The organism is Ruegeria sp. YKSE079 (assembly GCF_059612845.1).
In genome coordinates, this window is the sequence record NZ_JBXWRJ010000004.1 from 1 (window position 1) to 55,722 (window position 55,722).

At 59.9% G+C, this 55,722-nt stretch carries 53 protein-coding genes and 1 tRNA gene (1 of these 54 only partly in view); 25 read left to right on the forward strand and 29 right to left on the reverse strand.

Annotated elements, in window-relative coordinates:
* Positions 1-632: 632 nt before the first annotated feature.
* On the reverse strand, positions 633-839 hold the full coding sequence (locus AC2FMY_RS04585) for a DUF6626 family protein (protein WP_496807121.1): 207 nt from the start codon (positions 837-839) through the stop codon (positions 633-635).
* Here AC2FMY_RS04585 and AC2FMY_RS04590 point away from each other — a divergent pair.
* Positions 822-1,043 (forward strand): DUF1127 domain-containing protein, encoded by a 222-nt coding sequence (locus AC2FMY_RS04590; protein ID WP_496807037.1) that lies wholly within the window; start codon positions 822-824, stop codon positions 1,041-1,043. The two genes, AC2FMY_RS04585 and AC2FMY_RS04590, sit on opposite strands and share 18 nt — an antisense overlap.
* 575 nt (positions 1,044-1,618) lie before the next feature.
* Positions 1,619-2,188: an NAD(P)H oxidoreductase gene (locus AC2FMY_RS04595; protein WP_480748558.1), complete on the forward strand. Its 570-nt coding sequence runs from the start codon at positions 1,619-1,621 to the stop codon at positions 2,186-2,188.
* Positions 2,189-2,298: 110 nt separating this feature from the next.
* Here AC2FMY_RS04595 and AC2FMY_RS04600 read toward each other — a convergent pair whose 3' ends face one another.
* Positions 2,299-3,255, reverse strand: a complete 957-nt coding sequence (locus AC2FMY_RS04600) for a LysR substrate-binding domain-containing protein (protein WP_496807038.1) — start codon at positions 3,253-3,255, stop codon at positions 2,299-2,301.
* Positions 3,256-3,385: 130 nt separating this feature from the next.
* On the opposite strand from AC2FMY_RS04600, the gene AC2FMY_RS04605 reads away from it, so the two are divergent.
* From AC2FMY_RS04605 to AC2FMY_RS04625, 5 genes are all read left to right on the forward strand, one after another.
* Positions 3,386-4,018 (forward strand): glutathione S-transferase family protein, encoded by a 633-nt coding sequence (locus AC2FMY_RS04605; RefSeq protein ID WP_496807039.1) that lies wholly within the window; start codon positions 3,386-3,388, stop codon positions 4,016-4,018.
* A gap of 69 nt (positions 4,019-4,087) precedes the next feature.
* Positions 4,088-4,447 (forward strand): MaoC/PaaZ C-terminal domain-containing protein, encoded by a 360-nt coding sequence (locus AC2FMY_RS04610; RefSeq protein ID WP_480748561.1) that lies wholly within the window; start codon positions 4,088-4,090, stop codon positions 4,445-4,447.
* A gap of 485 nt (positions 4,448-4,932) precedes the next feature.
* Complete coding sequence (locus AC2FMY_RS04615) at positions 4,933-6,558, forward strand: helix-turn-helix transcriptional regulator (protein ID WP_496807040.1); 1,626 nt, start codon at positions 4,933-4,935, stop codon at positions 6,556-6,558.
* A gap of 201 nt (positions 6,559-6,759) precedes the next feature.
* The gene (locus tag AC2FMY_RS04620; protein WP_496807041.1) at positions 6,760-7,161 is read left to right on the forward strand and encodes a cupin domain-containing protein; all 402 of its coding nucleotides are present in this window, start codon (positions 6,760-6,762) and stop codon (positions 7,159-7,161) included.
* 26 nt (positions 7,162-7,187) lie between these two features.
* Positions 7,188-7,640 carry a hypothetical protein gene (locus AC2FMY_RS04625; RefSeq protein ID WP_496807042.1) on the forward strand — a complete coding sequence of 151 codons (453 nt, stop codon included), beginning with the start codon at positions 7,188-7,190 and terminating at the stop codon, positions 7,638-7,640.
* Between the two features lie 425 nt (positions 7,641-8,065).
* Here AC2FMY_RS04625 and AC2FMY_RS04630 read toward each other — a convergent pair whose 3' ends face one another.
* Complete coding sequence (locus AC2FMY_RS04630; protein ID WP_480748971.1) at positions 8,066-8,752, reverse strand: Crp/Fnr family transcriptional regulator; 687 nt, start codon at positions 8,750-8,752, stop codon at positions 8,066-8,068.
* Between the two features lie 87 nt (positions 8,753-8,839).
* Between AC2FMY_RS04630 and AC2FMY_RS04635 the strand changes: the two genes are divergently transcribed.
* Complete coding sequence (locus AC2FMY_RS04635; protein ID WP_496807043.1) at positions 8,840-10,765, forward strand: DUF3604 domain-containing protein; 1,926 nt, start codon at positions 8,840-8,842, stop codon at positions 10,763-10,765.
* Position 10,766: 1 nt separating this feature from the next.
* Positions 10,767-12,692, forward strand: coding sequence for a DUF3604 domain-containing protein (locus tag AC2FMY_RS04640; RefSeq protein ID WP_480748969.1), 1,926 nt, complete (start codon positions 10,767-10,769; stop codon positions 12,690-12,692).
* A 549-nt stretch (positions 12,693-13,241) separates the two neighbouring features.
* On the opposite strand, the gene tcuB is transcribed toward AC2FMY_RS04640, so the two are convergent.
* Genes tcuB through AC2FMY_RS04655 form a run of 3 tightly spaced genes read right to left on the reverse strand, consistent with a single transcriptional unit; the run spans position 13,242 to position 16,356 of the window.
* Positions 13,242-14,303 (reverse strand): tricarballylate utilization 4Fe-4S protein TcuB, encoded by a 1,062-nt coding sequence (gene tcuB / locus AC2FMY_RS04645; protein WP_480748782.1) that lies wholly within the window; start codon positions 14,301-14,303, stop codon positions 13,242-13,244.
* Positions 14,293-15,681, reverse strand: coding sequence for an FAD-dependent tricarballylate dehydrogenase TcuA (gene tcuA, locus AC2FMY_RS04650; protein ID WP_480748573.1), 1,389 nt, complete (start codon positions 15,679-15,681; stop codon positions 14,293-14,295). Before tcuA ends, tcuB begins: the two co-directional genes overlap by 11 nt.
* Positions 15,682-15,693: 12 nt before the next feature.
* Positions 15,694-16,356: a GntR family transcriptional regulator gene (locus AC2FMY_RS04655; protein WP_480748574.1), complete on the reverse strand. Its 663-nt coding sequence runs from the start codon at positions 16,354-16,356 to the stop codon at positions 15,694-15,696.
* An 81-nt stretch (positions 16,357-16,437) separates the two neighbouring features.
* Here AC2FMY_RS04655 and AC2FMY_RS04660 point away from each other — a divergent pair, with 81 nt between their 5' ends.
* Positions 16,438-17,490: an AbrB family transcriptional regulator gene (locus tag AC2FMY_RS04660; RefSeq protein ID WP_496807044.1), complete on the forward strand. Its 1,053-nt coding sequence runs from the start codon at positions 16,438-16,440 to the stop codon at positions 17,488-17,490.
* Here AC2FMY_RS04660 and AC2FMY_RS04665 read toward each other — a convergent pair.
* The 5 genes from AC2FMY_RS04665 to AC2FMY_RS04685 form a co-directional block, all read right to left on the reverse strand.
* Positions 17,465-18,439 (reverse strand): D-2-hydroxyacid dehydrogenase family protein, encoded by a 975-nt coding sequence (locus tag AC2FMY_RS04665; protein WP_480748576.1) that lies wholly within the window; start codon positions 18,437-18,439, stop codon positions 17,465-17,467. The two genes, AC2FMY_RS04660 and AC2FMY_RS04665, sit on opposite strands and share 26 nt — an antisense overlap.
* Before the next feature lie 200 nt (positions 18,440-18,639).
* Positions 18,640-19,455 (reverse strand): universal stress protein, encoded by an 816-nt coding sequence (locus tag AC2FMY_RS04670; RefSeq protein WP_480748577.1) that lies wholly within the window; start codon positions 19,453-19,455, stop codon positions 18,640-18,642.
* 1 nt (position 19,456) lies between these two features.
* Entirely contained in the window at positions 19,457-20,545 is a 1,089-nt protein-coding gene (locus AC2FMY_RS04675; protein ID WP_480748578.1) for a 4-oxalomesaconate tautomerase, read from the reverse strand.
* Positions 20,546-20,563: 18 nt separating this feature from the next.
* Positions 20,564-22,594, reverse strand: coding sequence for a tripartite tricarboxylate transporter permease (locus AC2FMY_RS04680; RefSeq protein WP_496807122.1), 2,031 nt, complete (start codon positions 22,592-22,594; stop codon positions 20,564-20,566).
* Between the two features lie 85 nt (positions 22,595-22,679).
* Positions 22,680-23,756 (reverse strand): tricarboxylate transporter, encoded by a 1,077-nt coding sequence (locus AC2FMY_RS04685; RefSeq protein WP_480748579.1) that lies wholly within the window; start codon positions 23,754-23,756, stop codon positions 22,680-22,682.
* Between the two features lie 148 nt (positions 23,757-23,904).
* On the opposite strand from AC2FMY_RS04685, the gene AC2FMY_RS04690 reads away from it, so the two are divergent.
* Together AC2FMY_RS04690 and AC2FMY_RS04695 are read left to right on the forward strand one after the other, a co-directional pair.
* Positions 23,905-24,573 carry a response regulator transcription factor gene (locus tag AC2FMY_RS04690; RefSeq protein WP_480748580.1) on the forward strand — a complete coding sequence of 223 codons (669 nt, stop codon included), beginning with the start codon at positions 23,905-23,907 and terminating at the stop codon, positions 24,571-24,573.
* An 8-nt stretch (positions 24,574-24,581) separates the two neighbouring features.
* Entirely contained in the window at positions 24,582-25,934 is a 1,353-nt protein-coding gene (locus tag AC2FMY_RS04695) for a sensor histidine kinase N-terminal domain-containing protein (RefSeq protein ID WP_496807045.1), read from the forward strand.
* Positions 25,935-26,221: 287 nt separating this feature from the next.
* Here AC2FMY_RS04695 and AC2FMY_RS04700 read toward each other — a convergent pair whose 3' ends face one another.
* Together AC2FMY_RS04700 and AC2FMY_RS04705 are read right to left on the reverse strand one after the other, a co-directional pair.
* Positions 26,222-26,422, reverse strand: coding sequence for a hypothetical protein (locus AC2FMY_RS04700; RefSeq protein WP_058260737.1), 201 nt, complete (start codon positions 26,420-26,422; stop codon positions 26,222-26,224).
* A gap of 2 nt (positions 26,423-26,424) precedes the next feature.
* The gene (locus AC2FMY_RS04705) at positions 26,425-26,637 is read right to left on the reverse strand and encodes a helix-turn-helix domain-containing protein (RefSeq protein ID WP_058260738.1); all 213 of its coding nucleotides are present in this window, start codon (positions 26,635-26,637) and stop codon (positions 26,425-26,427) included.
* Positions 26,638-26,795: 158 nt separating this feature from the next.
* On the opposite strand from AC2FMY_RS04705, the gene AC2FMY_RS04710 reads away from it, so the two are divergent.
* Entirely contained in the window at positions 26,796-27,437 is a 642-nt protein-coding gene (locus AC2FMY_RS04710; protein WP_496807046.1) for a hypothetical protein, read from the forward strand.
* 2 nt (positions 27,438-27,439) lie between these two features.
* Here AC2FMY_RS04710 and AC2FMY_RS04715 read toward each other — a convergent pair whose 3' ends face one another.
* Positions 27,440-27,745 (reverse strand): hypothetical protein, encoded by a 306-nt coding sequence (locus AC2FMY_RS04715; RefSeq protein ID WP_131727396.1) that lies wholly within the window; start codon positions 27,743-27,745, stop codon positions 27,440-27,442.
* A gap of 642 nt (positions 27,746-28,387) precedes the next feature.
* On the opposite strand from AC2FMY_RS04715, the gene AC2FMY_RS04720 reads away from it, so the two are divergent.
* Positions 28,388-29,293, forward strand: a complete 906-nt coding sequence (locus tag AC2FMY_RS04720) for a tyrosine-type recombinase/integrase (protein ID WP_496807047.1) — start codon at positions 28,388-28,390, stop codon at positions 29,291-29,293.
* Between the two features lie 62 nt (positions 29,294-29,355).
* Here the strand turns inward: AC2FMY_RS04720 and AC2FMY_RS04725 are convergent.
* Positions 29,356-29,429: transfer RNA gene (locus tag AC2FMY_RS04725), tRNA-Cys, on the reverse strand.
* A 229-nt stretch (positions 29,430-29,658) separates the two neighbouring features.
* Between AC2FMY_RS04725 and AC2FMY_RS04730 the strand changes: the two genes are divergently transcribed.
* From AC2FMY_RS04730 to AC2FMY_RS04740, 3 genes are all read left to right on the forward strand, one after another.
* The gene (locus tag AC2FMY_RS04730) at positions 29,659-30,309 is read left to right on the forward strand and encodes a protein-L-isoaspartate O-methyltransferase family protein (RefSeq protein ID WP_480749588.1); all 651 of its coding nucleotides are present in this window, start codon (positions 29,659-29,661) and stop codon (positions 30,307-30,309) included.
* A 96-nt stretch (positions 30,310-30,405) separates the two neighbouring features.
* Entirely contained in the window at positions 30,406-31,824 is a 1,419-nt protein-coding gene (locus tag AC2FMY_RS04735) for a TolC family outer membrane protein (protein WP_496746283.1), read from the forward strand.
* A gap of 74 nt (positions 31,825-31,898) precedes the next feature.
* A complete protein-coding gene (locus AC2FMY_RS04740; protein WP_496746285.1) occupies positions 31,899-32,780 on the forward strand; it encodes a hypothetical protein in 882 nt (293 codons plus the stop codon).
* A 6-nt stretch (positions 32,781-32,786) separates the two neighbouring features.
* Here the strand turns inward: AC2FMY_RS04740 and AC2FMY_RS04745 are convergent, their stop codons facing one another.
* On the reverse strand, positions 32,787-34,244 hold the full coding sequence (locus AC2FMY_RS04745) for a cobyric acid synthase (RefSeq protein WP_496746287.1): 1,458 nt from the start codon (positions 34,242-34,244) through the stop codon (positions 32,787-32,789).
* 171 nt (positions 34,245-34,415) lie between these two features.
* Complete coding sequence (locus AC2FMY_RS04750) at positions 34,416-34,736, reverse strand: DUF6280 family protein (protein ID WP_480749592.1); 321 nt, start codon at positions 34,734-34,736, stop codon at positions 34,416-34,418.
* A 219-nt stretch (positions 34,737-34,955) separates the two neighbouring features.
* Between AC2FMY_RS04750 and efp the strand changes: the two genes are divergently transcribed.
* Entirely contained in the window at positions 34,956-35,519 is a 564-nt protein-coding gene (gene efp / locus AC2FMY_RS04755) for an elongation factor P (RefSeq protein ID WP_480749593.1), read from the forward strand.
* A 62-nt stretch (positions 35,520-35,581) separates the two neighbouring features.
* Here the strand turns inward: efp and AC2FMY_RS04760 are convergent, their stop codons facing one another.
* Together AC2FMY_RS04760 and ygfZ are read right to left on the reverse strand one after the other, a co-directional pair.
* Positions 35,582-36,505, reverse strand: coding sequence for an ABC transporter transmembrane domain-containing protein (locus AC2FMY_RS04760; RefSeq protein ID WP_496807048.1), 924 nt, complete (start codon positions 36,503-36,505; stop codon positions 35,582-35,584).
* Positions 36,506-36,595: 90 nt separating this feature from the next.
* Positions 36,596-37,333: a CAF17-like 4Fe-4S cluster assembly/insertion protein YgfZ gene (gene ygfZ / locus AC2FMY_RS04765; protein WP_496807049.1), complete on the reverse strand. Its 738-nt coding sequence runs from the start codon at positions 37,331-37,333 to the stop codon at positions 36,596-36,598.
* Between the two features lie 72 nt (positions 37,334-37,405).
* On the opposite strand from ygfZ, the gene AC2FMY_RS04770 reads away from it, so the two are divergent.
* Complete coding sequence (locus AC2FMY_RS04770; RefSeq protein WP_496807050.1) at positions 37,406-38,083, forward strand: TIGR04283 family arsenosugar biosynthesis glycosyltransferase; 678 nt, start codon at positions 37,406-37,408, stop codon at positions 38,081-38,083.
* Here the strand turns inward: AC2FMY_RS04770 and AC2FMY_RS04775 are convergent.
* The 5 genes from AC2FMY_RS04775 to parE all read right to left on the reverse strand — a co-directional run bounded on the left by AC2FMY_RS04775 (position 38,025) and on the right by parE (position 43,361).
* Complete coding sequence (locus AC2FMY_RS04775; RefSeq protein WP_496748248.1) at positions 38,025-38,846, reverse strand: hypothetical protein; 822 nt, start codon at positions 38,844-38,846, stop codon at positions 38,025-38,027. The genes AC2FMY_RS04770 and AC2FMY_RS04775 overlap by 59 nt on opposite strands.
* Before the next feature lie 197 nt (positions 38,847-39,043).
* Positions 39,044-39,688: an alpha/beta hydrolase gene (locus tag AC2FMY_RS04780; protein WP_496748249.1), complete on the reverse strand. Its 645-nt coding sequence runs from the start codon at positions 39,686-39,688 to the stop codon at positions 39,044-39,046.
* Entirely contained in the window at positions 39,685-39,987 is a 303-nt protein-coding gene (locus AC2FMY_RS04785; protein ID WP_496807051.1) for a hypothetical protein, read from the reverse strand. The genes AC2FMY_RS04780 and AC2FMY_RS04785 overlap by 4 nt, the downstream gene beginning before the upstream one ends.
* A gap of 569 nt (positions 39,988-40,556) precedes the next feature.
* Positions 40,557-41,387 (reverse strand): hypothetical protein, encoded by an 831-nt coding sequence (locus AC2FMY_RS04790; RefSeq protein ID WP_496807052.1) that lies wholly within the window; start codon positions 41,385-41,387, stop codon positions 40,557-40,559.
* A gap of 15 nt (positions 41,388-41,402) precedes the next feature.
* The gene (gene parE, locus AC2FMY_RS04795; RefSeq protein ID WP_496807053.1) at positions 41,403-43,361 is read right to left on the reverse strand and encodes a DNA topoisomerase IV subunit B; all 1,959 of its coding nucleotides are present in this window, start codon (positions 43,359-43,361) and stop codon (positions 41,403-41,405) included.
* 239 nt (positions 43,362-43,600) lie between these two features.
* Between parE and AC2FMY_RS04800 the strand changes: the two genes are divergently transcribed.
* The 4 genes from AC2FMY_RS04800 to AC2FMY_RS04815 all read left to right on the forward strand — a co-directional run bounded on the left by AC2FMY_RS04800 (position 43,601) and on the right by AC2FMY_RS04815 (position 48,785).
* Positions 43,601-45,400 carry an amidohydrolase gene (locus AC2FMY_RS04800; protein WP_496807054.1) on the forward strand — a complete coding sequence of 600 codons (1,800 nt, stop codon included), beginning with the start codon at positions 43,601-43,603 and terminating at the stop codon, positions 45,398-45,400.
* A 383-nt stretch (positions 45,401-45,783) separates the two neighbouring features.
* Positions 45,784-47,307: an amidohydrolase family protein gene (locus AC2FMY_RS04805; protein ID WP_496807055.1), complete on the forward strand. Its 1,524-nt coding sequence runs from the start codon at positions 45,784-45,786 to the stop codon at positions 47,305-47,307.
* A 95-nt stretch (positions 47,308-47,402) separates the two neighbouring features.
* Positions 47,403-47,909: a hypothetical protein gene (locus tag AC2FMY_RS04810; protein ID WP_496748255.1), complete on the forward strand. Its 507-nt coding sequence runs from the start codon at positions 47,403-47,405 to the stop codon at positions 47,907-47,909.
* Positions 47,910-48,176: 267 nt separating this feature from the next.
* A complete protein-coding gene (locus AC2FMY_RS04815; RefSeq protein WP_496807056.1) occupies positions 48,177-48,785 on the forward strand; it encodes a carboxymuconolactone decarboxylase family protein in 609 nt (202 codons plus the stop codon).
* A 102-nt stretch (positions 48,786-48,887) separates the two neighbouring features.
* Here the strand turns inward: AC2FMY_RS04815 and AC2FMY_RS04820 are convergent, their stop codons facing one another.
* Entirely contained in the window at positions 48,888-49,790 is a 903-nt protein-coding gene (locus AC2FMY_RS04820; RefSeq protein ID WP_496807057.1) for an alpha/beta fold hydrolase, read from the reverse strand.
* Between the two features lie 123 nt (positions 49,791-49,913).
* On the opposite strand from AC2FMY_RS04820, the gene ppk2 reads away from it, so the two are divergent.
* The gene (gene ppk2, locus AC2FMY_RS04825; RefSeq protein WP_480749607.1) at positions 49,914-50,840 is read left to right on the forward strand and encodes a polyphosphate kinase 2; all 927 of its coding nucleotides are present in this window, start codon (positions 49,914-49,916) and stop codon (positions 50,838-50,840) included.
* A gap of 21 nt (positions 50,841-50,861) precedes the next feature.
* On the opposite strand, the gene AC2FMY_RS04830 is transcribed toward ppk2, so the two are convergent.
* Positions 50,862-51,500 (reverse strand): TIGR02453 family protein, encoded by a 639-nt coding sequence (locus AC2FMY_RS04830; RefSeq protein WP_496748257.1) that lies wholly within the window; start codon positions 51,498-51,500, stop codon positions 50,862-50,864.
* Between the two features lie 104 nt (positions 51,501-51,604).
* Between AC2FMY_RS04830 and AC2FMY_RS04835 the strand changes: the two genes are divergently transcribed.
* A complete protein-coding gene (locus tag AC2FMY_RS04835; RefSeq protein ID WP_496807058.1) occupies positions 51,605-52,999 on the forward strand; it encodes an MATE family efflux transporter in 1,395 nt (464 codons plus the stop codon).
* Here AC2FMY_RS04835 and AC2FMY_RS04840 read toward each other — a convergent pair.
* The 3 genes from AC2FMY_RS04840 to AC2FMY_RS04850 all read right to left on the reverse strand — a co-directional run.
* The gene (locus AC2FMY_RS04840; RefSeq protein ID WP_496807059.1) at positions 52,966-54,336 is read right to left on the reverse strand and encodes a dipeptidase; all 1,371 of its coding nucleotides are present in this window, start codon (positions 54,334-54,336) and stop codon (positions 52,966-52,968) included. The genes AC2FMY_RS04835 and AC2FMY_RS04840 overlap by 34 nt on opposite strands.
* Before the next feature lie 70 nt (positions 54,337-54,406).
* Complete coding sequence (locus AC2FMY_RS04845; RefSeq protein WP_496807060.1) at positions 54,407-54,802, reverse strand: hypothetical protein; 396 nt, start codon at positions 54,800-54,802, stop codon at positions 54,407-54,409.
* A gap of 16 nt (positions 54,803-54,818) precedes the next feature.
* Positions 54,819-55,722, reverse strand: partial view of a pyridoxal phosphate-dependent aminotransferase gene (locus AC2FMY_RS04850; protein ID WP_496748340.1) — the 3' portion only. It continues 299 nt past the right edge of the window; only the last 904 of its 1,203 coding nucleotides appear in the window; its start codon lies off the right edge, out of view — the gene reads right to left on this strand; the stop codon is at positions 54,819-54,821.

Here is a 55,722-nt window from a genome sequence, read left to right on the forward strand (position 1 = left end):
TGATCGAATGGCCAGTTTTCTCGCCGCGTTGCGGCAGCCGAAAATTCAGCTACCGCAGAAACCCCCCGCGCTGCGAGCGCGTGCAGCATGAAAACACAATGGCCGGGTTGGGCTCCTAGCCGTCAATCGCTGCACCGTGCATGAACGACTGCTTTGCAGAAAATGTGACTGAGACCATCTGCGGCATACCTCTCCTTCAGACGGTCACCCAAAATTCAAACTACGTTGTCTCAGCGCGTTCTGCGACGATACCGCTCATATCTGCACGTACAGCGCCAACGCCCGCTGTTCGCTACACGGGATGCGACCTGCCACAAACCGACGTACACACAACAATTACAGTTTGCCTGCGGCACCACTAGCTCAGCTCATCAGGCTTCGGCTTGTTGAATGGCTTGGGCTTTGCACGTTTCTGCCGCTTCGGTCGCGGCTTCGGTTTGGTTGGGCCGGGGATCGGCAGCGGTTTGGGCTTGGGGTGTCGTTTCCATGCAGTCTCGCCGACCACCTCACTCATGAGCATAGCTGGCCCCCAGCAAAATGGGGTGATGCAAAATCACCACCTCGAAACTGTAAGTACTTCCCTGCCAGATTTTGCAGCTCAGAGATTTCTGTGCGCAGAACCCCTTTCGAGCTCATAGCCCCATGCGCTCCGGCGTCATCCACTTGGCCATGGCCTGCTGATCCAAAGCTTGCTGACAGAGACCACGCAACACATGGAACCGCCGAACCCACTCTTGATGTTCAGGCTTTTCACTGTTGCTGAGGTGCCTGACGTAATAGCCGAGCTTTGATGCGCAGGTGAACATCGTGACACGGCACGGGTGGCTTGGGCTAAAAATGCACTACAAGCGGTACAAAGGGCTTTAAAAAACTGGCGTGGTAGGCAAGCCTTGTCGTGTTCACTCGGAACCCTCCCCGATCACATGCTTAGAGACATCGGACTGACAGCGGCTGATGTTGAAAGCGCAATTCACAAGCAATCCGGCGACGCGGAAACAGACAGACTGGCTGAGACCGCTAAGCGACAGGCGAGGAATTGGTGATAAGCTGTTTTTCGTTTGCGTTCGCGAACACTGTGGGGAAGAAGTGTGTTGCAGTCGCTGTGGGCAAACAGTGTGTTGCGAACACTGTGTTCAACACTGCGATTCCAAACACTGTGTTCAACACAGCTTTTCAGTCCGCAAATCCACCCAGCAACGCACGAAAAACTGTGCGATGACTGTGCAACGCAGGAAGTGAAAACTGTGCGATGCTGAAGTGCCTTATTTTTATGGCTAAAATGGTGCCCGGGGGCGGAATCGAACCACCGACACGAGGATTTTCAAGACTTGCGTTTATTATAAATCATTGTTTTTAAATAGTTATTTGCTTAAAAATTGAGCTGTGCGATAAACTGTGCGATGCGCTTTTGCTGCGCTGGATTGGGCAAACACTGTGTTCAACACACTAACCTGAAACACTGTGCCTGAACACACTTTCAGCAACTGTGTTTGGAAGCATGTATCTGTGCCAGCCGTTGCTGCCTGGGCCGCCCGATCACGATGCTTCAGCTCGCACTCGTCAGCTCGAACGACCTTCTTGTGTTATGATGCGGAATTGGTAACGCGGAAGGGCCGTCATGAATGTCTTAGTCGTCTTCGATCATCCGCGACGGAAATCGCTGTCAGGCGCTGTGCTTGATCAGTTCGTGTTAGGCTTAGAGGAAAGCGGGAACATTCCTGAGATCGCGGACTTGCATGCTGAGCGATTTGATCCCCGCATGCCCGTTGAAGATGAGCCAAACCTTAGTGGCGGAGCGCAATCCTATACCGAAGCCGTGCAACGCGAACAGGCCCGTGTGGAGAGAAACGATGCGGTTGCCTTCATCTTCCCAGTTTGGTGGTGGTCAGTGCCTGCGATGACCAAGGGTTGGATCGACAGGGTCTGGAATGCCGATTGGGCTTACGGAAACAAAAAGCTAACGCTTGACCGAGCACTGTTGGTTGGTCTCGCAGCAACTGGGTCCGCGTCGTTCAAGAAGCGCGGCTATACAACTGCTATGGAGACGCAGTTGGTCGTCGGAGTGATGAACTTCTGCGGCATCACGAACGCCAGACTGGAACTCCTTCACGATACCTTGGAAGGCGACGACGAAAGGCAGGCGCTTCTGGTGAAGGCGAGAACTCTAGGGCGTACTTTCGCAGACTGAGTTGATTTTGGACATCATGACTTCCGTTAATTCTTTGGCCGGATAGTGCTGGCTCCAACCTCGTTTTTGAGCACCGTAGTGCAGATAACATGCGGCAATAGACGAGCACTCTAGCGGGACGCCCCCGAGCCTTGGAAAGCGAGGTATGCGTCCAACTCACTGACGAAACCATCTGATCTGTTTGCAATCCATTCGACGAAGAGCGCCCGCAGTTCTGAGTTCGCCCGGGATCGCGCCCATAGGAGACGATAGGCGTATTTGGTCTGGCATATCATTGACGGTCCGAATGGCAGAATGAGCGATCCAGCTTTCAACGCATGAAATGCCTCCACAATCCCGCAAAGCGCCAACCCCTGACCCGCTGCCGCCGCTTGAAGCCCTGAGCCTGTTTTCGAGATGCGTACACCATGGTTTAGATAACTGGGGTCAAACCCGAAGGCCTCGCCCCAGGCTTGGAAGTCAAGCCATCCCGGGTCCTTGGTGCGATTGGTGACGTGGATGAGAGGTACACCCTTTAGTGATCGCACATCCGGACCTAGCCCTTGCTGGTCTGCAAAGGTGGGCGAGCATACTGGGGCAACAAAATCACCGAACAGCGCGCGTTCTTCCAATTCAGTGTCGCGGGTGGGACCGTATCTGATCGCAAGATCATAGTCTTCTCTCACCAAGTCGATATCGCGATTGGATGGGTCCAAGTGTAAGTCCGTATCCGGGTACTGCTGTTGGAATTCCGCAAGCATTGGTGACAGCCAGTTTTCCGAAAACGACTCTGGCAGGGTAATGCGTAGACGGCCAGCCGCATCGTTCGGTTTCAGTTGTTCATACGCCTGCGCAAGCCTTGCAAAGCCGTCTTCTAATAATTCCCGAACCCGCAACGCATCCTCAGTTGGCTCGATGCCCGAGCTGGAGCGAACGAACAGACTTTTGCCGAGGTAAAGTTCTAGAGACCGGACCCTTTGCCCAACCGCAGCCGGCGTAATTCCAAGTTCGTTGGCGGCCAGGGAAAAGCTCCCATGCCGCAATGTAGCGTCCAGAGCGCGCAACGCATTCAAATGAGAAAGATGCATGCCAACAGCCTAAAGGTTTCCTTTAGCGCAGCAAAATGAAATCACGCGTGCAAAGCAATCATACCCATCCATACTGAGTACTGTGGCGCAGGCTGTCACCACGAAAACGGGACCATGGGGAAGACGAGGCATGTTCACGCTTTATTGGGAGTATCTGGCAGGCTCGATTGTGGTACAGGCAGCCCTTGAAGAAATTGGTGCGGATTATCGACTACACTACGTGGACATGGGCGCTGACGCACATCGCGCCGCAGATTTTCTGCGCCTAAACCCAACCGGGCGCATACCGGCTCTTAGATGCGCGGATGGCAAGACGATTGGAGAGACTGCAGCGATTGTTACGCTACTGGGCGAGATGTACCCTGAGACCGGGGTCACTCCAGCGCCCGGCGATGATAATCGTGGCGAGTTTCTTTTTTGGCTGAATATCATGACGACCTCAGGCTACATGACTGCCGCACGCCTCGGGCACCCTGAGCGCTATGCGAACAGCAGCAGTGCGATCGAGGAGGTCGGCGCAAAAGCGGCAGTCGACTACAACGCCTTTTTCGATGTAACGGAGGGTGCGATTGCGGGTGATCCCTACTTCATGGCGAGCGGTCTGACAGCACTGGATTTTTACGTCACAATGCTGACCGAGTGGCACGCCAACAAACAGTCTCTGTTTGGTTCACGGCCCAAGCTCGACGCGCTGTGTCAATCTGTGAGTGAAAGCAGTTCCTACAAGGCCGCAATGGAGACACATGCACCGCCGCCGACTTGAATATACAAGCGGTAAATCGCTCTGGTTTGTTCCCATAGCTGCATTGCGGACAATACAAAAGAGGTCTCATTGACGGACGCCTCTCCATTAGCCTACCCTCTTGGAATGATTAGCGGCAAATACTTCGACGATCTGTCGGTTGGAGATACCTTCGAAAGCGGCGGGATCACACTCACAGAAGGCGCGATTATTGACTTCGCGCTTACGCACGATCCGCAACCCTTCCACGTGAACAAGGTTGCGGCAACAGAGTCGATATTTGGCGGCCTCATCGCCAGTGGCTTTCAAACCATCGCGCTCACTTTTCGGTTGTTTCGTGACACTGGTGTGCTGAATGGTACCAACTTAGGCGGGCATGGCATGGACGAAGTGCGATGGCTCGCTGCGGTGTTTCCCGGCGACACATTGCACGCACGCGTAACGGTCTAGGTGCTCACACCGTCGCGTTCGAAGCCCGACCGGGGAACGGTCAGATTCCGCTACCGTACGTACAACCAGGACGATGACGAGGTGCTAAGCTTGACCATGGACCATGTGATGGCGCGACGGAAATAGGTGAGTTCACCTTATCCGGTCACTCAAAGCTTGTTTCACCTACGACAGCTCCGCGGACAAAGTGGGCTTTCGCTGCTTTCGCGCCAATGGCTGCTTTTGCAACAAAGCCGACACGCTGCTACTTGGCTGAGACACTATCGACATCCAACAACGGCAACTTGTGCCAATTTGTGATCACAGCGGACGAATGTACAGCCGAAGGCGGCTAGTATATGACGCGCCCTTCAACGCAAGCATCCCTCGTACCGCCCAAATAGCAACGAGCGTTAGGCGGTCGCCAACAGATTTGATGATGCACAAGTTTTGCACTCACCGCCGGCTATGCTAGGTTTGTCCCGATCAATGAATGGGTCGGATCCATGCGAGGCACCAGCGCAGAGAACTGGCAGGACGATTTTGATAGCCTTGCAGCTCAGGACGCAGTGGGTGGGCTAGGAACTGATGACCTCGAAGCGCTCGCCACAGCGGCCTACATGACCGGTCGCGAAGACGACTACCTGTCGATAATGGCTCGCATTTTTGAAGCCCGAGAGGCGGCGCAGGAGGACGAAGCCGCGGCTCGGACGGCATTCTGGATTGGACTAGCTTTTATGTTTCGCGGCGAATATGGCCGTGGAGGAGGCTGGGTTGCACGCGCCGCAGATCTGGCCAAGCATCTGCCGCCCGACAGCGCTGTGCACGGCTATGTGCTCACACCATCGGCTGAAGGCGCACTGGATCGCGGCGCCCCAGCTGACGCGCAAGAACTGGCCGAGCGCATCCTGGCAAACGCAGAGGGATGCGGTGACGCGGACCTGGAAGCCATCGCGAGGCACATCGTCGGTCGGGCGAGGTTTGCGCAGGGCGACATCATTGGCGGACTGGCCGATCTCGACCGTACAATGATCGCCGTCACCGAGGGCCGGTGTTCGCCAATCGTGACCGGACTAATCTACTGCAGTGTCATCGATGCTTGTCAGAGCTTTCAGATTTATCAACGCGCCGGGGAATGGACTACTGCGCTGGCGAGCTGGTGTGACGTCCAACCGGGGCTTGTCGCCTTCACCGGTCGATGCATGGTCCATCGGGCCGAAATTCTGGTATTGTCAGGCGACTGGTGGGCTGCCGCGCGCGAAGCCGACGCAGCTTGCGAGCGGCTTGCAGTGGGACCGACCGCGCATCACGCTGGTCCTGCATTTTACCAGCGTGGCGAGGTGCTTCGGCTCACAGGCCGATACGACGAGGCAGGTGAGGCTTACCGTGCCGCTAGCCGCCATGGCTTCGATCCACAACCTGGGCTAGCGCTTTTGCGGCTTGCCGAGGGCAAAGTGCAGTCGGCAGGCTCCGCGATCCGCCGAGCGCTGGTGGTTGCCAAAAGACCGACTGAGCGGATGCGGCTCCTGCCGGCAGCCGCCGAGATAGCGCTTGCCGCTGGAGACGCGGCGGCAGCTGAGGAGTATTGCGTCGAACTTGGCGGGCTGGGGCAGACACACGGCTCGGATGTGGCGAAGGCTGTTGGAGCAGAAGCAAACGCCACAGTCGCGTTGGCTCGAGGCCAGGCTGAGAAGGCGTTGCGCGAATGCTCGCAGGCCCTCGTGGTGTGGCGCCAGTTGGCTGCCCCGCATCGGCTTGCACGTATCCGACTGCTGACTGCCCGTGCTTGCGCTGTGCTGGGCGATGCCGAAACCGCCAGAGCAGAGGCTGATGCCGCAATAGAAATCTTTCGCGGTTTGGGTGCCGGACCCGATGTGAGGGCCGCACAAGCTCTGCTGCGTAAGCTCGCTACCGACCCCGAGAGCCCGCTGACCACGCGGCAAGCCGAAGTGCTGCGCCTTGTCGCCCGAGGTCAGACAAACCGTGAGATCGCCGGTGAACTGGGGCTCTCGGAACGCACTGTGGACCGGCATGTCTCCGACATTCTTACCCGGCTCGAAGCTCCAACCCGCGCCGCCGCGAGCGCCTGGGCGGTCTTGAACGGACTTACCTCACAGATCGGCTCTGAGTAGTTCTACCCAGTCGAATTTTTCAGGCACCTCGGTAACCTCACCGAAGCGGACTTCGCATTGCGCGTCTACCCTTGAGTCATCGCAAACGAACGGAGCAAGGCACGGAGGCCACTTTGACAAGTATGACCCACAAGCCCGGCACCTCTGGAGCCTTTGCCAGACATACCACCCACCGAACCAAGACCGGAATAGGAGTTCACGATGACAAGACTGACGACAGCACTGACCGCAATCACCTTGGCGTCCCTGACGGCCGGCAACGCAATCGCTTCCGAAGAGGAAGTCGTGACCATGCTGCTAAGCCAGGCTCTCGTGGGCATGGAGGACACGGAAGTTAACATTTTGAAGCTCGATGTTCCGGCCGGATACCAGACACCACGCCACATTCATCCCGGTCACCTTTTCATCCTCGTGCTCGACGGAAACGTGGAACTCGTTGTCGAGGGTCAGCCGACTGTGCAGCTCATCACAGGTGAGGCGGCCTACGAGATTCCCAATCTGCCAATGATCGGCCGCAACCTCAGTACGACGGAACCAGCGCAGCTGTTGATATTCGCGATCGGCGATGCGGGTGCTCCGATCGAGATCGCCGCAAACGATTGAAGCTCAGTGGACAAAAGGAGGACAATATGACCCTGCAGACAACCGAAATCGAAACCGCCATCCTCGATATCCACAGCTTCTTCACCGACTGGGTGGGAGGGCGTTGCCCGGGAGACTCCGAAACCTTCCAGAAGAACGCCCTCGACAAGATTGCCGATGATTTCGTCGCAATCTTCCCGGCCGGCCGCATGTTTGGTAAGAAGGACTTCGAAGGCTACATGGGGTCGATCTACGGATCGAACCCAGACTTCCGGATCAAGATTCGCGACATTCGGATGCAGCATCTGAGCGCGGAAATCGCTGTCGTCAATTACGAGGAATGGCAACGTGATGCAAAGGACTCTGAACGCCCCAACAATGCGCGCGTGACGACCATGGTTCTCGGAACCAAGCCGGACGGCGACGGCCTGCACGTGCTGCAGGTGCACGAGACGTGGTTGCCCGACGAGGTTCAAGTGAGCGGCGACTACAGCTTTTGAGATTAAGCCACATGACCCGCCCCGGCTTTCCCGGAGCGGGTCACTCAGACTGGCGGAAAGCTTGTCATCCTGATTTCTAAATACCGCCGTTGCTGACATTCGCTCACGCCGCAGCATTCGTGAAATTGGGCTCGTTGCTGCCTTCGGATGCTACGCAGCAAACACCTGTCAGAGATCCTTTTCACCGTCGCACACGGCCCAAAGCCGACCTCCAGCAGCTGATCGTGATGCTGCGATCGCAGCCCGCTTTGCGGTCATTCGCTGCAAGTGCGAAACCGGCATTAAGGGGAACTGGTGCTTTGCGGGACTTTTCCGTCATTGGCCCGCGTAAACAGAATGACCGCAGTCAGTCCAAATCTACGTTCATTCCCGGGTCGCCTAATCACTCAACAAAACCGTTGGATCGCGGGTCCGAGCGTCAGAAATTATTTTTCGAGTAGACGCGCCAGCCCGCTGGCATCTTGGATTTCAATAGCGCGTTGGCTTGTGCACACAAGACCCTGTTCGGAGAACTCAGCCAAAGTTTTTGCAACAATTGTCCGTGAAAGGTTTGCCGCATCGGACAGTTCAGCCCAACTCACTGGAATTGGATTGACTGGCGGCACATCTTGATAGGCATTGCGCTGCGCACTTAACCTTAAGAGCGTCGCGGACAGTCTTTTCGCAGATGTTTTTAACATCAGATCTTCAGCTACTCCGATGGCCAATCCCTGATTCAAGACTGCCAGGAGCGTCAAAGACGGCCACATGCCAGGGTGCATTTCCGCGATTTCATCCATCTGAGTTCTATTCAACGCAAACACCTCGACATCGCCAACTGCCGTCATTTCCATGATGCCCTTTTGGCCCGTCACGACTTCGGTTTCTCCGAACCAGAAACCTTGACCAACAAGATGTCCGAACTGGGGCGGCTGTTCGTTCATCGTGACCCACATTTGAACATGGCCGGATGCTATCCCGCGAATACAGGTCTGTTTTTCGTCAAACCCATAGATCGTTTCCTTGTTCCGGTAGTATTCGAACTGGCCCTTTTCCAAAATTAACTCTGCGAGCGCCGGCTCGATCTTGCCCAGCCATCCCGACAGAAGCCGTTTTTTCGTATTCTTTTCCATAGAGATTCAATCAAACGCATCCAGATACGGACGGCATACTCACATGGTTTGTGTCAGGTTGAAAGCGACTCATCGATGGAGGGCACCATGAGACTCCCACTTTCCCTGCCTGTTGTCTGCGGAATTGTTGCACTTTGGCCCGCGCTTGCTGCAGCTCAGAGTGCGACGAACCCGGAGGGCATCTCAGGGCCACCAAGCGCGCCTTACTCGCCTTTCGCAAATCGCGCTTATCCCACAAACGTCTATTTCGGCGACACGCATGTTCATACAGGGCTTTCCGCCGATGCCGGGGGCGGTGGCACCACTTTGATGCCGCGCGACTCCTACAGGTTTGCGCGTGGAGAGCAGGTGGTCTCGAACAGCGGTCAGCCTGTAAAGCTCGCACAACCACTCGATTTCTATATTATCACAGACCATTCCGACGGCATGGGATTGATCACGGATATCAAGAGTGGCGCGCCGTCCGTTATGGCCGATCCATTGGGTCGCGATATGCATGACCGTTTTGCGCAAGGCGGACAGGAGGCTTTGCTGGCCTCCCAGGAACTCGTTTCGATATTTGCACAGGGACAACTGCCAGACGCCTTGAATTACCAACCCGGAAATCCAGCCTACAAGCGGGTCTGGGATGACATCGTCGCTGCCGCGGAAGAGTTTAACGACCCCGGTGTGTTCACGACATTCATCGCTTATGAATGGACGTCGCTTATCAAAGGGAACAATCTGCATCGGAATGTCATCTTCCGCGACGGGGCCGAGCGGGCTGGGCAAATGGTGCCTTATTCAACAACCCCCCCGATGGGGAGCCCTGACCCCAAAGACCTTTGGGCGTGGATGGAAAACTATGAAGAGGTCACAGGCGGTGACGTTCTTGCCATTCCACACAATGGCAACCTGTCCAACGGCATGATGTTTGCACTTAGAGATGATTTCAACGGCGGCGCGCCTTACGATGTGGCTTATGCAGAAGCGCGTCAGAAATGGGAGCCATTGTACGAAACCACGCAACCAAAAGGAGACGGTGAAGCGCACCCCGCTTTGTCTCAAACGGATGAGTTTGCGGACTTTGAGACATGGGACTGGGGCAATCTCGATCTGACGGCCGCCAAAGAGTCGGATATGCTGCCAGGCGAATATGCCCGCTCGGGATTGCAACGCGGCTTGCAGTTAAAGTCCGAGCTCGGAGTCAATCCATTCAAGTTCGGACTTGTTGGTGCCTCGGATACGCATACGGGCCTGACCACGCCAAATGAAGCAAATTTCTTTGGAAAGTACGCCGTTTATGAACCATCGCCCGAACGCGCTGTCCACGTCGCAAAAAAGAACGACAATCTCGGTTTGGAGTACTATTCTTGGCAGTATGTGACGCCCGGTTTGACGGCCATTTGGGCGACCGACAATACACGCGGTGCGTTGTTTGATGCGATGGAGCGCCGCGAAGTTTATGCCACCACCGGAACGCGTATTCGTATGCGCATGTTCGGCGGTTGGGACTTTGACGAAAGCGATCTTCTGGGCCGTGATCTGGGACGTATCGGCTATCGCAAAGGCGTGCCTATGGGAGCGGATTTACCGGAAGGCGAAGGGGCTCCGTCATTCCTTGTCTTCGCTTTGAGAGACCCAATGGGCGCGAACCTCGATCGCATTCAGATCGTCAAAGGATGGATTGATGCCGAAGGGACCCCTCAAGAGGCAATCTATGACATCGCCTGGTCTGGTGATCGTCAACTTGACGAAAACGGAAAGCTCCCTTCCGTGGGATCAACGGTCAACCTGTCAGTTCCCAGCTGGACCAACACTATTGGCGCGCCGGAATTGGGCACAGTTTGGCAAGATCCTGATTTCGATCCAGCCATCGAAGCCTTCTATTACGCCCGCGTCCTTGAAATTCCGACGCCGCGTTGGACAGCTTATGACGCAGTCAAATTCAATCTGGAGCTGCCAGATCACATCCCACTGATCAGCCAACAGAGGGCGTATTCCTCACCAATTTGGTATTCAACGGAGCAATGATATGAAACACCTGTCCATCGCAACAGCCGTCCTTCTGTCCAGTGTCGCTTTTGCCACAGCGCAAGAACAGGACGTCGCCGGGTTGAACACTGCCGAAGATCAGTTTGCCGGGCGGCCCTATTCTCCGTACGCCAATCGTGCCTTTCCGACGCAGGTGTATTTTGGCGACACGCACGTGCACACCGGGCTTTCGGGCGATGCAGGCGGCGCGGGCACGACGCTTCTTCCCCGTGACAGCTACCGCTTCGCACGGGGCGAGCAAGTCACGTCAAACACCGGGCAGCCTGTCAAGCTATCGCGTCCGCTGGATTTCTACATGATCACAGATCACTCTGACGGCATGGGTGCGATCATTGATGTCTTGAAGGGCACGCCCAATGTGATGGCCGATGAGCAGGGCAAACAATTCCACGAAGACTTCAATGCTGGCGGTGCGCAAGCGCAAGAAGCGGCTTTTCGGTTGAGCACAGTTTTCTCGGACGGAACACTGTCTCCGGCAATCAATTATCAGCCGGGTAACCCGGCTTTCAAACGCGTCTGGAATGATGTGATTGCCGCGGCTGAGGAGTTCTATCAACCCGGCATATTCACGACCTTTGCGGCCTTTGAGTGGACGTCCGTCTATCGCGGTGGCAACTTGCACCGAAATGTCATTATGCGTGACGGCCCTGAACGGACAAGTCAGGTTGAGCCTTATACGACAGCACCACCCATTGGCAGCACAGACCCGCGCGATCTATGGGCCTGGATGGAAAATTACGAGCAGGTCACCGGTGGAAGCGTGTTGGCCATTCCACATAACGGTAACCTGTCAAACGGCCTGATGTTCTCTATGAAGGACGACTTTGCTGACGGGTCACCAGATCTTGATCCGGCGTATGCGGAACAGCGGCAGAAATGGGAGCCGCTCTTTGAGGCCTCCCAGGTCAAGGGAGACAGTGAATCACACCCTTTCCTTTCACCGGATGACGAGTTTGCAGACTATGAGACGTGGGACTGGGGCAACCTCAACCTAACCGAGGCCAAGACTCCAGAGATGCTTCCGGGCGACTATGCCCGCGGCGGGTTGAAACGCGGTCTGGAATTGGAAAGCGAACTTGGCGTCAATCCGTACAAGTTCGGTATGGTCAGCGGGACCGATACGCATACTGGTATGACGACGTCCGACGATGACAACTTTTACGGTAAATATGCAGCCTACGAACCAAACCCAAACCGGTCTACCAAAGTCGCGCATCAGAACCCGGATACGGGATTGAGCTACGAATCCTGGCGCTACAGTTCTGCCGGTTTGACGGCGGTATGGGCAGAAGACAACACGCGCGGCGCAATATGGGATGCTATGAAGCGCCGCGAAGTTTATGGCACAACCGGGCCGCGCATACGTGTTCGGTTGTTCGGCGGTTGGGACTTTGAAGAAGGCGACGCGCTGCGCCGCGACCTGGCACAAATTGGCTATTCGAAAGGCGTGCCGATGGGAGCGGACTTGTTACCCGGTGATGGGGCTCCGTCCTTCCTTGTCTACGCGTTGCGCGATCCCATGGGCGCGAACCTTGACCGAATTCAGATCGTCAAAGGCTGGCTGGACGAAAACGGCGAGCAACAAGAAAAGGTCTATGACGTCGCATGGTCCGACAAACGTGTGCCAGGCGCAGACGGAAAACTGCCCGCCGTTGGGAACACGGTCGACCTGAGCATCCCATCCTGGACCAACACAATTGGTGCACCAGAACTGGGCGCCGTCTGGATTGACCCGGACTTCGATCCTACCGAACGGGCATTCTATTACGCCCGCGTGATCGAAATCCCGACACCCCGTTGGACGGCCTACGACGCGGTCAAGTTCAATCTGGACCTCCCTGAGGAGGTGCCGCTGATCACTCAGGAACGCGCGTATACTTCGCCCATTTGGTACACGCCGGGATAATGTCCATACGACACGAACCGCGCAGTCGCAAATTTGGAAAAGGTAAGCGTCTGGGATGTTCCATTTGGCTTGGCCACACGCCAGCGTGCGTCAGGTTCGCAGAATGCTTGGCGTCTGCTGGTCTGCGCCAGTTCAGCCTTTGCTCAGTCCTTGGCATTCGACTTTGCAAAGTCCGGAATTTGCGCATAGCTGTAATTGGGGCATCGCGCAGCATCGGTCAAAGTGGGCTCGCTGCCGACATTCTCTGCGGCTCGCACCGACTGGCAGTTTGAGCCCTTTGCGGTCGTCCGCCTCCTGGTATCCTCTCGCATGTGCAGTACGCCGCGAACGGCGCTTTGCGGCCATCCAAAACACGTCCTACGAATGATAGCGGTGCGGGACGAAGTGGACTTACGCTGCTCCTGCGCTAACGGCAGCTTTCTGTACATTGCGTCAGTAACGAAAATCACGTGAGGCAGGAACCGGTCATCCGCAGCAGTTGGAACTCACGGTCGCAATGGGCACAACGCTGGCAGCATTGCTAAGGAAAACTTCTGGTTAGGAACCGGATTATTTTTGCCGACCAGCCTCGGCAACCAAGGCCGTTAGCCTGTAGAACCCATGCGCCATCTTGGTGAAGGGCGTGAGTAAGAAAAAGGCAAGAACGGCGCCGAGGTGGATCGCCAGGAGGGTCGGCATGACAGTCGATTGACCAAGGGCATACAGCGCCAGCCCGCTGAAGCCCGTGAAGCCCAGCAGCCCGACAAAGGCGACTTCGCCGCCAAAGGCGGCAGAGGCGCCCAAGCTCCGGTCGGACCGCAGCTTCAGCCGGATAATCTCGACGCAACCAATAACCAACAACAGCCCGCCTGAAATCCCCAGCAGTTTTGGCAGGGAAAGCAGCCCATAGGGCGCGTGCATGTCGAAGACGTAGTGCATCACGGTCGCGACGCTGGTGGAGGCAAAGCACAGAAGGAAGCCGTACATGACCGCCTGATGTACCGCGCGCCGCGCGTGGGTGAACCGATCCTCGTCCTCGAAGTTGCAGCCGTCGCCATGCCCGCCCTTGAGGTTCTTCATGTTGGCGGCTTGACGGATTGCGGTGACCAGATGTTCGGGGCGGAACGGACCGGCACCGATGTGCCGCCAATACCGGCGCAGGCTGATCGCGATGCTGAACAGGGGGAACAGGAAGGCGGGCAGGAAGATGGCCACCATCGCGTTGTGCGACAGGACCGCATAAAACCCCTCGCCTGCGGCGGATGGCAAGGCGCGGACCGCCCAGAACAGCAGGGCAAAGCCGATGACGGTGGCAACGGCAATCAGCACACCATTCTTCTGAAAGGCCTTCCCGGCGGCGCGGGGGAAAGCCATTTCCTCCCAACTGTCCTGCCGGACATTTGCCAGCGCCTGCGGCAGGTTCAGGTCGAATTCATGCGGGGCCGTGTATTGGCAGGCATAGTAGCAGCCCCGGCAATTGTGACAGAGGTTCGCCAGTTGTGTCAGGGTTCCGTCGCCGAACGCGCGTTCGGCGTGCAGGGCGGGAAAGACGGAACAATAGCCCTCACAATAGCGGCAGGCGTTGCAGATCTCGGCCTGACGACGTGCCTCTTGCAGCAGATCAGATTGCATTTGCATGGGCGGCGGCCTCCTTGCCTGCGATGCGTCCAAAGACGGTTCCGATGGTCATGCCGAACCCGGCAAGATAGCCTTGGCCGAGGATCGACCCGGCCATGGTTTCACCCGCCGCCCAGAGGTTCGTGACAGGGCGGTTGCCGACAGAGCACTGCGCGCGCTCGTCAACCTTCAGGCCCAGATAGGTAAAGGTAACGCCGGTGCGCAGCGAATAGCCGTAGAACGGCGCTTCGGTGATCGGGCGGGCCCAGTTGGTTTTCGGCGGGGTCAGGCCGGTGGTCGCAACACCGTCCAGCTCGGTCGGGTGAAAGCCTGAGGTGTCGCCGCAGGCTGCGTTGAAGTCGTCCACCGTCTGAACCAGCGCGTCGGCGGGCAAGCCCATTTTATCGGCTAATTCCTCCAACGTGTCCGCCTTGATCGGCGGGAAGACCGAGGGCATGAACAGGTTCAGCGATTTCGCGTCGATGATGACATAGCCAACCTGATCGGGCTGCGCGGCGACAAGGCGCCCCCAGATGGCATAGCGCTTGGGCCAGACGTCCTCGCCCTCGTCATAGAAGCGCTGCGCGTGTTTGTTGACCACGATGGAAAACGGCACACAGTCCAGCCGCGTGACGATGCCGCCGTCGAATTTCGGCGCGCGCCCGTCGATGGCGACGGCGTGGCACTGCGTGGGGTCGCCCACCTGTTCGACGCCTTGGTCCAGCAGGTCGGCCAGCACGACGCCGCGATTGTAGGGCGTGCCACGGATCAGGAAGTTCTTCGCCGCAGGTCCCCAGGCACGGGCCAGCCAGTCGGTATCGGCCTGAAACCCGCCAGAGGCGACGATGACGGATTTTGGTGTGGTCGAATGGCTCTGGCCGCCTTGCGTATAGTCGATGCGGGTTACGCGGTCGTCTTCCAGTTCCAGATGCGTGACGGCGGCCTCGTATTCCACCTGTACCCCCAGCTTTTCAGCCGTGCGGTAATAGGCGTTCACAAGGCTCTTGCCACCGCCAAGGAAGAAAGCATTCGTACGCGCCAGTGACAGCGTACCCGATAGAGACGGCTGGAACCGAACGCCGTGCTCTTCCATCCACGGCAGACAGTCTTCCGATGTGCGGATGGCTAGCCGCGCCAGGCGTTCGTCCGTCTTGCCGCCGGTGACCTTCATCAGGTCGGCGAGGTATTCATCTTCGGTGTAGCTGTCGACAAGCGGGCCGAGCGGGCCATGGTGCATGCAGCGAAAATTGCGCGTGTGGCGGGAATTGCCTCCGCGATAGGGCTTCGGCGCGGTCTCAAGGATCAACACGTGTGCACCCGCTTCTGCCGCCGTGATGGCCGCACACAGCGCCGCATTGCCGCCGCCGATGATGGCGATATCGGGCGAGGTCACAGCAGGTCTCCGTCATAGCCGGGGGGGGGTGTGACTGCTGGCGCGCAGGTCGCGCACCCGCACCCGCTGGGCGGCTTCGATATGGGCGCGCATGGCGGCTTCGGCCAGCGCCCCATCCCGCGCCTTGATCGCGTCGAGTATGCCGAAATGCTCTTCCTCAGCCTTCTTGGCGCGGTCCGGTTCGGTCAGCGTCGTCGGGCCAAGGATCATCAGCGCCTTTTGCAAGCTGTGGATCGACCGCGCGAGAAAGCGGTTCTTGGCCGCGTCCAGAAGCGCCGCGTGAAATTGCCGGTTCAGGATGAACGCCTCGGGCGCATTGCCCAACTCGGCCATCTGCTGGTTCATGTCGATCAGTTCCTCGATTTCGATGTCGGAAGCGGCCCGGGCGGCCAGTCGCGCGGCGGTGCCTTCCAGCACCGCACGCATCTCGTAAAGCTCCATGACCTCGGCATAGTCGAGCCTGCGGATCGTGGCCCCCTGACGCGGAACATGCGTGACGATGCTGTCGGCCTCCAACTGGCGGATGGCCTCGCGCACCGGGGTGCGCGACACGCCAAGCCTCTCGGCCAGCTCGGTTTCGCGCAGGCGGTCGCCGGGATTAAGTCGACCTTCACGCAGTTCGGTCAGCAAGCGCAGGTACGCGCTGTTGCCCTGTGGGGCGCTGTCGTCATCCATGATCACGGGTCTCCGCTTCAATCTTGCATCCAATTGGATACAATCGTATGCAAAGAGCGTCAAGACACCCAGGAGGCCGGTTTGCGCAAAGATCTCTCTCACCCGCTGGCGCGGCGCGCGCTGACTTTTGCGCTCGCCACAGTGGGCACGATCTTGTTCTGGTTGCTGGCGCTGCCACTGCCGTTCCTGTTCGGTCCGATGGCGTTTTGCCTTGCAGGAGCCTTGGCGCATCTGCCGCTCAAAGGGTTTGGGCAGATTTCGGTCGCGGCGCGCACCATCCTCGGCGTCGCGGTGGGCGCGTCAATCACGCCCGCCGTCATCGCAGAACTGCCGCGCATGGCGCTGTCAGTCGCATTGATCCCGGCCTTCATCGCGGTGATCGCCGCCGTGGGTGTACCGTTCTTTCGCAGGCTCTGGGGCTTTGACGTGCCGACGGCCTATTACGCGGCCATGCCCGGCGGGCTGCAGGACATGGTGATTTTCGGCACCGAGGCGGGGGGCGATCCGCGCGCGCTGTCGCTCATCCACGCAACACGAGTGCTGATCATCGTGACCCTCGCGCCCTTTATCCTGTCTCATTTCTATGGTGCCGCGCTGAGCAATCCCATCGGTGCGCCCGTCGCTGATCTGCCGTGGTACGAGCTGGCGATCATGGTCGCCGCCGCGTGGATCGGCTGGAAAGGCGGGGAACGGTTGGGCCTCTTCGGTGCCTCGATCCTTGGGCCGATGATCGTGACGGCTGCGCTGTCGCTGGCAGGCGTCGTGCATTTCCGCCCCCCTGCCGAGGCGATCCTTGTCGCGCAGTTTTTCATCGGCTGCGGCATCGGGGTGCATTTTCTGGGCGTCACATGGCGCGAGCTGACCCGCGTTGTTGCGGCGGGCGTGGCCTATGTGCTGGTGCTAGCGGTGCTGGCGGCCGGGTTTTCCGGACTGGTGACGGCCTTCGGGCTGGGCGATCCGGTACCCGCGTTTTTGGCCTTCGCGCCCGGCGGGCAAGCGGAAATGACGGTTCTGGCCATCGTGACCAGTGCGGACCTCGGCTATGTCATCACCCACCATCTAACGCGCATCGTGATCGTGATCGTCGGTGCGCCGGTGGTGGCCAGCCTTATTGCCCGAAGACGGAGGGGTTGACCATGTGGATCGGCGCGCCCGCCGCGTAGGCGTTCACTTGGGAAAAGATGTCGGCGAACTGCTTGTCAAACTCGTCCTCGGTGACAAAGCCGATATGAGGCGTGGCGATCAGGCTCGGATGCGCCAGGAGCGGGTCATTAGGATTTGTCATCGGCTCAGTGTCAAAGACGTCGATCGCGGCCATGCCGGGGCGGCCCGCATTCAGCCCGTCCAGCAGTGCCCCGGGGGCAATCAGGCCCGCGCGCGAGGTGTTCACCAAAACGGATTTCGAACCCATTTGTGCAAGATCCTCTGCGGTGACGATCCCGCGCGTTTCCGGTGTCAGCCGCAGATGCAAAGACACCACGTCGCTGTCAGAAAAGAAGGCCGCTCGACTGCTCGCGACAGTTTCACCATCGGCCTGCGCCTTTGCACGGCTGTCGTCGGACGCCCACCAGACCACATCCATCCCGAAGGTGCGGGCATAGTCGGCTACGACGTGGCCGATGCGGCCATAGCCATAAAGACCAAGCCGTCGGCCGCGCAGCGTCCGGCCCACGCCCATCTGCCACTGACCTGCCTTGGCGCTGACCATCTGCTGCGGAAGTTGGCGCATGCCGGCAAGGATCAGCGCAAAGGTCAGCTCTGCGGCGGCATAGTTTGCCCCATCCCCACCCTTGTTGGAACACAGCAGAACGCCAGCCTCGGTGCAGGCGTCCACGTCTACATGCGGCCAGACCCCGCGCTGAGAGATCAGCCGCAGGTTCGGCAGGCGCTCAAGAAGGTCACGTGTGACGCGGGTCCGCTCGCGGAACAGCACGACGCAGTCTGCCTCGGCCAGCCGTGACGCGAGTTTCGCCGGATGGGGCTCATGATCGGTCCAGACCGTGACGTCGTGACCTGCAAGCAGTTCGAAACAGGGTAAGCCGCGCAACGTGTCGAACCAGTCGTCGAGGATGTGGACCTTCATGGTGTGGCCTTTCAGGAACTGCCGGACAATGCCTTGATCGCGCGGCAAACCCGGTCATGCAGGAGGATCAGGTCTGCCTTGTCCGACGGCTCTTCGACGATGCGCCGCGACAGATCGTTACGCGTCTCTTCTCGTTACGCGTCTCTTCCAGATCGCGCCGAGCGCGGGCGAGTTTTTCGTAATCGTTCATTTTCGGCTCCTCAATGAGACAGCAGAACGGGAATAGTGGTGCGCGACAGAATGTCGGTGGTCATACCGCCGAGGAAATCCTCTCGGAATTTCGAATGCTCGTAGGCGCCGAGCACCAACAAGGAGGGGTCGTGTTTCTTGCACCATGTCAGCAAAGTATCGGCTACCGGATGGGTCGTGGGCCAGTCGTGGTGGGTCGCCTCGACCCCGTGGCGGGACAGGTGCAGCATCAGATCGTCGATTGGCCACGGGTTGCGCGAGCCCACGGTCAGCACGCTCACGTGGCCCTCGTCTTCGAGCAGGCGCAGACTGTCAGACAGTGCCCGTGCCGCGGCGCGGCCCCCGTCCCACGCAAGCGCGGCATGGCTGTGCGTGGCACCAGCGTCATAGCCCGCAGGCACGACGATCACCGGGCGGCCCGACAGGAGCGCGATGCGGTCGGGGTGCAGCGTTACGTGTTCGTCATCGGCATCCGACCGGGTGCCGACGATCAGCATGTCGTAGTGGCGCGCGGCCTCGGACAGAACGGTATCGACACGGCCTGTGACCTCTTTGAGTTGCAAGGCATTGTCCAGCCCCAAGCTGGTGCGTTCATCCTCGAACCGGGTCTCGATCTCGCGCAGGATGTCGGTGTTGGCGGCGTCCAACAGGGCGCGCGCCTCTTTCGGGATCCAGCGAGAGCGTTTGTCGATCACCTCGTGACCGCTATGGGCCAGCATGGCGGTGACATGCGCCCCGAAACGCTTTGCCAGCGACGCGGCATATCGCAGGGCCGCGACCGAGCCGTCAGAGCCATTGAAGGCCACCAGAAGATTCATCACCGGCATGTCAGTGTCCTTTCCAGACGGAGGCGGGCACGTAGACCTGCCCGTCGGCCAGCTTGCGTGCGGTGCGGAGCAGCCCTGCGGATTTCAGGGTGAAGTGGTTGTTCATCTGGAAATCCACCAACACTTCGATGGTGCCCGAGGCGTGTTCCAACACCACGTTCGCCGGGCTTTGCGTGGGCCGGTCCAGCAGCCCGTCCGCCACGGTGCCCGGCGTCAGCGCACAGGAAGCAAGGCATTGCGAGCCGGTGACCGCCATCGAGGGGTGTGTCGTCCACGGCATGAAATAGCGCGTCGCGATGGTGCCGCCGCCTTGGGCCGGGGCGAGCAGGCCGAATTTCGGCGTCACGGATTGCGACACATCACCCAAGCCCATGGCCGCTCCGGCTTGAAGACGTAGCGCCTCCATCCGGGCAAAGAAATCGCGGTTCTCGTCAAGTTCCTGCACGGTTTCATAGCCGGTCAGCCCGAAATCCGCGGCGCGGGCGATGACCATGGGCATGGCCACGTCCATACAGGTGACCTCGATCCCGTCCAAGGTGTCGCGCAGGTTACCGGTGGGCAGGAAGGCCCCGGTGGAAGACCCGACCACGCCCATGAAATTCAGCGCGATGGGCGCTGCGGTTCCGGGCACTCCGGCAATGGCCGTGTCGCCATCGTAGCGCATGGTGCCGCCCGGCGTCTGGACGCGAGCCAGCACCCTTGCTCCGGTGTTGACGGCACGGATCTTGATCTCTGTCTCGTCGCCTTGGGGCTGGACCAGACCCATCTCGACCGCCGCCGGGCCGACGCCGGACAGGATGTTGCCGCAGGTCGGTTTGAAATCGACCAGCCGATCCTCGACCGAAACCTGCGCAAAGAAATAGTCCACATCCGCCCAGTCATCACCCGAGGCTGAGAGCATGGCGACCTTGGTGGTCACCGCCACGCCGCCACCGATGCCGTCGATGTTGATCGGGTGACCCGAGCCTATGGCGGCAAGCAGCACCTCGGCCAGTGTCTCGCGATCTTCGGGCAAGTCCTTGAGGTTGAAATATGGCCCGCGCGAAGTGCCGCCCCGCATGAAGACGAAAGGAATGCCTGTCTGTGTCATGTCATTCACTCCGCCCGATTATTTCAGCGGCCAAGGCAGATCGACGGCGTGCTGCAACAGCCCCGGTGGGAAGTCGCGGTTCAGCGCACCTGCCATGACACACATCAGCGCGATGCCAGCGGCGGTGAGGATCAGCGTCTTGGGCCAAGCGGCCTGCGCACGGACCCGCAGGAAGGCTACGAGGAAGCCCAGCAGCGCAAGGATGAAGCCGACGAAATACGTCGCCACGATCAGACCCACGAACCACGCCAACGTGCCCCACAGGCCATAGGGCGCATCCGCGTCCTCTCCAGCCAGTTCCTTGTCGGCAAAGATCGCGTCCGTCTCGGGGCGCAGGAGCATCTGCACCAGCAGGATCAACAGAGCCGTCAAGGTGATGCCCCCGATGACCAGCGGCACGATCTTGTCCGTCATGTTGTAGTCGGGGATCATGTTCGCGTTGATCAGCGCGGCCACCACATAGGCCATGACAATCAGCAAGAAGACCAATGGCGCGCGCTTGGAGCCGGACTGCACGTCACCCTCGGCCATGATGGATTTCGCCTGGCGCAGACCCAGCACGACCGAGACCACGGTGACGATCAAGAGCACGATCACGATGGGCGAGAAGATGTAGCCCATGCCTTCCTCAAAGGATTTGCGGAAGCGGAAGGACGCGATCTGGAACGCCTGGTTCGAGAATTTCTCGACCGGGTTGGACAGCACGAAGCCGATCAGGAAGGCCGGGCGCGACCAGTCGAAGCGGCGCAGGAAGATGCCGATCAGACCGATGACGAACAACGCGAGAATGTCCTCGAAGTTCTGGCCCGACTGGAAAGCCGCGAAAGAGATCAGCATGAAAAGGAACGGCGCGAGATAGGTAAAGCGGATGGTGGTCAGCTTGGCGATGCCGCCCGAAGCCGCGATGCACAGGATGGTGCCCACCACATTGGCCAGCGCCAGCAGCCAGACAATGGAATATGTGATGTCGAGATTGTCGCGAAGCATGTTCGGCCCAACCTCGATATCGCCGGAGCCCAGCAGTGCTATGGCCCCGATGAAAATCGCCATGGAGCCGGAGCCGGGGATGCCGAACAGCAGCGTCGGGACAAGACCGCCGCCTTCCTTGGCGTTGTTCGAGCTTTCCGGCCCGATCACGCCGCGGATTTCACCCTTGCCGAACTGCGACTTGTCCTTGGTGGTCTGGACGGCATGACCATAGGCGATCCAGTCGACGACCGAACCGCCAAGGCCCGGGATCACGCCGACGACGACGCCGATCAGCGAACAGCGGACCGAAAGCCACTTGTTGTTAACCCAGTCCCGCACGCCTTCGCCCCAGCCGGCGCCAAGCTTGGCGTCCTTGGCGATGGAACGGTCTTGCCGCAGAAGGCTGACGATTTCCGGCACGGCAAAGATGCCGAGGCCGACGATCACCAGCTTCAACCCGTCCGTCAGATACGGGATGTCATAGGTGGCCATGCGCAGCGAGCCGCCCGCGTCGGCCTCGCCGATGGTGCCGATCAACATGCCAAGACCGGCAGCCGCAACACCTTTTAGCGCGACGCGTCCGGCAAGGACGGCGACCATGGACAGGCCGAGGATCGAAATCATCAGCATTTCCGGCAGCCCAAAGGCCAGCACCAGCGGCCGCGCCACGATGATGAAGATCGTCAGGAAGGCCGCGCCGACCAGCCCGCCGAACAAGGACGAGGTGAAGGCCGCCGAGAGCGCCCGCGCCGCCTGCCCCTTCTTGGCCAGCGGAAAGCCATCCAGCACCGTGGCCTGTGACGCGGAACTGCCGGGAATGCCCATCAACACCGAGGCAAAGGTGTCCGAGGTCGGCACAACGGCCACCATGCCCACCATCAGCGCAAGGCCCAGAACCGGGTCCATGCCGAACATGAAAGGCAAAAGAAGCGAAAGCCCGGCAATGCCGCCCAGCCCCGGAAAGACGCCGACAGCAAGGCCCATAACCACGCCGAGCACGAGGTATCCAAGGACTTCGGGTTGCAGTATCAGGGCCCATGCCTGGCCAAGCGCTGGCAGGGAGGTCGCGAAAACATCCATCATCACACCGGCTTTCGATTTTGAACTGTGGGAAAGGTGGCAGAAGCGGCCCCCACCGGTCTGGCAGGGGCCGCGGGGCGCCCGCCTATTTCAGCGAAACGCCGTAGGCTTCTTGCAGCCAGTTGGTCACGAAGGCCTTGGCTTCCGCAGAAACGATTGTGCCCGCCTTGGTCGCCTTGAGTGCGCCTTCGCCGACAAAAACATCGTATTTGCCAACGCGCTTGGCGGCGATTTTCGGGAAGTCCGGGCGCTTGCGCACGGCATCGAACGCGTCAGAGAACGTCTTTGCCACGTCATCCGGGGTGCCTGCGGGCAGGAAGGCGATCTTTTGCACCGGGAAACCGGCGACGAAGAAGGCTTTCCACGCATCCCATGCTTCGCCAGAGGTATCGCAGCCCTCGGTGGCTTCGCAGACTTCCTTGAATGTCGGCATGTCCGGGAAGGTCGGGTCGCGCACGATGTCGCCCGCTTCGTTCAGCGCGCCCCATGTCATCATCGGCACGGCCTTGCCCTGCGCGACCAGATCGGCAGAGGCACCGAGGTAGCTGGACGAGGTCTGGTAGTCGATGGTGGCCTCGCCGCGTTCGAACATCAGGCGGCCGTCACCGCGCCCCTTGATGCCAAAGACCGGCTCGACGTTCATGCCCAGCATCTTCCAGGCCAGCAGCGGAACGAGGTCAAGGCGTGTCGCCCCTTGCGAGCCATAGATGAAGTCGATGTCCTTGAGGTTGTTCGCCGAGCCGTCGAATTTCGCGCCGTCCTCCGGGTTGAGATAGGCGACACCGCCCGTGCCCGATGCCATGACCGGCACCCAGTCGGAATATTCGTAGCGCACACGCGGGTCATCCAGCAGATAGGGGAACTGGGTGGACCCGGAGGTGCCGAAAATCAGCGTCCCGTCATCGTATCGCTGTTCCTGGAACCAGTTCGCGCCCTTGGTCGATCCGGCACCCGGCATGAATTTCACCACCACGGTGGGGTTGCCCGGCAGCTCTTCGGACAGCAGCGGCGCAAAGAAGTTGGCCCATTTGGCCGAGCCACCGGTTTCCGAGAACGGGATGACCCATTCGATCGTCTTGCCGGAAAGGTCGATTTCAGCCAGCGCCGGGGATGCAAGAATGGTTGCTGCGGCAACCGAGGCTGCGAGTGTCTTGATGGTCATTGGTGTCCTCCCGTAGACCTGCCGCAACGGAACAAAGGCCCGGCGGTCCATGTATGTTCATTTCCAGGGAATGATTCCCTCCTCCAACAGCGCCAACATGCCATCTCAACCTTGCGCGAAACTTGCGCATCGTGACAAAGATATAGGCATGCGCATAGCAGTGATCGAAGACAACGAAGCATTGGCCCAAGGAATCGCTTTCCGTCTTAGGGACAGAGGGCACGCGGTTGACCTGCTGCACGATGGCCGCGAGGCGGACACGTTCCTCTCACAGGAGGGCGCGGATCTGGTGGTGCTGGACCTGAACCTGCCCGGCATGGACGGGATCGACGTACTGCGCGCCCTGCGGCGGCGGGGCGATGGTACGCCGGTGATCCTGCTGACGGCACGGTCCGAGACGGCGGAACGCGTCGTGGGGCTGGATGCAGGGGCGGACGACTACCTGACGAAGCCCTTCGAAATGGACGAATTGGAAGCGCGGTTGCGTGCCATGGCCCGACGCAAGAACCTCGAATTCACAGCAAAGGATAAGCTGGGGCCGCTGGTGTTTGAACGGACCGCACGGCAGGTGCTGAAAGACGATCATCCGCTCGATATCCCGCGCAAGGAAATCTCGACGCTGGAATGCTTGATGGAAAGGCGCGGGCGGATCGTGTCCAAGGCGCAGCTGATCACCCATGTCTACGGCACCGGCTCTGACGCCGAAGAAAGTGCTATTGAGCCGCATGTCTCGCGCCTGCGCAAGCGGCTCGAACCCTTTGGCCTCAGGATCAAAACCGCGCGGGGTCTGGGCTACATGCTGGAGGTCGACACTTAATGAGGGCGATGTCGCTGCGCCTTCGTCTGTTTCTTGTGATCCTGCTGCCGCTGTTTCTGGTTGCGATCCTGTTGGGTTGGTGGCGATTCGAAGTGGCGCAGCGCACCTCGGAAGAGTTGTTCGACCGAACCCTGCTGTCCGCGGCCTTGGCGATTTCGCGCGATGTCGCGATCTCCGAAGGCGATGCGCTTTCACCTGCCACCAGACAGGTTATCTCGGATGCGGGGGGCGGCGAGCTGTTCTATCACGTCACCGGTCCCGGCGGGATCTATGTGACGGGGTATGCTTATCCGCCGCGCCCCGAAACGCCTGTCGCGCGGGACCTGCCCTCCTACTATTTGGCCAACTATCGCGGCGAGGAAATGCGCGTCCTGCGCATGATCGAAAACCGCACTATTGGGACATTGACCGGCGACACGGTCGTGACGGTCTGGCAACGGGTCAACGACCGACGTGCCTTTGCCCGTGCGCTGGCCTTTCGTGCGGCGGCGCTTATGGCGGGCCTGATGGCGGCGCTGGCCCTGATCATCTGGTTTGGTGTGCAGATTGGCTTGCGGCCTCTGAACGATTTGCAGGCGGCGATCCGGCAGCGTTCCCCGGACGATCTCGGTCCGATCCGCCGCCCCGTGCCGAATGAGGTTTCTGGCATCGTGGCGACCCTGAACCGGCTGCTGGTACAAGTGCAGGACAGTATTGAAGCGCATCAGGCCTTCATCTCGGACGCAGCGCACCAGTTGCGCAATCCCGCAGCGGCAATTCTTGCCCTCGCCGAAACGCTTCCGCAGGTGCAGGACCCCGCAGAGCGCGCGAAATGCGAAAGGCAACTGGCAGATGCCGCGCGCAAATCCGCGCGTCTGTCCGAACAGTTGCTGTCTCTGGAACGGCTCCGCTACGATGACAGCACGGCCATGGAACCGTTCGACCTGAACTCGGTGGTCGAGGACGTCTGCCGAACCTTTGCTGCCAAGGCGCTGTCTCGTAACCTGGAGTTTGACCTCGTACTGGGCACGGCCCCGCTTCCCGTCATGGGCAATCCCGTTCTCATTGGCGAGGCCTTGATCAATATTCTCGACAACGCCCTTAAGCATGGTGGCGCAGCGATGAAGGCAATCAAGGTGCGGGCCTTTGCCGAAGACGACAGCGTGATGATCTCGATTCGGGATGATGGCGTCGGGATCCCGCCAAGCAAGGAGGGGACGGCCTTTCGCCGTTTCTCGCAGTTGCAGCACGGCGAGGGAACCGGATTGGGGCTCGCCATTGTGGAACAGGTGATGGCCAGGCTCGCTGGACGGGTCGATCTTGTGCCGACCGAAAAGGGAACGAAGTTCTGCCTTAAGTTTCCGCGCTACGAGCAGGCCTGAGACACAATTTCCGTTCCCACCTTGTTTGCTCAGCGGCGAGTCTGTACCGCCGCGCTTGGAAGGCCTCGACGTTTCGCCGTTCGATCCACAAAGTCACCTTGACCGCTCCCAATTGCTCTGCCGCCCGGCGCCCTGTTGGCGACAATCAGTGTTGCAATCGGCTATTCATTGCCTGGTAGGTGAACGGCGCCTATGGGTCAATCTTGCCAGAAACAACGTCAGCTTTCGGTGCTTCGCGGTTCGTTGTTTCGGATGCAGCATCCGTAAAAAAGGGCTCTTTCCGGCCGTTAGCTGCGTTTTCCACCAATGTCTGGTTCAGTGGTAAGCTCTGAGTTGTGTTGCGCTATAGGCTCGCCGTCATTGTGCAACGCAGCCTGCGTCTCGCCGTTGTCCCAGCGATACAGAAGGCCGATTTCTTCACCTGTTTTGATGCATGAAATACGGCCGATGGCTTCGGCCGTTGTGCGAACACTCGTAATTTCGGGCAATATCAGCCCCTCTTGTTTAATAACTCTTGTGGGTCGATTTCGAGAGCAAGTGCGATCCGCTCCAGAACATCGATTGATGCTGAATTTTTGGCGAGTTCGATCTCGCTGATATAGCTGCGATCTACATCCGCAGCCAAAGCTAGCTGTTCTTGGCTCAATCCTCTGGAATTTCTTAGATTCCGGACATTTAACCCTACTCGTTCCCGTAATTTCATGGCCTCTATTCGGCCAGATCACAAGAACCGCTCTACGGAATATATTCCACAAAGCGCGCGCGAGCATCACAAACACTATGCTCGCATATGGTGTAAAGGTCGGGATTTCAGGTAGCTTAACAATAATGCACTAATGTAGTCGAAAGGCATTTATTGATATGTGGTCCAGACTTATCAGAAATTGGAGCGCTGGAGCTGTCGTGGCTCTGCTCTCAGCTGTGGCTCCGCAGGCGGCTAAGGCCTATCAAGTAGACTGCGCCATTCTGCTTTGCCTGGCTGGTGGGTGGCCCGCGTCAGCAGAATGTGCCCATGCCCGTGCCGTGTTTATCCGTCGGATCACGCCCTGGCCGATTGAGCCGCCGTTGCAAATCTGGCGTTGTCCGATGGGTGTTTCTGAGCGTGTGCCTATGCAAAGCACGGCCCCGAAAATCTGGGAGGCCAGCAACCAATCAGGTCAGCAGCTCGCACAAGTCATTCTGGCACAGGTAGTCGAAGGTGGTGCCGATATCGACATCAGTGGTCTGGAATTCGATTTCGTACGCTCGATTCGTGTCTGGGATGTTCGGCACTACAGCCATCGCGAACGCGGTCGCGACGATGATTGTTCTGAGAGTTACAACATGCGCCTCGGGACCTATGGCACGCAGGGCGAATTCGGCTGGCAAAGCACGACACCAGCGGCCGCCCCGCAATGGGTTCTGCCGTCACGGCGCTGTTCATCATCGAATTGGCGACGAGGAGTTGGCGTGGAATGGGAAGATCACGAAGGTAACCACGGATATGAGTGGGTGGCCTACTAGGGCTATTCCCCGATGTCTTTCATGCGTTCCGCGATATCGCCCGCAATGCGCTCATACAGGGCGGCTTGCTTGTCCCTTGGCGTCCCAGGCTTTGGGTTTCTTCGACGGATGCGTTTGGCGAGCCAGAACAGCAGCCGCGCGGCTGGATCCGACGTCGCATCCGGTTCTGCAGCCGGGTACTTCTCCTCAAGGGCGACGACGATTTCCTGCGACAGGCTGCGCCGGTTCAGTGTGGCATGCGTTTCCAGACGCTTCTTCAGCGCGGCAGGAAGCAAGAGTTTGAATTGGACCAAGGCTTCTTCTTTCATGATTCCATGATGGACAATATTTGTCCTCAATGATATGGACATTTTATGTCCTTTTGTTGAGGTGTAAATATGAAGACAACCCAGTTCAAACTTAACCTTCCAGCGGACGTGAAAGCCTGGCTCGAAGAGGAGGCTGTGCGGAACTTACGCTCACAGGGCGCTCAGGTGGTGTCTTGTTTGCGGGCAGCCATGTCGCGGCAAGAAGCCGTGGGTGAGAGGGCTGAAAAATGAGCCCAAGCCATATTCAGCTGATTCCGACCCCAGAGCTTGCGCTTCTCTTCGGCTACAGTGAGCCGAGCGCGTCCTTCTATGACTTCTGCCGTAGGACGGGTATCGCTCCGGTGCCAGGGCGGCGCGGGTGGTATGATCCGAAACTCATTCGCGCGCGATTGGATGCTGTTCAGGGCATCAGCGCGGCAGAACGCGAGGCCACTTCGCAACCTAGCCTCGTTGCACAGCGGAGAGCGCGCCGTGCCCAGAAGTAACCTTCCCAGGGGCGTCCACCGTGTCCGGCGCAAAGTTGTGTCCGGTGTTCGCTACCATTTCTATGCTTGGCGGGGTGGCCCCAAATTTTGGGAAGGGACGGACCCAAACCCAAAGGAACCCGAGTTCTTCCATGCGTTTTCGCAGTGCGGTTCGCCCGTGAGCCCGGCCGAATATCTGACGACTCACTTGGTCGACGATTTTCTGTCCAGTGCGTCCTTGCCCAAGGCTGAGCGTTCAAAGGCTGATATCCGCAAGTGGCTAGAACTGTTCCGCGAGGAGTTCGGTGCCGATCCTGTCGCGATGTTCGAAGAGCGCGCCTCGCGCGGCGAGGTTAATAATTGGCGCAAGAAGTGGCTTCATTCGCCCAAGCAGCACGATATGGCGGGCACCCATGCGACGCGCGTCCTTAATTGGGCGGTGGAAGAGGGGAAGTTGAAAGAGCATCACTGTCACAAGCTTAAAAAGCTCTACCAATCGAACCGCACAGAAATCATCTGGACGAGTGGCGACATCGCCCAGTTCAACAAATTTGCGCCCAAATGGGTGCAGAGGATCCTGACCGCAGGATGCGAAACCGGTTTGCGGGCAGCTGATCTGGTTCAGGTCAAAATGGACCAATTCGAAGACACGCCGCACGGCAAGCGCCTTCGTTTCAGGACCAGTAAGCGCGGCCAGATCGCATATATCCCGGCCACTTCAGCCCTTGAGAAACTGATCGCAGAGACGCCGGAGGGCCAAGATGTGCTGCTGGTGTCAGAGCTTGGCAGGCCTTTGACGGCCCGTTGGGCATCGAACCAGATCACCAAGTGGCGGCGCGAAGCGGAGATCCCACCGTGGATCGATGGGCGCGAGAAGACTTTGTCCGATACGCGCGGGACAGCGGCGACAAGACTGCTGAATGCCGATCTGTCTTTGCGCCAAATCGCAGTTCTGATGGGGTGGTCGGTTCGCTACGCGGCGCAGGTAATCGAGCATTATGCGCAGGTTAGCCCGGACGAAAGCGATGCGGTTCTGCGCAAGCTCAATCGAGCGAAATCACTGTCTCAAGACACAAAAATGTAAACGCCCCTGTAAACGCAGGGCCTCAAGCACGGCAAGGAGTGATGTAAGTGATTGTTTTTAAATGGAGGCGAGTACCGGAATCGAACCGGTGTACACGGATTTGCAATCCGCTGCGTCACCACTCCGCCAACTCGCCTTTGTAAGTGTTTTCAAACACTTGTAGTGGTGTGCTCGGCGTTCTAGCAGCTTTCAGCGAGGACGTCCAGTGGGACGAGAAGCGAAAGTGGCGGTTGCGTTGAAAATTCTTTGGGATGCACGGGGCGGGACAAATCGCCGGAATGAGGCGCGTGCGGCCAAAGGGACATTGCCGCAACCCGCGGGATGTGGCAAAAGCCCGTAAGCCAAAGGAAATTACGAGCAATCAGATGACCAACTTCGCAGACCGCCGCCGCACCATGGTCGACACTCAGGTCCGGCCTTCCGACGTGACCAAGTTTCCCATCATCGACGCGATGCTGAGGGTCGAGCGGGAAAAGTTCGTGCCTGATGCACAGCGCGAGGCGGCCTATGCCGGAGATCTGATCGACCTGGGGGGCGGGCGACACCTGCTTGAGCCACGCACCCTGGCGAAGATGTTGGATTTTCTGAATATTTCGAAAGACGAAGCCGTTCTCGATATTGCTCCGGGGCTGGGATATTCGACGGCGGTGGCCGCGCGTATGGCGCAGCTGGTCGTTGCGGTCGAAGAGGACGGGCTGGCCGAAGAGGCGCAGTCGGCGCTGGTCGAAGCAGGAGCCGACAATGCGGTCGTGCATCAGGGTCCGTTGGTCGAGGGCGCCGCCGAACACGGCCCGTATGACGTGATCATGGTTCAGGGCGGTGTCGAAGACGTCCCGGAAGCGCTGTTGGATCAGCTGAAGGACCACGGGCGCATTGCCTGCGTGTTCATGGATGGCAATCTGGGGACCGTGCGCGTTGGACACAAGGTGAATGGCCGGGTCAACTGGCGAAATGCCTTCAATGCAAGCGCGCCGGTGCTGGCTGGTTTCGAGAAAGAAAGGGCATTTGTGCTATAGTCTCGAAATTTGATTTCAGCTCCTTCTTGCAACCACGTGGAATCACGCCCAAACTGGCGCAGAGGCAAGGCTGATTTACAAATAAGGGGCACTAGAATGCACAGAGCGACAGGGCGCAAGCTTGCAAAAGCGCTTGTTCTGACGATGGGCGTTTCGATTGCGGCAATTTCGCCGCGCGCGGGTATCGCGGATAACCTTACTGACGCGATGATCGGGGCATATAACACCAGCGGTCTGCTGGAGCAGAACCGCGCATTGTTGCGCGTCGCCGATGAAGATGTGGCGATTGCGCTTTCCGCACTGCGGCCAATCATCGACTGGACGGCGCGGATCAGGAGCACCACCAATCAGAACCAGACCAACGGTGTGTCGGCAAGCAACGATCGGAATGATTTTTTCACCGGATTGGAGTTGCGGCAGCTGGTCTATGATGGCGGGGCCTCGGTTCTGAACAAGCAATCCGCGCAGGAAACGGTTCTTGCCACGCGGCAAAGCCTTGTCGGTATCGAACAGGGTGTACTGCTCAGTGCTGTCAGGGCATATCTTGACGTATTGCTCCGGGAAGAGACGGTTGCCATCCGGCAGAACAACGTTCGGCTGCTCGGTGAAGAATTGCGGGCGTCCCAGGACCGGTTCGAAGTCGGCGAAGTCACGCGGACCGATGTGGCGCTTTCCGAATCCCGCCTGGCGAACGCGCGGGCAAACCTTGCCGACGCCGAAGGCGCGTTGACGACTGCGCGTGCCGAATATGTTAACGTTGTTGGCAAGGAGCCGGGGCGCACGGCGGGTCAGCCCCCGCTTGCCAGGCTCCCGAGTTCACTGAGCAGTGCGACCAATCTGGCGGCGCGGAACCACCCGGCCATTCTGTCAGCGCAGCATCAGGTGCGGGCGTTGGATCTTGCGGTGCAAGAGCAACGTGCAGGTTTGGGGCCGACCGTCAATTTTGAGGCTGACGCGGGCATCGTCGAGAATTTCGGCGACGATGATTACAGCGGCGATGCCGTTGTTCGGTTTCAGTTCCGGCAAAGGATCTATGCGGGCGGTCGGATCGCCGCCAACGTTCGCCGGGCCATGGCACAGCGCGATGCATCGCGTGCAAACCTGTTGAATGTGCAGAAAGACGTTACTCAGGATGTCAGCGACGCATACGCCCGGTATCAGACTGCAGGCGCCAGCCTTACCGCATCGAACGAACGCGTTCGCGCTGCACAGGTCGCATTTGACGGAATTCGCGAAGAGGCGACACTTGGTGCGCGCACAACTCTGGACGTTCTGACTGCTGAACAGGATTTGCTGGATGCGCAACTGGCGCAAGTCGCGGCGCGAACTGAAAGGGCGGGGGCGTCATACCAGTTGTTGCAAGCCCAAGGTCTGCTCACTGCCGAGCAATTGGGGCTGGCTGTTCAGATCTATGATCCAACGCTATATTATAACCTCGTCAAGAAAGCTCCTGCGCAGATCAGCAAGCAGAGCCGGGACCTGGATCGCGTCCTGAACGCGCTTGGAAGGAAATAGGCGTGGGCGCATCCGTTGTGGCGCGACCGCAAGTTCGCTAAACTCAACCCATAGGGTAGGAGTGTTGTCAGAGAATGTCGGATCCCGTGACAAAAGCCGAAGCTGAGGACGTTCTGTCGTCGATCCGCCGTCTTGTTCGTGAGCAGGACGGGGACCAGAACGTGCCTGCGCAGAAGGCGCGCAGAAAGCCCGGACGGCTTTTGCTGACGCCAGCATTGCGTATTGCCGACACCTCTGAAGGCAGGAAACTCGCCCGTGCACCTCTGGTGTTGGGGCGAGCGCAGCAGGTTGCGGATTCAGCCGACCATGCGGCAACCCGGCAGCACGACACCGGTTCCGGAAATTCGACGCATCAATCGTTTGAAAGCCGTTCGCAGCCTGAACCTTCGCCTGTAGCGGCAACTCCTGAGGAAAAAGCAATCGGGAAGCCAGGCTTTGACGATGGGGTGATACGGGTGGAACCGGCGATCAGCCTCAGCGCCAAGATCGAGGCGCTGGAGGCCGCAATTGCGCAGACCGACGACCAGTGGGAGCCTGACGGAGAAGGCACGGACGCTTATGCCGGAACCCGGACCGGGACGATGGAGTGGGACGAGGACGATCGCCTGTCTCTGAGCGAAAGTGGCAGTGTCGAGGAACCGCCAGAGCCAGCCAGACCCGTCCCCTATGTTCTGGAGAATGAGCCCGTGACTGACGAGGAGTATCGACCTGCCGCCAAAGTCGCCGACGGCGCTCTGGATGACGATTTCTATGACTATGATGACGAAGACATGCTGGATGCGGACTATGCGCAGGCGGCAGAGGCCGTGATCGACGAAGAAGCCTTGCGTCAGCTAGTGGTGGATATTGTCCGCGAAGAGCTTCAGGGTCCGCTGGGCGAGCGGATCACCCGCAACGTGCGCAAGCTGGTGCGCAGGGAAATACACCGGGCTCTGGATTCCCAGGATCTGGAATAGCACTCTTTACCTGCGTTTGGGTTCTTCGGCCAGCTTCAGCAACTGATCAAGGTCCATGTGCCGCTCCAGATGGTCGGCGAGCATTTCCAGCGTTTCCTCGACACCGTCTTCGTAACCGTTTTGCGACTGCACGCCCAAACCGGCCAGAAAGCTGGCGCGGAACGGATCGGATGAAAACAGGCCGTGCAGATAGCTGCCGCGTATGCGCCCGTCGGGGTTGGTGGCGCCTTCGGGACGGCCATTGATGTCCAACCATGCGCGGGCGCAGTCGGGGCCTTGGGTGCGCCCGATGTGGATCTCGTATCCGTTGACGGGTTCGCGGTGTGGCAGGGCCACTGCCTCGGTCAAGGTCACTTGCTTGTCTCCGACCATCACGGTGTGGACATCCAGCAGGCCCAGCCCCTCGACCCGGCCTTTGAACCCTTCGATGCCGTCGGGGTCGTCGATGCTTTTGCCCAGCATCTGATATCCGCCGCAAAGTCCCAGAACGTGACCGCCGCGCCGCACGTGGGCATAAAGGTCGATATCCCAGCCTTGCGTCCGGAAATAGGCCAGATCCCCGATGGTCGACTTGCTGCCAGGCAGCAGCACTAGATCGGCATCGCCGGGCAGGGGGCGTCCGGCGGGAATGATTTCGACGCTGACATCCGGTTCCGCCGACAACGGGTCGAGATCGTCGAAATTCGCCATCCGTTCAAGCTGTGGCACCACGATTTTGCAGGTACCACCGGTGTGAGAGCGGATATCCATCATGTCCTCGGCGGGCAGTTTCCAGGCATCGTTGAACCACGGAACAACCCCCAGACAGGGCCAGCCGGTGCGGTTGGCGATGTCGTCGCGGCCCTCGTCAAAGAGCGACACATCGCCCTTGAAACGGTTGATGGCAAACCCCCGGATCATCGACAGATCTTCGGGGGTCAGAACTGCCTGAGTGCCGACGATCTGTGCGATGACGCCGCCGCGATGGATGTCACCGACCAGCACCACGGGCACGCCTGCGGCGCAGGCAAACCCCATGTTGGCGATGTCGCCTTTGCGCAGGTTGGTTTCGGCAGGGCTGCCTGCGCCTTCGATCAGCACGAGATCAGCGTCGGAACATAGCCGATCGAAGCTTTCCAATGCGGCGCCGAGAAGTTTAGATTTATCTTTGCGGTAATCACCTGCCTTCATCGTTCCGGCACGTCTGCCATGAACGATGATTTGCGCCCCGGTGTCAGTTTCGGGTTTCAGCAGGATTGGATTCATATCCGTATGTGTGGCGCGTTTGGCTGCTCGTGCTTGCAATGCTTGCGCGCGCCCGATCTCGCCACCGTTTGCAGTGACAGCGGCGTTGTTGGACATGTTCTGCGGCTTGAACGGCGCCACCCTGAGACCGCGCCGGGTAAATGCGCGGGCCAGTCCAGCAACGAGCATCGATTTTCCGACATTGCTGCCGGTGCCCTGAATCATGATGGCGCGAACCATGCGGTGCCTCCTTCTTGCGACAGCACATCACCCGAAATTGTGGCCGGGGAAAAGGCCCGGACAGCACTTAAATGGCGGCAAAACCGACATATCGGGACATGGCGCAGGAAACTGCGGCGACAAAAAAGCGCGCCGTCAATCGGGCGCGCTTTTGAATGGGCGAAATCAGATTTACGCCGCTTCGGCCTGCATAGCTGCGTTGCGACGTTCGCTTTCCTCGCGCGACAACGCAACCGATGTGCGGATGCCGCGGCCTACGAATTCCATCAGGCCGCTTACAACGCGTTCGTTCGGGTCGATCCCGGCACAGGTCAGCACTTCGCGCCCGTCGCGTGAACGGGCCCAGCGGGCGATCTGTTCCGGGCCATTGCCATATTTCTTGTCGTCGGCGATGGCATCATCCAGTGCGGCCAGTACGACAGCCGCAAACAATTTCCGAGCACGGTTGCCCTGCTCGTTGTTAAAGGCGGTGCCGTCAACGAAATCTCTCATCTCGTCTTCCTTGTTGTTCTTGCTCTTGCAATTTTCGGCGTGGCGTTCCTTATGACCGATGAAGCGTGATTCGGATACACCTAATATGCATAGTTGCGTTGCGTAAACTGCATGGCTCGCTGCAACTGCAGCACTAGGTGTCGTTGTCTTGCCAGGTCCGGTCCCGCCAGATATAGGGTCGCCGAACGGCGCATCAACCATGTGTGAAGGAAATATGTAATGCCCAAGATCAATGGGAACGAAATCCGCCCCGGCAACGTGCTGGAGCATAACGGCGGACTTTGGGCCGCGGTCAAGGTGGATCATGTGAAGCCGGGCAAGGGCGGGGCCTTTGCCCAGGTCGAGATGCGCAACCTGCGCAACGGTTCGAAACTGAACGAGCGCTTCCGGTCGGCGGACAAGGTCGAGCGGGTCCGGCTGGAGCAGAAAGATCAGCAATTTCTGTATGAAAGCGATGGGATGCTGGTGTTCATGGATGCCGAAACCTATGAACAGATCGAATTGCCTGCGGATCTACTGGGCGAGCGCCGCCCTTTCCTGCAGGACGGCATGACCATCGTCGTCGAGTTTTATGAAAGCGAAGCGCTGAACGCCACGCTGCCGCAGAAAGTCACCTGCAAGATCGTGGAAACCGAGCCGGTGGTCAAAGGACAGACGGCGGCGAATTCGTTCAAGCCGGCGATCCTCGACAACGGCGTCAAGGTGATGGTGCCGCCGTTTGTCGGGCAGGACGAAATGATCGTCGTGAATACCGAGACCATGGAATATTCCGAGCGCGCATAACGTAACGTCATGTGATCCGGGATTTTTGAATGCCCGCCAAAGCTGAATGTGGCGGGCATTTTTTATCGCCGTACGGCCTGACCTTCGAAGATTTCCAGAATCAGTTCATACTTGATCCGGTTGGCGCTGACCTGACGATAAAAGGCGATCAGGAATGCGGTCGGGCCCTGAATACGCGTCAGACCGCTTGTTGCGGCAACAACCGTGCCGACGTCGGTCTTGCCATTCAGCACCAGCCATCCGCCAAGCATCAGAACCCCCACCGTTCCGGCACCATTGATGGTACTGAGCAGGAATTTGGCCGACAGCTTCCACAGGAACATCTGGCGGCGCGTATCATAAATCGCGTCAAAACGGTCGGTGACCGCCTGAACTGCATCCTCGATATCCCGCGCCGTCAATTGATCGGTCGCCGCCCGCAGGATGCGGACACGCTCGGCGACAAATTTGTTGACCTTGCGCTGCGAAATCAGAACGATCACGACCTGCGGAAGGATCATCGACAGGGCGATCAGGCCCAAGCCGGGTTGAGTTGACGAGATATAGCCGATCACACTGATCAGCGTACCGACCTGTACGACCGGGTCTGAAAACGCACCGCCTGCAAACTTGCCCAGTTCTTCGGCCTCTGCCGAGATTGCGGTGGCCAGAGTGCCCTTGCGCACCTGTTGATCCTGTTCTTCCACTTCGGACGCGCGCCCAAGCAGCCTTTGTCGGATCAGGCGAATGATGTCTTCGCCCAATATGCCGGATCGAAATCCCATCAACCATTTCAGAACAAGGCTCACAAGGATGACCCCCATCATCCCCAGGCCGAGCAGGACAAGCTGTTCCTTGTCGATCTGGCCCGAGGTCAGGTGGTTGACAATGTCGCGCTGAAATTCGAGCGGGACCGCCGCCAGCGCGGCAATCGCGATGGACAGGATAATCAACACGATCTGGCGGCCTGAACTGACGCGCCAGATGGCGGAGTAGAGTTGAAACATGAGTGCGCCCCTATCCGGTTTGTAAACGGAGTTTGGCGCGGGAGGAGGTGGAGTTCAAACCGAGTTTTGCGATGTGTTCTGGCGCGGTGTTCAGGCGGGCAGGCGGACTTGAGCGGTGCCGGCAATCATTTCACCCTGCGCCCGGTTCAGGCGCAGGTAGGCAATGGCCTTGCTGCCGGCGCGGGTAAACAACGTGCCGACCGATTTCCCGTCGGCGGTGATGTCAGTCCCAACCGGCGCGTCACCATCGATTTCGACGATTTTCAACCCTTTGCGCAACTCGGTCTTGTGCTTCATGCGTGCAGTGACTTCCTGGCCGACATAACAGCCCTTTTTGAAATCCACGCCGTTCAGAATTTCGAAACCCGCTTCAAGAATATAACAGTCAGGGGTCAGTTCGATGCCGGTTTCGGGAATGCAATGTGCTACCCGGATCGAGTTCCAATCGGTGCCGTCGTCGCCTTCCGGCATGTTTGCATAGGCGCGCCAGCCCATGTCCGGGTGGCGGGGGTCTGTCAGGGCTCCGGTGGGTTTTGTACCTGTGCCGCGTTGCAGGTGCAGGCCGCTGTCGGCGATTGTCACATCGGCGCGCAGCTTGTACATGCTGAGCCGTTTGATCAGGCCGTCGGCTAGTTCCTCGGCCACGTCTAGCAGGATGCCGTCACCGTCGCGGGCCAGAAAGAAATCGGCCAGATACTTGCCCTGAGGGGTCAGCAGGGCGGCATAGACCAGGCCATCCTTCAGCCGCGCGATATCATTGGTGATCAGGCCCTGCAGAAAGGATTCGATATCTTTTCCGGTGAGGCGCAGGATTCGGCGGGTGGGCATGGTGCAAGTCCTCGTCAATCGTCTGGGCCGTTGATATAGGAGAACCCGTGACCATGACCAGAGGTGACGGACGTGCCAGCCCCGATCAGCATCGTGATCCCGACTCTGAACGCGGCGGCCAGCCTGCCGGATACGTTGGCGGCGTTGTTCGAAGGGTTGCAGGCCGGGTTGATCCGCGAACTGATCGTCAGCGACGGAGGCTCGGAAGATGCCACGCTGCAGATCGCCGAAGCGGCCGGAGCGGTGATCGTAACCGGGCCGCCGTCGCGCGGTGGCCAGCTGCGGCGCGGGTGTGACATGGCGCAGGGGGACCGGCTGTTGGTGCTGCATGCCGATACGGTTCTGGAACCGGGGTGGAGCGAGGCCGTGGCCGCACATATGCACATGTCGCGGGCGCCTGCGACATTCTTTTTATCATTTCATGACAAAGGGTTACGCCAGAATTGGGTGGCCGGATGGGCCAACCTGCGCAGCCGCGCTTTCGGGTTGCCCTATGGTGATCAGGGTCTGCTGGTGACGCGCGTGGACTACACCAAGGCGGGCGGGTTTCCCGACCAGCCGTTGATGGAGGATGTGGCGATGATCCGGGCCTTGCCGCGTGTCAGAATGCTGCCGGTGCGGGCGACGACCAGTGCGGAAAAGTACCAGCGGGCCGGATGGTTCCGGCGGGGCGCGCGCAACCTGTGGACGTTCACGCGCTATTGTCTGGGGGCGGATCCTGAACGGCTGGCGCGGGAGTATCGGCGCTGAGGCTGCGGCGCAGTTCGACCAGCGATTTGCCAAGTCGAAACGGTGCGGCGAAGCTGACGAGGCAGAGCGCGACGATCTGCAGGATCAGGATATGAGCGTTGTCCTGCAGGTATTGCCATTCGTCCCGCAGCTTGCCGACCTGTTCGATCAGGTCGTCATAACTTTGTGCCAGTATCGTGTAATCCCCTGCAATTGCAGGGACTTTTCGGCGCAGATTGTCAATCGCCGTCTGGGTCGGTTCGTCCAGTGTGGTGAAGACGAGAAACTGATCGATGTTGAACGCATCGGCCTGCGCCACCATGTCGTGCATCTCGTCCATCTCATCCTTGGCCTTGCCGCCAAAGAGAAAATGCAGACCCTGCAGGGGGGCGACCTCGTTGGTGACTTCGATGAACAGGGGCAGTTCGGCATTGCTGGCGGTGGAGGCCGAGAGGAACTCGACCTTGTCGCATAATGTAGCAATATCAACATCATAGGCCGGATCGCAAAAGCGCAGCCGGAACCGGGCGGCGTCGCGGTCAAAGGCTTGCGTGGCGGCAAAGGCCACGTCGATCTGACGGTCCAGGCGCGAGCTGTCGGTGGTATAAAGCCCTGCCAGAACAGCAACCAGGGCACCGATGCCGCCCAGAACGACCCAGACCAGATCGGCCAGTTTCCACGCTCTGTGACCGGCGGGTTTGCGAAAGAAGAACGCGGTGCCGACCGATCCGATCAGAAAGAACAGGATCAGCAGGGGCAACTGGTTGTCGGTTATGAACATCATGCGGCGGAGTTTACGATGTGCGCGGGTTTTCGCAACGGTCCTCACGAAGATGTAGGAGCGGCGCGAATTGAGCGAATTGTACAGGTTTTCAGGGGCGTGTTGTGCGAAATGTACAGGTTATTTCGGTGATCTCCGGGCGGACCCAAGCCCGGCCCGGAGGGGGTGCCATCAGACGGGCACCGGCATTCGGCGCTTGATCAGGGCAGGCGGTTGAAACACCGTTCCGCCCGTTGGGCCGGGCTTTCCGGGCTGGCAGGAACGGGAACATCGCTCAGTCTGAAGCGGTTGATTTCTTCGGGCGACATCCAGTGGACATTGTCGGGTCCCGCCACTGTCAGAGTGTACCAGTAGAACGATTCAGGAATGCCGATCTTGCGATAGAAGTTCAGATAGAGCTGATGTTCGGGGGCGTCGCGTGGCAGGTCCGCGCCGGTGTCGACAGCCAGGCCAAAAAAACCCGCAGCCCAGGAGTGCACCCCGACACAGGCGCCGGATTCGATCACCCGGTGTCGGCCCATCAGCGCCATGTCGGTGCCGCCCGAGGCGACCAGACCATTCGCCGGTACCACCGTCTTGAAGCCCTCGGACCGGACGTAGCTGGTGAGCTGATTCAGCGAGTTCTCGTCATCGGCCGACCCGGGAACAAAAAGCAGCGATATGGTATCTGCCTGCGGGCTGCCCGCGCGGGCCTGACGCAGGCTGTCAACGGTGGTGTCGTCAATGACCCCGGTCATGACAAGCTGATGGTCGCGGGCGGTGAATTCGGTTTGCGGATATCCGCAACCGGCAAGAAGCAGGCTGGCCGCGGCCAGCGCCGGTTTGATGTATCTCAGGTTGATCATGCACAGCCTTTCTCTGCCTGAACCCGTCGGAGGATATCCAGACGCTCTTCGATCTCGTCGACCGTTATGGCGTCGATATCGCTGTCGAGAAGAATATCGTCGTCGCCGGTCAGGATCGCGGCGGTTGTGCTGATCGCCAGATCCGTTTCTGCGCCGCGCAGCTGGGATTGCAGAACCGCGCGTTCCTGCCCGAGCGATATACAGTCTCGTGCCCGGTAGTCGGCGGCGATTTCTTCGGGGGTGGTGCATGCGGCAAGGCCCATGAGGACCAATCCGTTAATAAGCAGTATCTTTTTCATTTTTGCCTGATTGCTTTGTTGAAATGAGACCCCGCAAGGCGAGGCCGGGAGTGTCAATAGCCGAAACATGGACGCTGTCACGCCCCGCCATGGTCAAGAATGCATCACATCAGATAAAGAAAAGGTCAGAAACTCAGCCCCTGGGTTCAGAGTGTGACGATTGCAGAAACCCGGACAGTCCTTCCGGTCTGGGTAGGGGGGACGTTCGTTTGCTCTGCCGAGAGTGCCTGCGCGCATCACCCTACGGATTGCGGCGCGGCGGCGGGCTGAAGCCCGCCCTACGGTTCGTGGAAACGCCTCGCCCAATCCAATGCATGATGCACGGCATCATGCACGCGCTTGGCCCGCCCCGTCATGGCCTATGGCGTGCCTTCGGCACCACGCGGGCGCGTTTCGCCCCGCCCTCGGGCCGGGCGCGAGCTTCGTGGTTGGGGTAGGATGGGTGTTTACACCCATCGCCGCGTTGGCGGACTTACGAATGATGGGTGTGAACACCCATCCTACGCCTGTGCGCGGGTTTTGGTGGAATAGCGGTCAGTTGAAAACCCACCCTACAGCATGCTGAGCGCTTACTCTTTTGATAAAACAGAGCCTTGATTGGGCAATTGAGACCAATCCGTCCATGCTCCCCAGATCGCGGTTACCGCCAGTACGAGAGTTAAAGTAAAAATCAGCCAATTGTGCCGAATATTGTCATTATGGCGTTGTTGCTCAACTTCATGTTCTGAAATCGATTGAAGGGAACGAGGATTCAGTCGAAATAGAGATCGTTCATCACATGAAAGATCATTCGACGAGACCAGTGAGTTCAGAATCATTTTGAACCTGGCGAATGCAGTCGATGAGTTTGGGTGATTAAATGCGCGTTGGCCGTGAATTCGTTGAAAAAGATTCCATGCGCTTATTCCACTTGCACCTGCCGCTGCAAGCGGGTCGTCTTCTACTCTATTAATGTGAATTTCTACTATTTCCTTAAGAACTTCTATTCTGTCTGTTCGAAATCTTAGCTGGGAGTTAAAACGTCTTTGTGTCCACCATTCCTTCAGTAGTACCCTGAGATGCAGTAGAGAAGCTTGTCCAAAGAAAAAACTTATTGCCCCATCATATTTAATTCTAACGCTCCTATAATGATGAGTAATTTCCAAAGAGGCGTTGTTCAACTCAGTGGCAGGTATTGAGATTTCTTCCTCGTACTGGCTTCCATTCCACCGGAGTCCGGATATCTCTTGGTTTTCAAAACTTTCAATAAAAATGTCTCTATTTTCACCTTCGCTGAACTTTAACGAAGCGGAGAAATAGTCAATGCTATGCCAATTCTCCCGGTCTATTGAAAATCTCTGGGGTGTAGGTTTTCTCAGTGCGCATTTTATCGCTCTCCTCTTCAAGAAAATATCCATCATTTTTTGTTTTATTGACTAAACATCCAACTCCTCCACGAACCGGGCGTTCTCCTGGATGTACTGGAAGCGCAGTTCGGGTTTCTTGCCCATCAGGCGTTCGACCAGGTCGCCGGTTTCGCCGGGTTCGTCCTCGTCGATGGTGACCCGGATCAGTTTGCGCGATTTCGGGTCCATCGTGGTCTCTTTGAGGTCCTTGGCGTCCATCTCGCCCAGACCCTTGAAGCGGCTGACGTCGATCTTGCCCCTGCCGCCCAGACCTTTTTCCAGCCATGCGTCGCGTTCGGGTTCGTCCAGGCAATAGACCCGGTGGGCGCCTTGCGTCAGGCGGTAGAGCGGCGGGCAGGCGAGATAGAGGTGGCCCGCGTCGATCATCGGGCGCATCTGGGTGAAGAAGAAGGTCATCAGGAGCGCGGCGATATGCGCGCCGTCGACATCGGCGTCGGTCATGATGATGATCTTGTCATAACGCAGGTCGTCGATGTTGAACTTGCTGCCAAGCCCGACGCCCAGCGCCTGTGTCAGGTCGCTGATTTCGGCATTGGTGCCCAGTTTCGAGGAGGCCGCGCCCAACACGTTGAGGATCTTGCCGCGCAGGGGTAGCAGGGCCTGGGTTTTGCGGTCGCGGGCCATCTTGGCCGAGCCGCCCGCCGAATCGCCCTCGACGATGAACAGCTCGGTGCCGTCGCGGCTGGTGGCGGAGCAATCGACCAGCTTGCCGGGCAGGCGCAGTTTCTTGGTGGCCGACTTGCGGGCGGTTTCCTTTTCCTGACGGCGGCGCAGGCGTTCCTCGGCGCGCAGGATCAGGAAGTCGAGGATGGCGCCGGCGGATTTGGTGTCGGCGGCGAGCCAGTTGTCGAAATGGTCGCGGACCGAGTTTTCGACCAGCCGCTGTGCCTCGACCGTGGCGAGGCGGTCCTTGGTCTGGCCGACGAATTCGGGTTCGCGGATGAAACACGAGACCAGCGCGCAGCCGCCGGTGGTCAGGTCATCGCGGGTGATCTGGCCCGCTTTCTTGTTGTTGATCAGCTCGCCATAGGCCTTGATGCCCTTGACGATCGCGGCCCAGAAGCCGGATTCGTGGGTGCCGCCCTCGGGGGTGGGAACGGTGTTGCAGTAGGACTGGATGAAGCCGTCGCGCGAGGGCGTCCAGTTGATCGCCCATTCGACCTTGCCGGGGGTGCCGAATTTCTCGTTGAAATCGACGGCGCCGGCAAAGGGCTGATCGGCATAGGTGGAGGAGCCGTTCATCGTCTCCTTGAGGTAATCACTGAGGCCGCCGGGGAAGTGGAACGTGGCTTCGAGCGGGGTTTCGCCGTCGTCGATGGCGGATTTCCAGCGAATTTCGACGCCCGAGAAGAGATAGGCCTTGGAGCGGATCGACTTGAACAGGCGGGCCGGTTTGAAGCGGTGGTGGCCAAAGATTTCCTCGTCGGCATGGAAGGTGACGGTGGTGCCGCGCCGGTTGGGGGCGGCGCCGATCTTTTCCACCGGGCCGAGCGGCAGGCCGCGCGAGAATCGCTGTTCGTAAAGTTGCTTGTCGCGGGCCACCTGCACGACCATGGAATCGGAGAGCGCGTTGACCACGGATGCGCCGACGCCATGCAGGCCGCCCGAGGTCTGGTAGGCCTTGCCCGAGAACTTGCCGCCCGCGTGCAGGGTGCACAGGATCACCTCGAGCGCGGATTTGCCGGGGAACTTGGGGTGCGGGTCGATGGGGATGCCGCGGCCGTTGTCGCGCACGGTGAGCGCGAAATCGGCGTGCAGTTCGACCTCGATCCGGTTGGCGTGGCCGGCCACGGCCTCGTCCATCGAGTTGTCGAGGATCTCGGCCAGCATGTGATGCAGCGCGCGCTCGTCGGTGCCGCCGATATACATGCCGGGGCGTTTGCGGACGGGTTCCAGACCTTCGAGCACCTCGATGGAGGAGGCGTCGTAAGTGGTGGAGGCGGGTGCGCTCAACAGATCTTCGGGCATGGGGCTGCTCTTGTTATCAGGTTTGGCCCATTATGGCAGGTGATGTGGTCGGTTGGAAGAGGGGCGCGAGGTGTTGTGGGCAATTGGCCCGATTTGCGCGGTGCGACCTGTGCCGGTCCGGCTGCTGGCAATCGGAATTTGCCAAATGAATTGCGCACCCTAGAGTAGTTTCAAAGTGATACAAGGATTTGACATCCGGCTGCAGTCATGTGGCCGAAACCGGAAAGGGAATTGGTGGAATGAATTTTCAACTGATTGCAGCGGCCTGCGTCGCGGTTTGTGCGGCGGGCAAGGGTATCGCGCAGGAGAATGCGGACACTATTTATACCGGCGGGCCAATCCTGACCATCAACGACGCGCAACCGGTGGCCGAAGCCGTGGCGGTAAAGGACGGCCGCATTCTGGCCGTCGGCGATCTGGCGGATCTTCTGGCGCTTCAGGGCGATCAGACCGCTGTCTTTGACCTGGAGGGGCGCACGATGCTGCCCGGCTTTGTCGACAGTCACGGGCATGCGGTGATGGGGGGGCTGCAGGCGCTGTCGGCCAACCTGTTGCCGCCGCCAGATGGGCCGAATGCGGATATCGCGTCGATACAGAAATCACTGTCCGATTGGCTGGCGGAGAACCGGGACATCGTCGACCGGGTCAACCTGATTGTCGGGTTCGGTTATGACGAAAGCCAGCTTGTCGAAAAACGCCCGCCCACGCGATACGAGCTGGACGAAGTATCAACCGAGCATCCGATCATCATCGTGCATCAGTCGGGTCATTTTGGCGTTGCCAATTCGAAGGCGCTGGAGGTGGCCGGCATAGGTGCGGGTGCAACGCCGCCGCCCGGCGGCGTGATCCGGTTTGACGAGAATGGCGAACCCAACGGCGTGCTGGAGGAAAACGCATTCTTTGGCGTTCTCATGCCCTTGATCGGCGGTCTTGGCGCCGAAGGCATGCAGGAATTCGCCCGGGCCGGGACGAAATTATGGGCGAGCTTTGGCTATACGACCGGGCAGGAAGGACGTTCGACGCCAGAGGTGGTGGAAACGTTGAAGCTGGTGGCGGCGGCGGGGGAAATTCCCATCGATGTCGTGGCCTATCCGGATGTTCTGGTGGACCGGGATTATATCGCGGCCAACGCGTCGAAAACTTACGTCGATGGCGTTCGCGTCGGGGGCGCCAAACTGACCATCGACGGTTCGCCACAGGGGTTCACGGCGCTGCGCGACAGGCCATACCATGATCCGGTCGGGGACTATCCGCCGGGATATGCCGGTTATGCCGCCGCAACCATGGAGCAGACCCTGGACGCCGTTCACTGGGCTTACGAGAACGGCATCCAGATCTTGACGCATTCAAACGGTGAAGGGGCGTCTGACATGCTTCTTGCCGCCATCGCGGCGGCGCAGGAGGAGTTCGGCGCCATCGAAACGCGCCCGGTGCTTGTTCACGGCCAGTTCCTGCGGGAAGATCAGGTCGACACCATCAAGGCGCTTGGAGTGTTCCCGTCGCTGTTTCCCATGCACACGTTCTATTGGGGGGACTGGCACCGGGATCACACGGTCGGGCCGGTCAATGCGGACAATATCTCGCCCACGGGCTGGGTGGTTGATCGGGGGATGATGTTCGGCTCGCACCATGATGCGCCGGTGGCGTTCCCCGACAGCATGCGCATCCTTTCGGCCACGGTCACGCGGCGGACCCGGTCGGGGGACATTCTGGGGCCGCACCAGCGCGTCGACGTTCCGACGGCGCTGAAGGCGATGACGATCTGGCCCGCCTGGCAGCATTTCGAGGAAGACGACAAGGGTTCGATCGAGATTGGCAAACTGGCGGATTTCGTCCTGCTGTCGGACAATCCCCTGTCGGTCGAACCGGAGGCGTTGGCGGAAATCGATGTGCTGGCGACCATCAAGGAGGACAGGGTTGTCTATCAGGCCGAAGACGGGGTCAGGAAGGGGGATTTGAACAGCGGAGCCCTGTTCGGGGATCCGCATGCGTCGCATGGTTTTCTTGAAGCGATGCAGCGCGCGTTTGGGGCCCTTTGAGCGTGTTCGAGCGATCGGGGTCATGAAATGCGGCGGCGGGCGAGGGGCCAGCCCCTCGCGCTCTCCGGGGTATTGGAGACCAGAAAGAAGCGGCTGAGGGTGGCGGAAACGGATGAGTTTGCATGCGTTGGAAGGTCGGCAGCAATGCGGTCGCGGACATGGTGCGGTTGCCGTCGCCGCGTCCGGCCCATCGGGGTCGGGGTATCGTTCGCGAAATGAGCGGAACATGGAATTGGATTGGCGTGGATCCGCACGTGTCTGCGAAGAGGCGGCGCAGAAATCATGTCGCGTTGAAGATTTGGCCGGGACTTGGGAGAGTGGCAAGGCAAGATGACCAAACTTTGGGCGAGATTGTCTGAGGTCTTCGTAAACAGGAGAACAAAATGCTGCGTATGGCGATCATGGCTGTTGCCGTTGGGATGGTGTCCGGCGCTGCTACGGGGCAGGAGAGATACGATCTGGTGATAACGGGTGCCCGAGTGATCGATCCCGAGACAATGCTGGATCAGGTGCGCAATATCGGCATCAGGGGCAATGAAATCGCCATCGTCACGCCGGACCCGATCACGGGGACCGACCAGATCGATGCTGGCGGTCTGATTGCCGCGCCCGGTTTCATCGACTTTCACGCGCATGGGCAGGACCCGTACAGTGAAAAGGTTTCGATTTTTGACGGCCGCACGACGCAGATGGATCTTGAGGCCGGGGCCCTGCCGGTGTCGGTCTATTACGATGCCAAGTCCGGGGTATCCCTGGCCAATTACGGTGTGTCCGTGGGCCATGCCTCGGCGCGGCTGCTGTTGATGGACGGGGTGGAGTCGCATGGCAGCCCGATGATGACCCACGCCCTTGAAAAGGCCGGAGAGACAGGAAACCGCTGGTCTGTCGACAAGGCCACCGATACGCAGCTTGACGAGATCGACGCGCTTGTGAGGAACGGCATTCATGATGGCGGTCTCGGTATCGGGGTCATGGTCGGCTATTATCCATCGGCGCGCAGCGAAGGCATTTTGCGAATGGCCGACGTGGCTGCGGATGAGGGCAGTTTTTTGACCACCCACCCCCGATATCTGAGCAACATCGCCCCGAGCGGTCTGCTGGGACAGGAAGAATTCATCGCGTTGTCAATGGCCTATGATGTGCCACTGGTGTTGCATCATGTGCCCACCAATGCGCTGTCCGACACGCCTGCCGCGCTGGCGATGATCGATCGGTCCAATGCGAACGGAGGCGAAATCCTTGCCGAGGCGTTTCCCTATGTCAAAGGGTCGAGTTTCATTGCCGCCGAGATCCTGTCGCCCGGTTGGCAGGAACGGACGGGCATGGATTATTCCGACCTGACATGGGTCGAAACCGGGGAAACGCTGACCGAGGAGACGTTCAACAGGTACCGCGCTGAAAGGCCCGACGGGTTTTTCGTGATGGAGCATATCAAGGAGAAAGACATGCTGGCCGCGGTCCTGCATCCCGATGTGATCATCGGCAGCGACGGCATGCCCCTTGTCGATGCCGACGGGCATTCGCTGCCATTCGATGCACCATTCGGGGCGGGCAATGGTCATCCGCGCAGCGCCGGAACATTCGGCACCTACCTTCGGCTCGCCATCGACGATGGTGGCCTCACCATGCCGCAGATCATCGCCAAGACCTCGTTCCTGCAGGCGGAGTTCCTTGAGCAATTTGCCCCGTCGATGGCTAGACGCGGCCGGATTCAGGCCGGGACCTTTGCTGACATCACCATCTTTGACCCGGATGAGGTCAATGGAATGGCGGGTTATGAAGCCGGCACGAACAGCCTCGCCTCGGTAGGGTTCCGGCATGTGATCGTGAACGGGCAGCCGGTGATCCGCGACGGCGCGTTGGTTCCCGGTGTTCATCCCGGACAAGCAATACGGGCTGGTGAATGAGCGCCGCCCGGAGTTCAGAGCGACTTTGGAGACGACCGCGACAACGGTCGGACATGCATGGGCTGATAAGTTCGTTCGGATAACGGGAGGAGCAGGTGCCGTCACAGCGAAGAATTGACGTCAACGACAAGATGCAGACGGGGTACAGCTATGTGCTGGAGGCCCCGATGGGCGCGGATTTCGCGCCGGGGTTCGAGCCGTATTATTCACCCGGGCAGATGCTGGAAATGGGCGTGTTCGAAGGCAAATACTGTACCGATTGCGGCGATGAGTTTCCGCCCGACTGGTTCGAGAACGCGAAGCTCAGCGACATACCGGACCCCAAGGTCAATTATTTCGGGGTGAAAAGCCGCCAGCCCCTGAGCCATTGGCGGGAAAAGGGCTGGATCGTGGGGCCGGACCCGCGCGGGTGGTTTCAATGGTATTGCCGTTACTATCTGGGCCGGCGTCTGCCCGAGGTGGATGCGGTTCAGATCAAGCGGTGGCGGGCGTTTGCGCGGCACCGGGGCCAGATCCTTGCCAATTGCTATCCCGGCGATTTGTTCTGCCGTCCGCGCCAGCGTCAGGCGCTGTTGCAGTGGGCTTATGATCCGATGATCTGAAGGGGAAAGCCCCGGCATTCATCAGCGTGTTCATCGAAATAGTGTACGTTTCTAGATGGTTGGCGATGCCATCGGCGGCTTTCTGGCAGGTTGGAGCTTCCCGATGCGTTTTGCAATTATTGCGCCCGCGCTATACGTGATTGCCGGGACAGGCAGGATATATGCGTTTCCATGGGTGGGTCGGCAGCCAAATTTTAGGTCTCGAAGCGTATGCGGATCCTCTCTAGGCTGTGGGAGATTTGACGAGCAAGAGGGAAGTGAAACCAGATGAGTTGGATCAGGACGGTGCCGTTCGAGCAGGCCACGGGCAAGTTGCGCAAGCTGTATGAGCGGGTGACGGGGCCGGGGAACAACGTGGACAACATCATGATGGCGCATTCACTGAGGCCGCATTCGATGGAAGGGCATATGGTGCTGTACAAGAACGTACTGCATCACACCGGCAACCGGGTGCCCAAGTGGTTTCTGGAAACGCTGGGGGTCTGGGTCAGTTCGCTCAACGGCTGCGGCTATTGCGTGGAGCATCATTTCCAGGGATTGCAGCGCCTGTTGGGGGATGCGACGCGGGGCGATGCGATCCGGGCGGCAATCGAGGCGCGGCGGCTGGAAGAGGCGCCTTTGGATGCGGCGCAGGTTGTGGCGATGGGATATGCGCGCAAGCTGACCGAGACGCCCGAAGCGATGATCGAGGCGGACGTCGCGGCGCTGCGGCGGGCCGGGTGGGAGGATGGCGAGATCCTGGAGATCAACCAGGTCTGTGCCTATTTTTCTTACGCGAACCGGACGGTGCTGGGGCTGGGCTGTTCGACCGAGGGCGACATTCTGGGGCTGTCGCCGAACAACTCGGATGATCCCGACGATTGGGGACATCGGTAAAGGGCGGGAGCGAGAGGCGCTGCCCCACCGCCATTGACGCTTGAACCAATGGCGCACCAATGGTGGCTCGCCGGGGTATTTGAGACCGGAAAGAAGCAGGGGTCAGTTTCGGGCGGTCCAGTCGAGGATGGCGCGGGCGACCGCCTGGGGATTTTGGTGGTGCAGCCAGTGGTCCGCGCCGGGAATGTCGACGCGGGTGAGACCGGGGGCGAAATCTTCGAGCCCGTGGGTGGCTTCGGGCAGCAGCGCCTTGTCGTCGGGACCCCAGATCAGCAGGTGCGGGCAGGTGACACGCAGCCGTTCGGTGGGCAGATCCGGCAGGTCGGTCAGTGGCTGGCCGGGATCGGCGATGCGCAGGGGCGAGGCGCGGTACCAGTTCAGCATGGCGTTCAGCCGACCCGGGCGCGCCCATTCGGTGCGGCAGGCGGCCATCCGGTCATCTGTCAGCCAATCGAGCCCCATGCCGTGACGGAAGAACTGTTCGAGTTTGGCGTAATTGTCGGCGGCGAGCCAATCGGCGGCATCGGGCGCGCGCAGTCGGTTGATATATTGCGAGGCCTCTGATTGCGCGCCGCCCGAGGCCATGGCGCGCTGGAACGGTACCGGGTGGACGCCGTTGGCGACGATCAGCCGCGAAACGAGGTCGGGGCGGAACATGGCCAGCCCATAGGCTACTGAGGCACCCCAATCGTGGCCGAGAACGGTGAGGGGCTGGCCCACCAGGCCGATCAGGGCGGCCATGTCGGAAACCAGTTTCGAGAGGGCATAGTTCTCGACCCCGTCGGGCGTCCAGCTTTGGCCATAGCCGCGCTGGTCGGGGGCGATGCAGAAGAAGCGGTGCGCGAGATGGGGGGCGAGATCGGACCACGCGCCGCCATATTCGGGAAACCCGTGCAGCATCAGCAGCCGGGGCAGCGCTGGGTCGCCCCATTTGCGCAGAAAGAAGGGATGGCCGTTCAGGGTGACGGTTTCGCTTTGCATCGCGGTTCCTTTCGCGGGCAGCATGCATCCGATGCGTTGTGGGGTCCAGTTTTGGATAAAGATGCATGTGTTTGACACCGATCAACGCGGGTTTTTGGCGTTTGTGCTAGTCTTTCATAAGTCAGAGGAGACAAGGAGAACGAGCGGATGGTGACAGCGCCCCGGCCCGAAGAAAATGCAGTGCGCCCGAATGGCGCGGACCCCGACGCGATCAAGGCGGAACCCAGCGCGGAGCGGGTGCGGCAGGCGTTCGAGAGCGGCAAGTACCCGTATTCGAAGAAGATGATCCGGCGCGAATACGAGGCCGAAAAGGCCAAGCTGCAGGCCGAATTGCTAAAGGTCCAGCATTGGGCTCAGGAGACCGGCGAGCGGTTCGTATTGCTGTTCGAGGGCCGGGATGCGGCGGGCAAGGGCGGCACCATCAAGCGTTTCATGGAGCACCTGAACCCGCGCCAGGCCCGCGTGGTGGCGCTGAACAAGCCCACCTGGGAGGAGAAGGGGCAGTGGTATTACCAGCGCTATGTGCAGGAGATGCCGACGGTTGGCGAAATGGTGTTCTATGACCGGTCCTGGTACAACCGCGCGGGCGTCGAGCGGGTCATGGGATTCTGCACGCCCAACGAATACCTGGAATTCATGCGGCAGACGCCCGAGCTGGAGCGGATGCTGGTGCGCTCGGGCATCCGGTTCTACAAATACTGGTTCTCGGTCACCCGCGACGAGCAGATGCGCCGGTTCAAGTCTCGCGAGACCGACCCTTTGAAACAGTGGAAGCTGTCGCCCATCGACAAGGCGAGCCTCGACAAGTGGGACGACTACACCGAGGCGAAGGAGGCGATGTTCTTTTATACCGACACGGCGGACGCGCCCTGGACCATCGTCAAGTCGAACGACAAGAAACGCGCGCGCCTGAACTGCATGCGGCATTTCCTGTCGACGCTGGATTATCCGGGCAAGGATCACGCGCTGGTGGGAGTACCCGATCCGCTGATCGTGGGGCAGGCGCATCACGTGATCCACAAGTCCGATCACATTCTGGGCTCCGCGATACACCCGGAGGCGCGCGTGAAGTGACCCGATCCGGAAGGGCGGGGTTCAGAACGCCCCTTGCAGCGCAATCAGCAGGGGGCGGAGGTCTGAATAGGTGTCCTGCAGCGCGTCCAGCGGGCGGTTGTACGCCGCGGGCGGCAGGTCGTTCCAGACGGTCAGGGATTTGCGACGCAGCACGTCCGCGTTGGGATGGTCTTGATCGAAAGGGGCGGGGACGCGTCTGAGTTCGGGCTCGCTGATGCGGTAGCCCCTGGCCCGGTAGCCTTCCAGAAGTCGTGACATCTCATCCCCCATGGGGCCGCTCATCTGCTTGGGCCAGATGGCGAGCGCCGGTTTGTCGAATGTCATGACGCCGCCGCCGATGCTGACATATTCAGGCGAGATGCCAAAGAAGACGCCCGGCGCGGGCGAGGTTCCCGGCAGGGTCCACAGCATGTGCAGGTGGGTGTGATAGGGGGTCTTGTCCTTGGAGAAGCGGATATCGCGTTGCGGGCGGAACAGCTTGCTGTGCGTGCCCGGCCCGATGGTTTGCGCGAATTGATCCAGCAGCAGGGTTGCGGGCGATTTCAGATCGGCCTCGAACCAGAGTTTGTTGTCGTTGAACCAGTCGCGGGAGTTGTTGCGCGCCAGTTCGCCAAGAAAGGCGCGGGCCTTGGGAATCAGGTCTGCGAAAGGGTCGGGCATGGGGCGGTTCCTCCATCCTGCACAGTTTAGCAGGTGGGACGGATCAGGGGTATGGCGTTCGTCGGCTCTTGTAAGTGGCGACCGCCGGTCATAAGCCTGACCGGATGAGCACGACCATGACATTTGGGGCGCATGCCCGCGCTATTGCCGTTCTGGGGCTGCCGCTGATCGGCGGGCATCTGGCGCAGTTCGCCATCGGGTTGACCGATACCGTCATGCTGGGCTGGTACAGTGTCGAGGCGCTGGCGGCGGTGACGCTGGCCGGAAGCTACTTTTTTGTCCTGTTCCTGATGGGGGCCGGATTCGGCTGGGCGGTGATGCCGATGGTTGCGGCGGCAGCGGCGGAAGAGGACGAAACCAGCATCCGGCGTGCGACTCGCATGGGGTTGTGGCTGTCGATCTTGTTCACCGTGCTGGCGATGCCGCTGTTGTGGTGGTCCTATCCGATCCTGCTGGCGCTGGGTCAGGAAGAGGGCGTGGCGGCGCTGGCGGCGGAGTATCTGCGGGTGGCGGGCTGGGGCCTGATGCCGATGCTTCTGGTCATGGCGCTGAAATCCTATCTGGCGGCACTGGAGCGGACCCAGATCGTGCTGTGGATCGCGGTGGGCGCGGCGGTGGTGAATGCGTTCACCAACTATGCGCTGATTTTCGGCAACTGGGGCGCGCCGGAGCTGGGCATCATCGGGGCGGCGGTCGCGTCGGTCACGACTCAGCTTGTGTCGCTGGTTGCGGTGATCGCCTATGCCGTGCACAAGTTGCCCGAACATCGCCTGTTCCAGCGGTTCTGGCGGCCCGACTGGGAGATGTTCGCGCGGGTTTTCCGGCTGGGCGTGCCGATCGGGCTGACCAACCTGAGCGAGGTCAGCCTGTTTGCGGCCTCGGCCATGATGATGGGCTGGCTGGGCGCGGTGCCGCTGGCGGCGCATGGAATCGCCATTCAGCTGGCTTCGGCCACCTTCATGGTGCATCTGGGGCTGAGCAATGCGGCGACGATCCGGGCAGGCAATGCCTTTGGCCGCCGGGATCGCAAGCGTATGGCGCGCGGGGCGGTGGTGGTGATCGTCATGTCGCTGGCCGTATCGCTGATCGCGATCGTCCTGTTCCTGACCTGCGCCAAGCCCCTGATTTCGCTGTTTCTGGAAACGGACGACCCGTTGCGGCCCGAGATCCTGGCCATCGGTGTCGGGCTGCTGGCGATGGCGGCGCTGTTCCAGCTGGTCGACGGGGCGCAGGTGATGGCGCTGGGGCTGTTGCGCGGGGCGCAGGACACGGCGGTGCCGATGGTGATGGCAGCGCTGAGCTATTGGGTGATCGGCATTCCGGCATCATACCTGCTGGGCTTTGTCTATGGCTATGAGGGGATCGGTGTCTGGGCCGGGCTGGTGGTGGGGCTGGCCTTTGCAGGCGTGATGCTGATGACCCGGTTCTGGGGCCGGGTGATCCGCAAGGTGGGTCCGCGACTGGATCAGCCGCCAAGTCGTTCCAGCAACCGGCAATAGGCGGTCTGGCCACGGCGGAAATTGGCGAGGCGGAAGAACTCGTTCGGGGCGTGCAGCTTCTCGTCGCCGATGGAAAAGCCGAACATGACCCCGTGCACCCCCAATTCGCGCAGGAACAACGTCATGATCGGGATCGAGCCGCCGACCCGGGTGATGAACGGTTTGTCGCCATAGACCTCTTCGAGGACCTGTCCGGCCACCTGCGTTGCGTTATGGCCGCGCGGCACGAGAAAAGGATCGGCGTCGCCTGCCAGATGTTCGATGCGCGTGGTGACGCCCGGAGGCGTGTGGCGGGCGACATGGGCGCGGATCAGTTCGGCGATCTGTTCCGGTATCTGATTGGCGACCAGCCGGCAGGTGATCTTGGCGCTGGCGCGGGCGGGCAGGACGGTTTTGCTGCCATCGCCCTGATAGCCGCCGGTCAGGCCGTTGAGTTCAAGCGTGGGTCTGGCCCAGAGCCGTTCGCGAACGGAGTATCCGGTTTCCCCGAACGGCGCGGGCGCGCCGGTTTCGGCGAGGTATTCGGCTTCGTCAAAAGGCACGCGGGCGATCTGGGCGCGGTCTTCGGCCGTCAGATCCACCACGTCGTCGTAGAAGCCGTCGATGGTGATGCGGCCGGTTTCGGCGTCCTTCATCGACGCAAGGATCTGGCTGAGCGCCATCAGCGGGTTGTTGACGCCGCCGCCATGCAGGCCGGAATGCAGATCGGCGGAGGGGCCGTCGACGATCACCTCGACCCCCACCAGCCCCTTGAGGCCCATGACAAGCTGTGCCTCGTCCGCCGTCCATTGCAGCCCGTCGGCGGAAAAGATCATGTCGCAGGACAGGCGGCGCGCCTCGGCCCTGATGAAGTCGGGCATGTCGGGCGAGCCGATCTCCTCCTGCCCTTCAAAGAGGAATTTCACGTTGACCGGCAGGCGTTTTTGGGTGGCCAGCAATGCTTCGATGGCGAGGATGGGGATGAACATGCCGCCCTTGTCGTCCGAGGCGCCGCGACCAAAGACACAGCCCTGCCGGATCTGGGGGTCAAACGGCGGGCTGTCCCACAGTTCGAACGGGTCGGCGGGCTGGACGTCGAAATGCCCATAGATCAACACCGTGGGCCGGTCGGCCCCGGCATGCATCCAGTCGCCATAGACCGCCGGGTGGCCGGTGGTTGGCAGGACCGCGACATGTTCGATCCCTGCTTTGCCCAGCCTGTCCGCGACCCAATTGGCGGCGCGTTCCACATCCGGCATATGCGCGGGCATTGCCGAGACGGAGGGGATGCGCACGAAGTCCAGAAGTTCCTGTTCGAACCGGTTTTGATGCGTGTCGAGATAATCCTGCCAGTGCATTTTCGCGCCTCCCGTTTTCCTGCGCGGAAGAGTGGCGGCATTGCAGGCGCGAGGCAATCGAAACCGGGCGTCAGTCCTTGCTGAGACGGTCGGCCGTTTTGCGCACCAGAACCGTGCGCAGGTCGTGCATCGCCAGCAGCAGGGCGTCGGTGACCTGATCGAGCTGTTCGGGCGTTGCCTTGGATTGCGCCCAATGGGTCGTGAGGTTCAAGTAATCCACGGCACGGTGGATGTCGTCGATGTCGCGCTGGGCGAGCAGCGCCTTGCGTTCGGCCATCCAGCGTTCGATTTCGGCCATGTCCTCGGGCGTCAGGGTGCGCTGGCCGTGTGGCTTGATCTCGCCATTGCGGATGTTGACGACGGCGATCTGGTCCATCTCGATCCGCTGGTGGCGGTTGTTGGTGTCCAGACGAAAGACGAAGGCGCCGTTTTCGCGGACACGGAAGTAGTATTCGGGCAGGTCCATCGCCGTTGCCTTTCGGTCAGGTCAGGGATGCGCAAAAGCGCTGGATGCGGGTGCAGGCTTCGGTCAGGGCGGTGTCCGAGGTGGCGTAGCTGACGCGGAAATTCGGCGACAGGCCAAAGGCCGCGCCGAAGACGACAGCGACGTCGGCCTCTTCCAGCAGGGCGGTGGCGAAGGCCTCGTCACTGTCAATGCGGGTGCCCTTGGGCGTGGTCTTGCCGATCAGACCGGCGATGGAGGGATAGACATAGAATGCGCCTTCGGGTGTGGGGCAGGTGATGCCGTCGATTTCGCCGAGCATCGAGACCACCAGATCGCGGCGGCGTTTGAAGGTCTGGTTATTGGGGGCGAGAAATTCCTGGGTGCCGTTCAACGCCTCGACCGCCGCCCACTGGCTGACCGAGCAGGGGTTCGAGGTGGACTGCGACTGGACCTTGCGCATGGCGGCGATCAGTTCGTCCGGGCCGGCGGCATAGCCGATGCGCCAGCCGGTCATGGCATAGGCCTTGGAAACCCCGTTGCAGGTGAGCGTGCGGCCGTATAGCCCCGGTTCGACCTGTACCGGAGTGCAGAATTCGAACCCGTCATAGGCGAGGTGTTCGTACATGTCGTCGCTCATCACCCAGACATGCGGGTGGCGCATCAGCACATCCGTGAGTGCCTTGAGTTCGTCATGGGAATAGCCCGCGCCGGTCGGGTTCGAGGGCGAGTTGAAGATGAACCACTTGGTGCGCGGCGTGATCGCTGCCTCAAGCTGTTCGGCGGTCAGCTTGAAGCGGTTTTCCAGCGTGGTCCTGACCACCACCGGCGTGCCGCCCGCCAGCAGCACCATATCGGGATAGCTGACCCAGTAGGGCGCGGGGATGATCACCTCGTCGCCGTCGTTCAGAGTTGCCATGAGGGCGTTGTAAAGCGTCTGTTTG

Excerpts from the sequence above, each read along its gene's own strand:
- AC2FMY_RS04835 (WP_496807058.1), top strand. The coding sequence starts at position 51,605 with ATGAGCACGACCATGACATTTGGGGCGCATGCCCGCGCTATTGCCGTT.
- AC2FMY_RS04675 (WP_480748578.1), bottom strand. The coding sequence starts at position 20,545 with ATGACACAGACAGGCATTCCTTTCGTCTTCATGCGGGGCGGCACTTCG.
- AC2FMY_RS04805 (WP_496807055.1), top strand. The coding sequence starts at position 45,784 with ATGCTGCGTATGGCGATCATGGCTGTTGCCGTTGGGATGGTGTCCGGC.
- AC2FMY_RS04695 (WP_496807045.1), top strand. The coding sequence starts at position 24,582 with ATGTCGCTGCGCCTTCGTCTGTTTCTTGTGATCCTGCTGCCGCTGTTT.
- AC2FMY_RS04800 (WP_496807054.1), top strand. The coding sequence starts at position 43,601 with ATGAATTTTCAACTGATTGCAGCGGCCTGCGTCGCGGTTTGTGCGGCG.
- AC2FMY_RS04680 (WP_496807122.1), bottom strand. The coding sequence starts at position 22,594 with ATGGATGTTTTCGCGACCTCCCTGCCAGCGCTTGGCCAGGCATGGGCC.
- AC2FMY_RS04665 (WP_480748576.1), bottom strand. The coding sequence starts at position 18,439 with ATGAAGGTCCACATCCTCGACGACTGGTTCGACACGTTGCGCGGCTTA.
- AC2FMY_RS04785 (WP_496807051.1), bottom strand. The coding sequence starts at position 39,987 with ATGAAAAAGATACTGCTTATTAACGGATTGGTCCTCATGGGCCTTGCC.
- AC2FMY_RS04690 (WP_480748580.1), top strand. The coding sequence starts at position 23,905 with ATGCGCATAGCAGTGATCGAAGACAACGAAGCATTGGCCCAAGGAATC.
- AC2FMY_RS04775 (WP_496748248.1), bottom strand. The coding sequence starts at position 38,846 with ATGATGTTCATAACCGACAACCAGTTGCCCCTGCTGATCCTGTTCTTT.
- AC2FMY_RS04705 (WP_058260738.1), bottom strand. The coding sequence starts at position 26,637 with ATGAAATTACGGGAACGAGTAGGGTTAAATGTCCGGAATCTAAGAAAT.
- AC2FMY_RS04780 (WP_496748249.1), bottom strand. The coding sequence starts at position 39,688 with ATGATCAACCTGAGATACATCAAACCGGCGCTGGCCGCGGCCAGCCTG.
- AC2FMY_RS04635 (WP_496807043.1), top strand. The coding sequence starts at position 8,840 with ATGAGACTCCCACTTTCCCTGCCTGTTGTCTGCGGAATTGTTGCACTT.
- AC2FMY_RS04710 (WP_496807046.1), top strand. The coding sequence starts at position 26,796 with ATGTGGTCCAGACTTATCAGAAATTGGAGCGCTGGAGCTGTCGTGGCT.
- tcuB (WP_480748782.1), bottom strand. The coding sequence starts at position 14,303 with ATGCAATCTGATCTGCTGCAAGAGGCACGTCGTCAGGCCGAGATCTGC.
- AC2FMY_RS04745 (WP_496746287.1), bottom strand. The coding sequence starts at position 34,244 with ATGGTTCGCGCCATCATGATTCAGGGCACCGGCAGCAATGTCGGAAAA.
- AC2FMY_RS04625 (WP_496807042.1), top strand. The coding sequence starts at position 7,188 with ATGACCCTGCAGACAACCGAAATCGAAACCGCCATCCTCGATATCCAC.
- AC2FMY_RS04655 (WP_480748574.1), bottom strand. The coding sequence starts at position 16,356 with ATGGATGACGACAGCGCCCCACAGGGCAACAGCGCGTACCTGCGCTTG.
- AC2FMY_RS04830 (WP_496748257.1), bottom strand. The coding sequence starts at position 51,500 with ATGCCCGACCCTTTCGCAGACCTGATTCCCAAGGCCCGCGCCTTTCTT.
- AC2FMY_RS04615 (WP_496807040.1), top strand. The coding sequence starts at position 4,933 with ATGCGAGGCACCAGCGCAGAGAACTGGCAGGACGATTTTGATAGCCTT.
- AC2FMY_RS04845 (WP_496807060.1), bottom strand. The coding sequence starts at position 54,802 with ATGGACCTGCCCGAATACTACTTCCGTGTCCGCGAAAACGGCGCCTTC.
- AC2FMY_RS04670 (WP_480748577.1), bottom strand. The coding sequence starts at position 19,455 with ATGCCGGTGATGAATCTTCTGGTGGCCTTCAATGGCTCTGACGGCTCG.
- AC2FMY_RS04600 (WP_496807038.1), bottom strand. The coding sequence starts at position 3,255 with ATGCATCTTTCTCATTTGAATGCGTTGCGCGCTCTGGACGCTACATTG.
- AC2FMY_RS04815 (WP_496807056.1), top strand. The coding sequence starts at position 48,177 with ATGAGTTGGATCAGGACGGTGCCGTTCGAGCAGGCCACGGGCAAGTTG.
- AC2FMY_RS04840 (WP_496807059.1), bottom strand. The coding sequence starts at position 54,336 with ATGCACTGGCAGGATTATCTCGACACGCATCAAAACCGGTTCGAACAG.
- ppk2 (WP_480749607.1), top strand. The coding sequence starts at position 49,914 with ATGGTGACAGCGCCCCGGCCCGAAGAAAATGCAGTGCGCCCGAATGGC.
- AC2FMY_RS04630 (WP_480748971.1), bottom strand. The coding sequence starts at position 8,752 with ATGGAAAAGAATACGAAAAAACGGCTTCTGTCGGGATGGCTGGGCAAG.
- AC2FMY_RS04620 (WP_496807041.1), top strand. The coding sequence starts at position 6,760 with ATGACAAGACTGACGACAGCACTGACCGCAATCACCTTGGCGTCCCTG.
- AC2FMY_RS04760 (WP_496807048.1), bottom strand. The coding sequence starts at position 36,505 with ATGTTTCAACTCTACTCCGCCATCTGGCGCGTCAGTTCAGGCCGCCAG.
- AC2FMY_RS04640 (WP_480748969.1), top strand. The coding sequence starts at position 10,767 with ATGAAACACCTGTCCATCGCAACAGCCGTCCTTCTGTCCAGTGTCGCT.
- AC2FMY_RS04605 (WP_496807039.1), top strand. The coding sequence starts at position 3,386 with ATGTTCACGCTTTATTGGGAGTATCTGGCAGGCTCGATTGTGGTACAG.
- parE (WP_496807053.1), bottom strand. The coding sequence starts at position 43,361 with ATGCCCGAAGATCTGTTGAGCGCACCCGCCTCCACCACTTACGACGCC.
- AC2FMY_RS04735 (WP_496746283.1), top strand. The coding sequence starts at position 30,406 with ATGCACAGAGCGACAGGGCGCAAGCTTGCAAAAGCGCTTGTTCTGACG.
- efp (WP_480749593.1), top strand. The coding sequence starts at position 34,956 with ATGCCCAAGATCAATGGGAACGAAATCCGCCCCGGCAACGTGCTGGAG.
- AC2FMY_RS04750 (WP_480749592.1), bottom strand. The coding sequence starts at position 34,736 with ATGAGAGATTTCGTTGACGGCACCGCCTTTAACAACGAGCAGGGCAAC.
- AC2FMY_RS04730 (WP_480749588.1), top strand. The coding sequence starts at position 29,659 with ATGACCAACTTCGCAGACCGCCGCCGCACCATGGTCGACACTCAGGTC.
- ygfZ (WP_496807049.1), bottom strand. The coding sequence starts at position 37,333 with ATGCCCACCCGCCGAATCCTGCGCCTCACCGGAAAAGATATCGAATCC.
- AC2FMY_RS04685 (WP_480748579.1), bottom strand. The coding sequence starts at position 23,756 with ATGACCATCAAGACACTCGCAGCCTCGGTTGCCGCAGCAACCATTCTT.
- AC2FMY_RS04790 (WP_496807052.1), bottom strand. The coding sequence starts at position 41,387 with ATGATGGATATTTTCTTGAAGAGGAGAGCGATAAAATGCGCACTGAGA.
- AC2FMY_RS04740 (WP_496746285.1), top strand. The coding sequence starts at position 31,899 with ATGTCGGATCCCGTGACAAAAGCCGAAGCTGAGGACGTTCTGTCGTCG.
- AC2FMY_RS04820 (WP_496807057.1), bottom strand. The coding sequence starts at position 49,790 with ATGCTGCCCGCGAAAGGAACCGCGATGCAAAGCGAAACCGTCACCCTG.
- AC2FMY_RS04595 (WP_480748558.1), top strand. The coding sequence starts at position 1,619 with ATGAATGTCTTAGTCGTCTTCGATCATCCGCGACGGAAATCGCTGTCA.
- AC2FMY_RS04715 (WP_131727396.1), bottom strand. The coding sequence starts at position 27,745 with ATGAAAGAAGAAGCCTTGGTCCAATTCAAACTCTTGCTTCCTGCCGCG.